40 protein-coding genes, 1 pseudogene and 1 riboswitch (2 of these 42 cut by a window edge) are annotated in these 57671 nt (G+C 72.5%); of the genes and pseudogenes, 27 read left to right on the plus strand and 14 right to left on the minus strand.

Going from position 1 to position 57671, the window contains the following annotated elements; translation table 11 throughout:
* Positions 1–546, plus strand: the 3' portion of a protein-coding gene (locus tag AC5WS8_RS16365; RefSeq protein WP_496104108.1) for a LysR family transcriptional regulator. It extends 354 nt beyond the left edge of the window; the window shows 546 of its 900 coding nt (coding positions 355–900); its start codon lies beyond the left edge, outside the window; it ends in the stop codon at positions 544–546.
* Between the two features lie 215 nt (positions 547–761).
* On the opposite strand, the gene AC5WS8_RS16370 is transcribed toward AC5WS8_RS16365, so the two are convergent.
* Positions 762–1100 carry a WhiB family transcriptional regulator gene (locus tag AC5WS8_RS16370; RefSeq protein ID WP_496104109.1) on the minus strand — a complete coding sequence of 113 codons (339 nt, stop codon included), beginning with the start codon at positions 1098–1100 and terminating at the stop codon, positions 762–764.
* A 380-nt stretch (positions 1101–1480) separates the two neighbouring features.
* Here AC5WS8_RS16370 and AC5WS8_RS16375 point away from each other — a divergent pair, with 380 nt between their 5' ends.
* The 4 genes from AC5WS8_RS16375 (at position 1481) to AC5WS8_RS16390 (ending at position 5986) form a co-directional block, all read left to right on the plus strand.
* Positions 1481–2092, plus strand: coding sequence for a response regulator transcription factor (locus tag AC5WS8_RS16375; protein WP_003948568.1), 612 nt, complete (start codon positions 1481–1483; stop codon positions 2090–2092).
* A gap of 293 nt (positions 2093–2385) precedes the next feature.
* Positions 2386–2961: a sigma-70 family RNA polymerase sigma factor gene (locus tag AC5WS8_RS16380; protein WP_030571403.1), complete on the plus strand. Its 576-nt coding sequence runs from the start codon at positions 2386–2388 to the stop codon at positions 2959–2961.
* 260 nt (positions 2962–3221) lie between these two features.
* Entirely contained in the window at positions 3222–4724 is a 1503-nt protein-coding gene (gene guaB, locus AC5WS8_RS16385) for an IMP dehydrogenase (RefSeq protein WP_496104110.1), read from the plus strand.
* A gap of 137 nt (positions 4725–4861) precedes the next feature.
* Positions 4862–5986 carry a GuaB3 family IMP dehydrogenase-related protein gene (locus AC5WS8_RS16390; protein WP_496104111.1) on the plus strand — a complete coding sequence of 375 codons (1125 nt, stop codon included), beginning with the start codon at positions 4862–4864 and terminating at the stop codon, positions 5984–5986.
* Positions 5987–6200: 214 nt separating this feature from the next.
* Here AC5WS8_RS16390 and AC5WS8_RS16395 read toward each other — a convergent pair whose 3' ends face one another.
* On the minus strand, positions 6201–7409 hold the full coding sequence (locus AC5WS8_RS16395) for a nucleotide sugar dehydrogenase (protein WP_496104112.1): 1209 nt from the start codon (positions 7407–7409) through the stop codon (positions 6201–6203).
* 264 nt (positions 7410–7673) lie between these two features.
* Here AC5WS8_RS16395 and AC5WS8_RS16400 point away from each other — a divergent pair, with 264 nt between their 5' ends.
* From AC5WS8_RS16400 to AC5WS8_RS16435, 8 genes are all read left to right on the plus strand, one after another.
* Entirely contained in the window at positions 7674–9380 is a 1707-nt protein-coding gene (locus AC5WS8_RS16400; RefSeq protein ID WP_496104113.1) for a glycerol-3-phosphate dehydrogenase/oxidase, read from the plus strand.
* A 231-nt stretch (positions 9381–9611) separates the two neighbouring features.
* On the plus strand, positions 9612–11702 hold the full coding sequence (locus tag AC5WS8_RS16405) for a serine/threonine-protein kinase (RefSeq protein ID WP_496104114.1): 2091 nt from the start codon (positions 9612–9614) through the stop codon (positions 11700–11702).
* Positions 11703–11877: 175 nt separating this feature from the next.
* Complete coding sequence (locus AC5WS8_RS16410; RefSeq protein WP_496104115.1) at positions 11878–14373, plus strand: serine/threonine kinase C-terminal domain-containing protein; 2496 nt, start codon at positions 11878–11880, stop codon at positions 14371–14373.
* A 180-nt stretch (positions 14374–14553) separates the two neighbouring features.
* On the plus strand, positions 14554–16182 hold the full coding sequence (locus tag AC5WS8_RS16415; RefSeq protein ID WP_496104231.1) for a serine/threonine-protein kinase: 1629 nt from the start codon (positions 14554–14556) through the stop codon (positions 16180–16182).
* Between the two features lie 160 nt (positions 16183–16342).
* Positions 16343–17959 carry a serine/threonine-protein kinase gene (locus tag AC5WS8_RS16420; protein ID WP_496104116.1) on the plus strand — a complete coding sequence of 539 codons (1617 nt, stop codon included), beginning with the start codon at positions 16343–16345 and terminating at the stop codon, positions 17957–17959.
* Between the two features lie 512 nt (positions 17960–18471).
* Positions 18472–19704: a serine/threonine-protein kinase gene (locus tag AC5WS8_RS16425; protein WP_496104117.1), complete on the plus strand. Its 1233-nt coding sequence runs from the start codon at positions 18472–18474 to the stop codon at positions 19702–19704.
* A 115-nt stretch (positions 19705–19819) separates the two neighbouring features.
* Positions 19820–21460 (plus strand): succinic semialdehyde dehydrogenase, encoded by a 1641-nt coding sequence (locus tag AC5WS8_RS16430; RefSeq protein ID WP_496104118.1) that lies wholly within the window; start codon positions 19820–19822, stop codon positions 21458–21460.
* A 90-nt stretch (positions 21461–21550) separates the two neighbouring features.
* The gene (locus AC5WS8_RS16435) at positions 21551–23356 is read left to right on the plus strand and encodes a GMC family oxidoreductase N-terminal domain-containing protein (RefSeq protein WP_496104119.1); all 1806 of its coding nucleotides are present in this window, start codon (positions 21551–21553) and stop codon (positions 23354–23356) included.
* A gap of 101 nt (positions 23357–23457) precedes the next feature.
* On the opposite strand, the gene AC5WS8_RS16440 is transcribed toward AC5WS8_RS16435, so the two are convergent.
* A complete protein-coding gene (locus AC5WS8_RS16440; RefSeq protein ID WP_496104120.1) occupies positions 23458–24450 on the minus strand; it encodes an LPXTG cell wall anchor domain-containing protein in 993 nt (330 codons plus the stop codon).
* A 186-nt stretch (positions 24451–24636) separates the two neighbouring features.
* Between AC5WS8_RS16440 and AC5WS8_RS16445 the strand changes: the two genes are divergently transcribed.
* A complete protein-coding gene (locus tag AC5WS8_RS16445; protein WP_496104121.1) occupies positions 24637–25767 on the plus strand; it encodes a hypothetical protein in 1131 nt (376 codons plus the stop codon).
* A 732-nt stretch (positions 25768–26499) separates the two neighbouring features.
* Here the strand turns inward: AC5WS8_RS16445 and AC5WS8_RS16450 are convergent.
* A complete protein-coding gene (locus tag AC5WS8_RS16450; RefSeq protein WP_496104122.1) occupies positions 26500–26865 on the minus strand; it encodes a chorismate mutase in 366 nt (121 codons plus the stop codon).
* A 344-nt stretch (positions 26866–27209) separates the two neighbouring features.
* On the opposite strand from AC5WS8_RS16450, the gene guaA reads away from it, so the two are divergent.
* On the plus strand, positions 27210–28790 hold the full coding sequence (guaA, locus tag AC5WS8_RS16455) for a glutamine-hydrolyzing GMP synthase (protein WP_496104123.1): 1581 nt from the start codon (positions 27210–27212) through the stop codon (positions 28788–28790).
* A gap of 9 nt (positions 28791–28799) precedes the next feature.
* Here guaA and AC5WS8_RS16460 read toward each other — a convergent pair whose 3' ends face one another.
* Positions 28800–29273 carry a pyridoxamine 5'-phosphate oxidase family protein gene (locus AC5WS8_RS16460; protein ID WP_496104232.1) on the minus strand — a complete coding sequence of 158 codons (474 nt, stop codon included), beginning with the start codon at positions 29271–29273 and terminating at the stop codon, positions 28800–28802.
* A gap of 297 nt (positions 29274–29570) precedes the next feature.
* Here AC5WS8_RS16460 and AC5WS8_RS16465 point away from each other — a divergent pair, with 297 nt between their 5' ends.
* Both AC5WS8_RS16465 and AC5WS8_RS16470 read left to right on the plus strand, forming a co-directional pair.
* Entirely contained in the window at positions 29571–30365 is a 795-nt protein-coding gene (locus AC5WS8_RS16465) for a class II aldolase/adducin family protein (protein WP_496104124.1), read from the plus strand.
* 274 nt (positions 30366–30639) lie between these two features.
* Positions 30640–31171, plus strand: a pseudogene (locus AC5WS8_RS16470) (DoxX family membrane protein).
* Here AC5WS8_RS16470 and AC5WS8_RS16475 read toward each other — a convergent pair.
* Complete coding sequence (locus AC5WS8_RS16475) at positions 31162–31425, minus strand: hypothetical protein (RefSeq protein ID WP_496104125.1); 264 nt, start codon at positions 31423–31425, stop codon at positions 31162–31164. The pseudogene AC5WS8_RS16470 and the gene AC5WS8_RS16475 overlap by 10 nt on opposite strands.
* The gene (locus AC5WS8_RS16480; RefSeq protein WP_496104126.1) at positions 31412–32977 is read right to left on the minus strand and encodes a PspC domain-containing protein; all 1566 of its coding nucleotides are present in this window, start codon (positions 32975–32977) and stop codon (positions 31412–31414) included. Before AC5WS8_RS16480 ends, AC5WS8_RS16475 begins: the two co-directional genes overlap by 14 nt.
* A 177-nt stretch (positions 32978–33154) precedes the next feature.
* Between AC5WS8_RS16480 and AC5WS8_RS16485 the strand changes: the two genes are divergently transcribed.
* Together AC5WS8_RS16485 and AC5WS8_RS16490 are read left to right on the plus strand one after the other, a co-directional pair.
* Positions 33155–34447 carry an ATP-binding protein gene (locus tag AC5WS8_RS16485; protein ID WP_496104127.1) on the plus strand — a complete coding sequence of 431 codons (1293 nt, stop codon included), beginning with the start codon at positions 33155–33157 and terminating at the stop codon, positions 34445–34447.
* Positions 34444–35151, plus strand: coding sequence for a LuxR C-terminal-related transcriptional regulator (locus AC5WS8_RS16490; RefSeq protein WP_496104128.1), 708 nt, complete (start codon positions 34444–34446; stop codon positions 35149–35151). The genes AC5WS8_RS16485 and AC5WS8_RS16490 overlap by 4 nt, the downstream gene beginning before the upstream one ends.
* A gap of 358 nt (positions 35152–35509) precedes the next feature.
* Here the strand turns inward: AC5WS8_RS16490 and AC5WS8_RS16495 are convergent, their stop codons facing one another.
* Complete coding sequence (locus tag AC5WS8_RS16495; protein ID WP_496104129.1) at positions 35510–36571, minus strand: C40 family peptidase; 1062 nt, start codon at positions 36569–36571, stop codon at positions 35510–35512.
* A gap of 492 nt (positions 36572–37063) precedes the next feature.
* On the opposite strand from AC5WS8_RS16495, the gene AC5WS8_RS16500 reads away from it, so the two are divergent.
* Entirely contained in the window at positions 37064–37417 is a 354-nt protein-coding gene (locus AC5WS8_RS16500; RefSeq protein ID WP_496104130.1) for a hypothetical protein, read from the plus strand.
* On the opposite strand, the gene AC5WS8_RS16505 is transcribed toward AC5WS8_RS16500, so the two are convergent.
* Both AC5WS8_RS16505 and AC5WS8_RS16510 read right to left on the minus strand, forming a co-directional pair.
* Positions 37395–38366: a tellurite resistance/C4-dicarboxylate transporter family protein gene (locus AC5WS8_RS16505; RefSeq protein ID WP_496104131.1), complete on the minus strand. Its 972-nt coding sequence runs from the start codon at positions 38364–38366 to the stop codon at positions 37395–37397. The genes AC5WS8_RS16500 and AC5WS8_RS16505 overlap by 23 nt on opposite strands.
* Positions 38367–38614: 248 nt before the next feature.
* Positions 38615–39766: a C40 family peptidase gene (locus AC5WS8_RS16510; RefSeq protein ID WP_496104132.1), complete on the minus strand. Its 1152-nt coding sequence runs from the start codon at positions 39764–39766 to the stop codon at positions 38615–38617.
* Between the two features lie 7 nt (positions 39767–39773).
* Positions 39774–39944: riboswitch (cyclic di-AMP (ydaO/yuaA leader) on the minus strand.
* 282 nt (positions 39945–40226) lie between these two features.
* On the opposite strand from AC5WS8_RS16510, the gene pcrA reads away from it, so the two are divergent.
* Positions 40227–42734, plus strand: a complete 2508-nt coding sequence (gene pcrA / locus AC5WS8_RS16515) for a DNA helicase PcrA (protein ID WP_496104133.1) — start codon at positions 40227–40229, stop codon at positions 42732–42734.
* Positions 42735–42793: 59 nt separating this feature from the next.
* Here the strand turns inward: pcrA and AC5WS8_RS16520 are convergent, their stop codons facing one another.
* Together AC5WS8_RS16520 and AC5WS8_RS16525 are read right to left on the minus strand one after the other, a co-directional pair.
* Entirely contained in the window at positions 42794–44281 is a 1488-nt protein-coding gene (locus AC5WS8_RS16520; RefSeq protein WP_496104134.1) for a M23 family metallopeptidase, read from the minus strand.
* Between the two features lie 218 nt (positions 44282–44499).
* Positions 44500–45357 carry a lipase family alpha/beta hydrolase gene (locus AC5WS8_RS16525; protein ID WP_496104135.1) on the minus strand — a complete coding sequence of 286 codons (858 nt, stop codon included), beginning with the start codon at positions 45355–45357 and terminating at the stop codon, positions 44500–44502.
* Positions 45358–46002: 645 nt separating this feature from the next.
* On the opposite strand from AC5WS8_RS16525, the gene icmB reads away from it, so the two are divergent.
* Complete coding sequence (gene icmB, locus AC5WS8_RS16530) at positions 46003–46419, plus strand: coenzyme B12-dependent isobutyryl CoA mutase small subunit (RefSeq protein ID WP_496104136.1); 417 nt, start codon at positions 46003–46005, stop codon at positions 46417–46419.
* A gap of 161 nt (positions 46420–46580) precedes the next feature.
* On the opposite strand, the gene AC5WS8_RS16535 is transcribed toward icmB, so the two are convergent.
* Positions 46581–48203 (minus strand): DUF5691 domain-containing protein, encoded by a 1623-nt coding sequence (locus tag AC5WS8_RS16535; protein WP_496104137.1) that lies wholly within the window; start codon positions 48201–48203, stop codon positions 46581–46583.
* A gap of 41 nt (positions 48204–48244) precedes the next feature.
* A complete protein-coding gene (locus AC5WS8_RS16540) occupies positions 48245–49597 on the minus strand; it encodes an SWIM zinc finger family protein (protein WP_496104138.1) in 1353 nt (450 codons plus the stop codon).
* Between the two features lie 134 nt (positions 49598–49731).
* Here AC5WS8_RS16540 and AC5WS8_RS16545 point away from each other — a divergent pair, with 134 nt between their 5' ends.
* From AC5WS8_RS16545 to sucD, 5 genes are all read left to right on the plus strand, one after another.
* The gene (locus AC5WS8_RS16545; protein ID WP_496104139.1) at positions 49732–50952 is read left to right on the plus strand and encodes an ATP-binding protein; all 1221 of its coding nucleotides are present in this window, start codon (positions 49732–49734) and stop codon (positions 50950–50952) included.
* Positions 50949–53294 (plus strand): DUF5682 family protein, encoded by a 2346-nt coding sequence (locus tag AC5WS8_RS16550; protein WP_496104140.1) that lies wholly within the window; start codon positions 50949–50951, stop codon positions 53292–53294. The genes AC5WS8_RS16545 and AC5WS8_RS16550 overlap by 4 nt, the downstream gene beginning before the upstream one ends.
* Positions 53291–54469, plus strand: coding sequence for a VWA domain-containing protein (locus AC5WS8_RS16555; RefSeq protein WP_496104141.1), 1179 nt, complete (start codon positions 53291–53293; stop codon positions 54467–54469). Before AC5WS8_RS16550 ends, AC5WS8_RS16555 begins: the two co-directional genes overlap by 4 nt.
* A gap of 1757 nt (positions 54470–56226) precedes the next feature.
* A complete protein-coding gene (gene sucC / locus AC5WS8_RS16560; RefSeq protein WP_496104142.1) occupies positions 56227–57408 on the plus strand; it encodes an ADP-forming succinate--CoA ligase subunit beta in 1182 nt (393 codons plus the stop codon).
* A 20-nt stretch (positions 57409–57428) separates the two neighbouring features.
* Positions 57429–57671: the beginning of a succinate--CoA ligase subunit alpha gene (gene sucD / locus AC5WS8_RS16565; RefSeq protein ID WP_496104143.1), read on the plus strand. It continues 642 nt past the right edge of the window; only the first 243 of its 885 coding nucleotides appear in the window; its start codon is at positions 57429–57431; its stop codon lies off the right edge, out of view.

Raw genomic sequence — 57671 nt, forward strand, 5'->3', positions numbered from 1 at the left:
CCGGGCACCCGCGTCTCCCTGGAGGAGGCCGAGCCGCCCCAGTCCGTGCAGAAGCTGCGTGCCGGTGACTGCGACATCGCGCTCGCCTTCCGCTACGAGGGCGCGGAGGCGGGCGTCGAGGAGTGGGACGACCTGGTCGTGCGCCACCTGCTCACCGACCGGCTCGTCGGGCTCGTGCCCGAGGGCCACCGGTTGGCGCGCGCCGAGTCGGTCGCCATCGGCGAACTGGCGGGGGAGCCGTGGATCGCGGGCTGTCCACGCTGCCGGGGGCAGCTCGTGCAGGTGTGCGAAAGTGCCGGCTTCACACCGCGCATCGACTTCGCGACGGACGACCATCCGGCGGTGGTGGGCCTGGTCGGTGCCGGCCTCGGAGTGGCCGTTCTGCCCCAGCTCGCGGTCGAGTCCGTACGTCCGCGCGGAGTGCGCCCGGTCGCGTTGGAACCGACGGTACGGCGGGAGATCGTCGCCCTCACGCTGCCGGACCTGGCCCAGGTGCCGGCGGTGGCGGCGACCCTGGGGGAACTGGCGCGGGCGGCCCTGCGCTAGCGAGGTACCCGAAGAGTGCGGTGATGGTTCGGCGCTCGTGCGCCCGGGGGCGGTGACAGCCCCGGCCATGTCCCCCCTGAACGGCCCGACCCCGTGACATCGCCCCCTCACGGGCGGAACATGCCCCCTGTGCCCCCTGAAACAGCCCCCTCGGGGCGGTGGAGCGCCCCCAAACCCGGGCACACACGCGTGCCCGTGACTGAAAAAACGTTCCTTCAGCTGTTCGAGGCCGCGTGGTCGTGGCTCCCACCGGTCGTCGAGGCCGGTACCAGCCGGTTCCGCGCCCGCCCCATGAGCTCTTCACGCTCGTCCTCGGTCAGCCCTCCCCACACCCCGTACGGCTCGCGCACGGCCAGGGCATGGGCTGCGCACTCGGCGCGGACGGGGCACCTCATGCAGACCTCTTTGGCCGAGTTCTCGCGAGCGCTCCGCGCCGCCCCGCGTTCGCCCTCGGGATGGAAGAAGAGCGAACTGTCGACCCCACGGCAGGCCGCATGGAGCTGCCAGTCCCACAGATCCGCGTTCGGACCGGGAAGGCGGGAGAAATCTGCCATTGCGTGTCCCCTTGTTGCCGTTCTGGGCGGATATGTGTTGTCAACCGTACATCGACGATCTTATGAGATGAAAATATGACTCATTGCGAATCTAGCCCCAGACACCAGCTAACGGGAAGAAAAGCGGCTAAATGGGGCATAGGTGGTGATGAAAGTGGGGGGTTACGCTGCGCGTGTCTGCACCGTGTCCGCGCCCTCACGTACAGTGCCGAAGATGGCTTGCTGCACCGTAACTCTTTCGAGTGACCATCGTTGAGAGTGCGGAGGCGGTTGAAACAACAAGCGCTCGGGCAGGCGTCCGAGGGCGTCGACCGCACAGGTGACGATTTCGTACCAGCCTGGAGGCTCAAGGTGACGCGCATCAGCTGCGGAGGGCGGTCATGACATCCGTCCTCGTCTGCGACGACTCCCCGCTTGCCCGAGAGGCGCTCCGCCGCGCGGTGGCGACCGTGCCCGGCGTCGAGCGCGTGACGACGGCGGCCAACGGCGAGGAAGTCCTCCGCCGCTGGGGGGCCGACCGCTCGGACCTGATTCTGATGGACGTACGCATGCCCGGACTGGGCGGCGTCGAGACCGTACGGCGGCTGCTGTCCGCCGACCCCGGTGCGCGCATCATCATGCTCACCGTCGCGGAGGACCTGGACGGGGTGGCGCTCGCGGTCGCCGCCGGCGCGCGCGGCTACCTCCACAAGGACGCCTCGCGTGCGGAGTTGCGAGCGACCGTCACACAGGCCCTCGCCGACCCGACCTGGCGGCTCGCGCCGAGGCGGCTGCGCTCGGCCGAGATGGGTGCCGCGCCCACGCTCACCGCACGCGAGATCCAGGTGCTGGAGGGCATGAGCCACGGCCGTTCCAACGCGGAGATCGGCCGGGAGCTGTTCCTCTCCGAGGACACCGTGAAGACCCACGCCCGGCGTCTGTTCAAGAAGCTCGGCGCGTCCGACCGCGCACACGCGGTGGCGCTCGGCTTCCGGTGGGGCCTGGTCCGCTAAGTGGATCACCGCGGGGGTGCGCAGATCCCCGCCTGCCGCAGGGCGGGCGGGGCACGGCGACCTCGGGGAAGCCCCTCCCTCGAGCCGCCTGGCGGAGAGGCCCGCCGGATGCCCGCTGCTCGTTTCGTCGCGGATGCCGCATCCTTGAGGGTGTGGAGTTCCTCGGGGACGAGTCGATCGAGCGGGAGGGGAGGGCGCAGGAGATGAGTTCCGGCGCACCTGCTCATAACGCTTCGGTGCACAACTACGGACGCGGTGCCACGGACCGTACGACGCCGAGGCACCATGGACCGATGCGCGACGACGAGACGACGGTGATCGGTGCGCTCGTCCATCGTGCCGTCGACGGCGACGAGCAGGCGACCCACGACCTGCTCGCCCGCGTCCACCCTCTGGCCCTGCGCTACTGCCGTACGCGACTGTCCCGGCTGCCCGGCGACGCCCGGCACTTCGTCGAGGACCTGGCCCAGGAGGTCTGCGTCGCGGTCCTCCTCGCCCTGCCGCGCTACAAGGACACCGGGCGCCCCTTCGAGGCGTTCGTCTTCGCCATCGCCGCACACAAGGTCGCGGACCTGCAGCGTGCGGCGATGCGTCATCCCGGGTCGACGGCGGTCCCTTCGGACGAGATGCCCGAACGCCCGGACGACTCCCTGGGCCCCGAGGAGCGCGCCCTGCTCAGCAGCGACGCCGAGTGGGCCAAGAAACTCCTCGCCAACCTCCCCGAGAACCAGCGTGAGCTGCTCCTGCTCCGCATCGCGGTGGGCTTGACGGCCGAGGAGACGGGTCAGATGTTGGGAATGTCACCGGGAGCGGTGAGGGTGGCGCAACACCGGGCGCTGAGCCGGTTGCGGGCACTGGCCGAGCAGTAGCGCGTTCCTTTCCGCCGCGACGGGCCGCGACGGCGACGGGCCGGCGCCGCCGGACCGTGCCCGGCCTGTGGGTACGCCGCCTGAGGGCCTTGTTCGCAGGTCGATGTACAGGCCGAATGAACAGGCCGTATGAACAGCTCGAACCCGATCTCCGTACGAACATACGAAGCCGGGGGCCACCCCGAACCGTGGAATGAGAGCCCCGTGCTTCCCGTTAGCATGGACATCCGCACCGTTCAAGGCCATTTGGGGAAGGTGTCATGACTGCCAACGTCGACGGAGTGCCCGAGAAATTCGCGACACTCGGGCTGACCTACGACGACGTGCTGCTGCTGCCGGGCGCATCCGAGGTGCTCCCCAACGCGGTCGACACCTCGTCCCGTATCTCCCGCAACGTCCGTGTCAACATCCCGCTGCTGTCGGCGGCGATGGACAAGGTGACCGAGTCCCGCATGGCCATCGCGATGGCCCGGCTCGGCGGCGTCGGCGTGCTGCACCGCAACCTCTCGATCGAGGACCAGGTCAACCAGGTGGACCTGGTCAAGCGGTCCGAGTCCGGCATGGTCACCGACCCCATCACGGTGCACCCGGAGGCCACGCTCGCCGAGGCCGACGCCCTGTGCGCGAAGTTCCGCATCAGCGGTGTCCCCGTCACCGACCCGGCCGGCAGACTGCTCGGCATCGTCACCAACCGTGACATGGCCTTCGAGACGGACCGCTCCCGTCAGGTGCGCGAGGTCATGACGCCGATGCCGCTGGTGACCGGCAAGGTCGGCATCTCCGGCGTCGACGCCATGGAACTGCTGCGCAAGCACAAGATCGAGAAGCTTCCGCTGGTCGACGACGCCGGTGTCCTCAAGGGCCTGATCACCGTCAAGGACTTCGTCAAGGCCGAGAAGTACCCCAACGCCGCGAAGGACGCCGAGGGCCGCCTGCTCGTCGGCGCCGCCGTGGGTGCCAGCCCGGAGGCCCTCGAGCGCGCCCAGGCGCTCGCCGAGGCCGGCGTGGACTTCCTGGTCGTCGACACCTCGCACGGCCACAACAGCAACGCCCTCAGCTGGATGGCCAAGATCAAGTCCAGTGTGTCCGTCGACGTGATCGGCGGCAACGTCGCCACCCGCGACGGCGCCCAGGCGCTGATCGACGCCGGTGTCGACGGCATCAAGGTGGGCGTGGGCCCCGGCTCGATCTGCACCACGCGTGTGGTCGCCGGCATCGGCGTCCCGCAGGTCACCGCCATCTACGAGGCCTCCCTCGCCGCCCGCCCGGCCGGCATCCCGCTGATCGGCGACGGCGGTCTGCAGTACTCCGGCGACATCGGCAAGGCGCTCGTCGCCGGCGCCGACACGGTGATGCTGGGCAGCCTCCTCGCGGGCTGCGAGGAGTCGCCCGGCGAGCTGCTCTTCATCAACGGCAAGCAGTTCAAGTCCTACCGCGGCATGGGCTCGCTCGGCGCCATGCAGTCCCGCGGCCAGGGCAGGTCGTACTCGAAGGACCGCTACTTCCAGGCGGACGTCGCCTCCGACGACAAGCTCGTGCCCGAGGGCGTCGAGGGCCAGGTGCCCTACCGCGGCCCGCTGGCCAACGTGCTGCACCAGCTCGTCGGCGGCCTGCGCCAGACCATGGGGTACGTGGGTGCCGCCACCATCGAGGAGATGGAGTCCAAGGGCCGATTCGTCCGTATCACCTCCGCGGGCCTCAAGGAGAGCCACCCGCACGACATCCAGATGACGGTCGAGGCGCCGAACTACAGCAACAAGTGACGCCCACGCGCGCGTGAAGGCCACACGGCGGTCCCGGAAGCATCCGGGGCCGCCGTTGTCGTCCCCGCGGAGGGCTTCTGCCGGGCCCGTCGGCGATACTGGAAGACGCTGCAACGCATAGGGAAAGGCCTAGAGACGTGACTGAGATCGAGATCGGGCGCGGCAAGCGCGGCCGCCGGGCGTACGCCTTCGACGACATCGCCGTCGTCCCCAGCCGCCGTACGCGGGACCCGAAGGAGGTCTCGATCGCCTGGCAGATCGACGCCTACCGCTTTGAGCTGCCGTTCCTGGCCGCCCCCATGGACTCCGTCGTCTCCCCGGCCACCGCGATCCGCATCGGCGAGCTCGGCGGCCTCGGTGTGCTGAACCTCGAGGGCCTGTGGACGCGGTACGAGGACCCGCAGCCGCTGCTCGACGAGATCGCCGAACTGCCGGCCGGGACCGCGACCCGGCGGCTGCAGGAGATCTACGCGGCGCCGATCAAGGAGGAGCTGATCGGCGCGCGCATCAAGGAGGTGCGCGACTCGGGCGTGGTCACCGCCGCCGCGCTCTCGCCGCAGCGCACGGCGCAGTTCTCCAAGGCGGTCGTCGACGCGGGTGTGGACATCTTCGTCATCCGCGGTACGACGGTGTCTGCGGAACACGTCTCCGGCTCGCACGAGCCGCTGAACCTGAAGCAGTTCATCTACGAGCTCGACGTCCCGGTGATCGTCGGCGGCTGTGCCACGTACACGGCGGCCCTGCACCTGATGCGCACCGGCGCGGCCGGCGTCCTGGTCGGCTTCGGCGGCGGCGCCGCACACACCACGCGCAACGTGCTCGGCATCCAGGTCCCCATGGCGACGGCGGTCGCGGACGTGGCGGCGGCCCGCCGCGACTACATGGACGAGTCCGGCGGCCGGTACGTGCACGTGATCGCGGACGGCGGCGTGGGCTGGTCCGGCGACCTGCCCAAGGCCATCGCCTGCGGCGCGGACGCGGTGATGATGGGTTCGCCGCTCGCCCGAGCGACGGACGCCCCGGGCAAGGGCCACCACTGGGGCATGGAGGCCGTCAACGAGGAGCTGCCGCGCGGGCAGAAGGTCGACCTCGGCACGGTCGGCACGATCGAGGAGGTCCTCACGGGCCCGTCGCACACGCCGGACGGCTCGATGAACTTCTTCGGGGCGCTGCGACGGGCGATGGCGACCACCGGGTACAGCGAGCTGAAGGAGTTCCAGCGGGTCGAGGTGACGGTGGCGGACTCGCAGCACCGGCGGTAGCCGTACGGCGTTCAAGGGCCCGGCGCACCCTTCGGGGCGGACCGGGCCCTTTCGTGTGCGCTTGGGCGTTTTCGCAGGTGGGGTGCGTGCGGTGGGGCGGAGCGCACGGTTGGCTTCGGGGCCGTTGCGCCAGGGGAGGGCGGTTCTGGGGCGGTGACGACACCCGAGGACCCCGCGCCACCAGCCAAGGAGACCCAAGCCCCCACGCGCGCCATCACAACCGATGCGCCACCCCCGTGGGCGTGGCCCCCCGTGTGTCCAGCAGCAGCTGAGCCTTCACCGACAGCCCCTGCAGGTCGTACGTCCGGTGCTGCTGCAGCAGCACGGTCAGATCCACCCCGGCCACCGCCTCGTAGAGCGAGTCCGCACGCGGGATCGGGCGGTCCAGGACGCTCCACGCGGGGACGTACGGGTCGTGGTAGCTGACGGACGCGCCCAGTTCCATCAGCCGCAGGGCGATCTCGTGCGCGGGGGAGCCCTGCAGGTCGGCCAGGTCCGGCTTGTACGTCACGCCGAGCAGCAGCACGCGGGCGCCGCGGGCCGACTTGCCGTGCTCGTTCAGGAGGGTGGCGGCGCGCTGGACGACATACTGGGGCATGCGGCCGTTGACCTGCTGGGCCAGTTCGACCATGCGGAGGCTGCGCCCGGTCAGGCCCGCCAGGTCCTGGGAGACGGCGTGGCCGCCCACGCCGGGGCCGGGGCGGAAGGCCTGGAAACCGAACGGCTTGGTCTCCGCGCAGCGGATGACGTCCCACAGGTCGACACCCAGGTCGTGGCAGAGCACCGCCATCTCGTTGACCAGGGCGATGTTGACCTGCCGGTAGTTCGTCTCCAGCACCTGCACGGTCTCCGCCTCGCGCGGTCCGCGCGCGCGTACCACCTTGTCGGTGAGGCGCCCGTAGAAGGTGGCGGCCGACTCGGTGCAGGCGGGGGTGAGACCGCCGATGACCTTGGGGGTGTTGGCGGAACCGTAGTCGCGGTTGCCCGGGTCGACGCGGCTCGGCGAGTAGGCGAGGTGGAAGTCGCGTCCGGCGCGCAGCCCGGAGGTCTTTTCGAGCAGTGGGCGCAGGAAGCCCTCCGTGGTGCCCGGCGGCACCGGGGACTCCAGGATCACGGTGGTGTGCGGGCGCAGCCGTGCGGCGAGCGTGCGGGCGGCCGTCTCCACCTGGGTGAGGTCGAGCCCGCCGTCGGCGCCTCGCGGGACGGGGGCGCAGATGACGGCGGTGCGGACGCGGCCGAGCTCGGCGGGGTTGGTGGCCGGCCGGAAGCCGCGCGCGAGCATGCGGCGCAGTTCGGCGGCGGTGAGGGAACCGGCCTCGGGTCCCGTCTGGTACCCGAGCGTCGGGATGCCGGCCGTGACGGCGGCCTGGGCCAGGGACAGGCCGAGATGACCGAGTCCGATGACGGCGAGATCTGCGGGCATGGCGTGAGCCGTCCTTCCCAATAGCCGAGGCGGGAGAGGTGCGCAACCGCTGTGGACAGAACGAGCGAGCGCAATGTCACACTAGGAGTAAATATGACCGATTTGCGGTATTGACTGATGGCGTTTCCGTGAGTGTTGTCCACAGGCCGCGGACGCGTGGTGGCCGAAGTGGGGCATCACGGTCAGACTTTGGGACATGGGGAACAGCGGCAGGGCTTTACCCGACTGACGGGTGTGGCCTGCGCGACGACGCGGGAGGCAGCGGTGAGGACAGCGGCACTGGGGCCGGCGCAGCGCGCCGAGTCACTGGCGGGAATGGCCGGGCGCGAGCTGGACGTGCTGGTCGTGGGCGCCGGTGTGGTCGGCGCGGGCGTGGCGCTGGACTCCGTCACCCGTGGTCTGTCCACCGGCCTGGTCGAGGCGCGTGACTGGGCGTCGGGCACCTCCAGCAGGTCCAGCAAGCTCATCCACGGCGGTCTGCGCTATCTCGAGATGCTGGACTTCGCCCTCGTGCGCGAGGCGCTGAAGGAGCGCGGGCTGCTGCTGGAGCGCCTGGCGCCCCATCTCGTGAAGCCCGTGCCGTTCCTGTACCCGCTCCGGCACAGGGGCTGGGAGCGGCTGTACGCGGGCTCGGGCGTCGTGCTCTACGACGCCATGTCGATGGCCCGCGGCCATGGCCGGGGTCTGCCGCTGCACCGGCACCTGAGCCGTCGTCACGCCCTGAGCGTCGCCCCCTGCTTGAAGAAGGACGCACTGGTCGGCGCATTGCAGTACTACGACGCACAGATGGACGACGCCCGTTTCACAGCGACGCTGGTGCGCACGGCCGCGTGGTACGGGGCGAAGGTCGCCAACCGCGCGCGGGTGACCGGGTTCCTGCGCGAGGGCGAACGGGTCGTCGGCGCCAGGGTGCAGGACGTGGAGGCGGGCGGGGAGTACGACGTCCGCGCCCAGCAGGTCGTCAACGCGACGGGAGTGTGGACCGACGACACCCAGGCGATGGTGGGCGAGCGTGGCCGCTTCCACGTGCGGGCGTCCAAAGGCATCCACCTGGTGGTGCCGAAGGACCGGGTGAACTCGTCGACGGGCCTGATCCTGCGCACCGAGAAGTCCGTCCTCTTCGTCATACCGTGGGGCCGGCACTGGATCATCGGGACGACCGACACCGACTGGAACCTCGACAAGGCGCACCCGGCGGCCTCCAGCGCGGACATCGACTACCTGCTGGAGCACGTGAACTCCGTGCTGGCGGTGCCGCTCACCCGGGACGACGTGGAGGGTGTGTACGCGGGCCTGCGGCCCCTGCTCGCCGGCGAGTCGGACGCGACCAGCAAGCTCTCCCGCGAGCACACCGTGGCGCACCCGGTGCCCGGCCTGGTGGTCGTGGCGGGCGGCAAGTACACGACGTACCGGGTGATGGCCGAGGACGCCGTCGACGAGGCGGTGCACGCCCTGGACCGGCGGGTCGCCGACTGCGTCACGGAGGACGTCCCGCTGCTGGGCGCCGAGGGCTACCGGGCGTTGTGGAACGCGCGGGCGCGCATCGCGGCGCGCACGGGACTGCACGTGGTCCGGGTGGAGCACCTGCTGAACCGCTACGGCTCGCTGGCGGAGGAAGTGCTCGACCTGATCGCCGACGACCCGTCACTGGGCGAACCGCTGCACGCGGCCGACGACTATCTGCGCGCCGAGGTCGTCTACGCCGCGTCACATGAGGGAGCGCGGCACCTGGACGACGTGCTGACCCGGCGGACCCGTATCTCGATCGAGACGTTCGACCGCGGCACGCGCAGCGCCCGGGAGGCGGCCGAGCTGATGGCACCGGTGCTCGGCTGGGACGGCGACCAGATCGGGCGCGAGGTGGAACACTACGAGAAGCGGGTCCAGGCGGAACGGGAGTCCCAGCGCCAGCCCGACGACCTGACGGCGGACGCGGCGAGACTGGGGGCGCCGGACATAGTGCCGTTGTAGGAGGGGCACGGGCAGGGACCTCTTCCCTGGGCTCCCGGTGCATCTGAGGCGGCATCAAGGTGCCGATCGGGCGCCCGGCGCACACCCGGGCCGCCTCGCCGCCCCCGCCCGCCGCCTTCACACGTGCTCCGACCGGGGGGAGCCGCCGAATCAGGGGCACCCTGGGCGTGGGACGGTCCGAGCGTGGGTGACAATGGAGGCTCTGTCAGGGCGGGTTGCATGAGGGGACGCATGTCGGAGGCGGAGCGGGCGGGGACAACCCGTCAGGACAAGAGCGAACGTCTCCTCGCCGGGCGGTACCGGCTGGGGGACGTACTCGGCCGCGGCGGCATGGGCACGGTGTGGCGGGCCGAGGACGAGACCCTGGGACGGACCGTCGCCGTCAAGGAGCTCCGGTTCCCGTCGAACATCGACGAGGACGAGAAGCGCCGGCTCATCACACGCACGCTGCGCGAGGCCAAGGCGATCGCCCGGATCCGCAACAACGGCGCGGTGACCGTCTTCGACGTGGTCCACGAGGACGACCGGCCCTGGATCGTGATGGAGCTGATCGAGGGAAAGTCGCTCGCCGAGGTCATCCGCGAGGACGGCCTGCTCGAGCCGAAGCACGCCGCCGAGGTCGGGCTCGCGGTCCTCGACGTCCTGCGCGCCGCGCACCGTGAGGGCATCCTGCACCGCGACGTGAAGCCGTCGAACGTGCTGATCTCCGAGGACGGCCGGGTCGTGCTCACCGACTTCGGCATCGCCCAGGTCGAGGGCGACCCGTCCATCACCTCCACCGGCATGCTCGTCGGCGCCCCCTCCTACATCTCGCCGGAGCGGGCCCGCGGGCACAAGCCCGGCCCGGCGGCGGACCTGTGGTCGCTCGGCGGACTGCTGTACGCGGCGGTCGAGGGCGTACCGCCGTACGACAAGGGCTCGGCCATCGCCACGCTGACCGCGGTGATGACCGAGCCGCTGGAGGAGCCCAAGAACGCCGGCCCGCTGAGGGACGTCATCTACGGGCTGCTCACCAAGGACCCGGGGCAGCGGCTCGACGACACGGGCGCGCGGGCGCTGCTCAACGAGGTCATCCGCGCGCCCGACCCGGGGGAGAAGGTACCGGCGGACGCGACACGGGTCGTGGCGTTGCCGCCGGTGCCCGAGGAGTCCAGGAAGCCCGAGGAGTCCAAGAAGCCCAAGGGGCTCAAGGGGAAGGGGACGTCGGGGTCCGGGGCCAAGCGGGCCGAGGAGGCCGCGGACCGGCTGCGCGGGGCCCTGCGGTCGGTGCGCAAGGCGGCGTCGTCGGGCGCGGCGACGGCCGGTGCCGCCGCGGCCCCGCGGACCGAGGGGGCCGATCCCGACGAGGCGGCCGAGGGCGCGGTGGCCGCACGGGCGGACGTTCCCGCGGCCGGGGCCTCGGGCGCCGTGCGGCCGGGGGCCGCCTCGGCGGGCGCACGGGAACACACGGCTGCCGTCACATCGAACTCCGGTGCGGCGAAGCCGAGTTCGGGCTGGCCCATCGTGCCGGACCCGGACCGGCCGCCGCGGCCGGCGACCCCGCCCCGGGCGCCTCTCACGGACGTGGTGCCGAAGCGGACGCTGGTGATCATCGCTGTCGTGGTGGTGCTCGCGGTGCTCGGAACCGTGCTCGCGCTCATCCCGTGGGGCGGGGACGACGGCTCGCAGACCCGCTCGAAGGGCGCCACCAAGGCCGCCGCGACCGCCGGGAGCGGCGGCAAGGGCAGTGGCGGCAAGGGCAGTGGCGGCAAGGGCAGTGGCGGCGGGACGCGCTCGGACAGCGGCAGCTCCGGCACGACCACGACGAACGGGTCGGACCGGCAGAACACGGCCGACAGCGAGCCCGCCGGGAGCGCCGGCGCGGGAGCCTCCGCAGCGGCGGGCGGCGCTGCCGTGGCGAAGACGTACAAGGGCGGTCAGGGGTACTCGATCGGTCTGCCGGCCGGCTGGAAGTACGCGTCGTCGGACGACGCGGGCGACCGTTTCACCGGTCCGAACGGGCAGAGGCTGCTGGTCGCCTGGACGTCCACGCCCAAGGGCGACCCGGTGGCGGACTGGAACAGCCAGGAGCGCTACATGGTGCGCCCCCAGTACCACCGGATCGGCATCGAGAAGGTGGACTACCGCGACTGGAACACCGCCGACTGGGAGTTCACCTATGTGGACTCCGGCACCACCTACCGGGTGACCGACCGCGGATTCGTCGTCAACTCGCACCAGGGATACGGGCTGATGTACACGGCGAAGGCGGACGACTGGGACGGGGACCTCCGCAAGAACACCTGGAAGACGCTGACCGAGACGTTCCAGCCGAAGTCATGACGTACCGAGCGTCCGGTCGGCGTTGCGCCGGCCGGTGTCCCGGGCAGATATGACATCCCCGGGTTGCGGGTTGCCTCCGGCACGTATCGTGAGGGACGGATCGCGAACCGTACGCATCCGGAACGGAACGCGAGGCGAACGGACTTGACCGACCGGGCGGCTGGGGGAGGCAATCGTGGACGACTATGCGGGACGGGTACTCGCCGACCGCTACCGCCTGCCGCTGCCGCCCGCCGACGAGTACGAGTCCGCGGAGACCCGGGCCTTCGACACCTACAGCGGGCAGGAGGTCCTGATACGGCAGGTGCCGTTGCCGGAGGTCGTCGAGGCGGAGGTGCTCGACGCCGACGGGCTGCCCGAGGGGTTCGTGGCGCGAGACGGCCGCCGCGGCGGTCCCGGCCGGACGACGGCCACACGACGGCCCACCGACCCGGCCGTGCGGCGCGCCGTCGAGGCCGCGCAGGCCGCCGCCCAGATACCCGACCACCCCCGGCTCGACCAGGTCTTCGACGTGTTCGCCGAGGGCGGCTCGCTGTGGATCGTGAGCGAACTCGTCGCCGCGTCAACGCTCGCCGCGCTGCTCGCGGAGCAGCCGCTGACGCCGTACCGCGCGGCCGAGGTCGCCTCCGACGTCCTCATGGCGTTGCGCGTCCTGCACGCCCACGGCTGGGTGCACCGCAACATCACCGCCCGCACGGTGCTCGTCTGCGACGACGGCCGCGTGATACTGACGGGCCTGGCGGCCGGGGCGGCCGAGGAGGCGCTGTGCGGGTACGACCCGGTGCCGGCACGGGAGCCCGACCCGGGGCCCGGTGCGACGGACGGCGACCCCTCGGCCCCCGTGCCCGCTCCCCGGCCCGGCGGCTCCGGCGGCGGCACCTTGCGATCCGGCGGCGGCTCATTCGGCTCCGGCGGTTCCTCCGGGCCCGGCGGGACGGTGCGCAGCATGGACGCCGAGGCCGCGCGGCGGGCCGCGATCGAGGCGCGGGCGACCGGCGCCGGTCCCGGCGTGGGCACCGCCGCTGCCGGTGTGCCCGCCGTGGCGCCGCGCACGCTGCAGTCCGCGGAGGACGTGCGGGCGGCACGGGCCGGAGCGATCGCGGCCTACCGCGCCGGGGCCCGGGCCGCGGCCCGGGTACAGGAGGAACAGCGCGGCAGCCACACGGCGTTGCCCGCACCCCGCCCGGCCGACCCCGGCCCCGACATGGCGCCGCAGCCACCGTCCGGGCAGGACGCCCGCCCCGTCACCCCACCCTCGGACCGGACCGTCGACCCGTACGGGACGGGCCGTCCGGCGCCCTGGCACGGCGCCGTCCCCCGTCCCACGGCCCTCGACGCCGCACCCGGGCCCCAGGGCAACGGCGGCGGCCCGAACGAAGGGGCCGCGCTGCCCCCTTCCGGGACTCCCTGGCCGCATCGCGGCCCCGCCACGCCGCTCGCGGCAGAGCGGGCGCGGCAGGCCCGGATGGCCGTGATCGGGCCGGTCACCGAGAGGTGGGCGCCCGAACAGGCCGGGCCCGTGCACGAGAACTGGCAGCTGGCACCGCCGATCGGGCCCGCGACCGACCTGTGGGCGTTGGGCGCGCTGCTGTTCCGGGCCGTCCAGGGGCACGCGCCGTACCCCGAGGAGAACACCGCCGAGCTGGTCCAGCTCGTCTGCTCCGAACCGCCCGCCTTCGCGGAGGAGTGCGGTCCGCTGCGCCCCGTCGTGGAGTCGCTGCTGCGCCCGGATCCGACCGAGCGGCCCGATGTCGAGGAGCTGAGCGGGTGGCTGCGCTCCCTGGTGCGGTCCGCGCCCGAACCGGAGGCGGGGGCACATGTCATCGCGGCGCCGCCCGTCGACCCCGCCCGGCTGCCGATCGTGCGGCGCCGGGGCGAGCTGGTCCGCAGGCGGCGCGCCGGACTGCCCGCCGCCACCCACGCCCGCCACAAACGCGCCAAGGACGGCCGTCGCCGGCCCCACCGCCTCGGCCGCACCCTTCTTCTGCTGATCCTGCTCGCGCTGGCCGCGGCGATCGCGTACGCGATGGCGTTCATGCCGAAGGCCGGGACCGGCGGCAGCGGCGCGACGGGGGAGCACACCGGCGCCGTCGGCGAGGCGAGCCCCGCCCCTCAGCAGTCCGACCCGGGCAGCGCGCAGCAGCCGCAGCAGGACGGCTCCACCAGCCCCTCCGCACCGGCCGATTCGCCCCGGACCCAGGCCACCGGCGACCAGGTCGGCCACGGGTTCACCCTGCGCAAGGACCCCGAGGGCTTCAGCGTCGCGGTGGCCGACGGCTGGGACCGGACTCCGAAGAACGCGCAGGGCCAGGTCGTCTACTCCCAGGGCGACTTCCAGCTGATCGTGGTGCCCGGACGCGACACCACCGGCAGGTACGGCAGTGACCCGCTGGCCTACCAGCGGGAGTCGGAGCCCGAACTCCAGCCGTTCCGCGACTCCACCTGGGCCACCTCCAGCGGGATGCGGCGCATCGACGTAGGCGGACGGACCATGGCCGAGGGGCAGTTCACCTGGACGAACGGCAACGGCCAGGAACTGTTCGTCCGCAACCTCGCCGTCCTCGTCGGCGGCCACTACCACGTGGTGCAGGTCCGCGGCCCCGACGCCGAACGCGACGAGGTCACCCGGCTGTTCGAACAGGCCGAGCAGACCTATCGGCTGACGCACTGACCGATCGATCACCCACAGTAGCCCAGCGGTCCCGTTGTGCCGAGTGTGGGGTGATTCCGCCCCTGCCGGGAAGGGAGAACCGTCACAGTGCGGTCTCCGTTACGGCCCCGCCGGTTCCCTGCACGGGGACCGCTCTTTAATGTGGCCTCGTCAAGAGCATTGCGGGGAAACGTGAATCAGATGCAGGGCCTGCTCCTCGCGGGCCGCTACCGGCTCGTCGACTCGATCGGCAGCGGCGGCATGGGCCGGGTGTGGCGCGCCCACGACGAGGTGCTGCACCGGGCGGTCGCCATCAAGGAACTGACGGCCGCACTGTACGTCACGGAAAGTGACCGAGCCGTGCTCCTCGCCCGTACCCACGCCGAGGCACGGGCCGCCGCGCGCATCAACCACTCGGCCGTCGTCACGGTGCACGACGTCCTGGAGCACGACAACCGGCCGTGGATCGTCATGGAGCTGGTCGAGGGCGGCTCGCTGGCCGACGCGGTCAAGGAACGCGGCCGGGTGGAGCCCGCCGAGGCCGCCCGGATCGGGCTGTGGGTGCTGCGCGCCCTGCGCGCCGCGCACTCCGCGGGTGTACTGCACCGCGACGTGAAGCCCGGCAACGTCCTGCTCGCCGCCGACGGCCGGGTCCTGCTCACCGACTTCGGGATCGCCCAGGTCGAGGGCGACACCACCATCACCCGCACCGGGGAGATCGTCGGGTCGGTCGACTACCTCGCGCCCGAGCGCGTCCGCGGCCACGACCCGGGCCCCGCCTCCGACCTGTGGGCGCTCGGCGCCACGCTGTACTCGGCGGTGGAGGGCAGGTCGCCGTTCCGGCGGACCTCGCCGCTGACCACCATGCAGGCCGTGGTCGACGAGGAGCCTGAGTCGCCGCGGTTCGCGGGCGCCCTGGAGCCGGTGATCTCGTGTCTGCTCCGCAAGGATCCGGCCGAGCGGCCCGACGCCTCCCGGCTGGAGCAGATGCTGGCCGAGGCGGCCGAGGGACGGCGGCCGAGGGCCGCCCAGGAGTACGTGGCGACACAGCACGTCGATCTGAGCGGCGTCGGGGACACGTCCGCGAACGTTCCGCGCCCCCGGCGGGCCCGCGAGGCGGAGACGGCCCGCGGGACCGTGCCCCAGCCCGCCATGCCGTCCGCACCCCGGCCCCGCAGGCGGCACCGCGCCCGTACGGCCGTGCTCGTGCTGGCGCTGGCCGCGGTGGTCGGCGCGGGGGGCGCGGTGGCGTGGCAGAAGTGGGGCGGGGGCGGCCGGACGGCCGGCGCGCCGGCTTCCTCGCCGTCCCCGGCGCCCAGTGCCCAGGGCACGCAGGGGGCCGACGCGAGGGGCGACCTCCCCGTCGGCTGGGTGCGCCGCGGCGACCCCTACGGCTTCAGCCTGGCCGTGCCCTCCAGGGCCTGGAAGCGGAAGCTGTTCGACGAGGCCACCCACCAGGTCGACTACACCCCCGACGGCGGGGAGCACTTCATCCGCATCGCCATCGACAGCTCACCCGACTTCGCGACCGCGCACGACCACCAGCTCGACCTTGAGCAGCAGCTCCACCGGCTGGTCGACTACCAGCGGGTGGTCCTGGAGTCGAACACCTACCGCGACCGCCCGGGCTCCCTGTGGGAGTACACCTGGACCGCGCTGGCGAAGGACTCGACGACCGCCCCCGGGCCGCGCCACGCCATCGAGGAGACGTACTTCTCCCGCGACGGCGTGGAGTACGCCATCTACATGTCCGGCCCGGAGGCGGACTGGACCACGACGCGGCAGCAGTTCCAGGCGGTGCTGAGGGGATGGCACCCGCCCACGGACTGACGGCCCCGGGCCGGGGCAGGCGTCGTACACCCCCAGGCAGGCCCTCGTAGGGCCGCGTAGGGCCCTCCTACGCCCTCCTGCGCCCCGGGCAGGTCGGTTGTCGGCCACCGTCGTGGCGTCGTCCCGGAGGGTGCTCATCCGGTGCGGCATGATGGGGCGCATGGGGACCGAGGGGGAGAACGGCCGTGTGATTGCGGGGCGTTACCGGCTTCAGGAACGGATCGGCCGCGGCGGCATGGGCGTCGTCTGGCGGGCGTCCGACGAGCTCCTCGGCCGGCAGGTGGCCGTCAAGGAGCTCGTCCTCGATCTCTCCCTGTCCGCGGAGGAGGCCCGGCTCCACCGTGAACGCACCCTGCGCGAGGCGCGCGCCGTCGCGCGGTTGCGGCATCCGCACATCATCGTCGTGCACGACGTGGTCGAACACGACGAACGCCCCTACCTCGTGATGGAGCTGATCGACGGCGGCTCGCTCGCCCAGCGCATCGCCACGCACGGCCCGGTCGACGCGCGGGAGGCCGCCCGCATCGGCATCGCCCTGCTGGGCGCGCTGCGCCGGGCGCACGACGCGGGTGTCCTGCACCGCGACCTGAAGCCCGCGAACGTCCTGATGGAGGCGGGCACCGGCCGCGTCGTCCTCACCGACTTCGGCATCGCCCAGGTCACGGGCGCCACCACGCTCACCGAGACCGGCGCCTTCGTCGGGTCTCCCGAGTACACCGCACCTGAACGGATGTCCGGCGAGCGCACCGGACCCGAGTCCGACCTGTGGTCCCTCGGCGCGCTGCTGTGCACCGCGCTGAGCGGCGAGTCGCCGTTCCGCCGGGACTCGTTGGGCGGCATCCTGCACGCGGTGGTCGCGGGCGAGATCCGGCCGCCCGAGCAGGCCGGGCCCATCCTGCCCGTCATCCGGGGACTGCTGGAACGCGATCCGGACCGGCGTCTGGACGCGGCGGAGGCGCAGCGGCTGCTGCGGGAGTTCCGGGAGACCGGGCGCACGCCGGGGACGCCGACTCCGTCCCCGCCGACGCAGCGGGACGTGCCCCGCAGCGCCCCGCCGCCCGCGCCGGAAGCGCCCGTTTCGCCGGCTCCCGGCAGGCAGTCCGTGCGGGGTGTGTTCGTAGCGGCCGCCCTGGTCGCTGCCATGGCGGGCGCGGGCGTCTCGGCGGCGGCGCTGCTGCTGCACGACGGTGGCGACGGCGGGCGGGCGCCGGGGAGCCCCGGTACGGCGCGCACGACGGTGAGCCCGGGGCCGGTGCTCCCGTCCACGGCCCGGCCCGCGCCCACGGTCACGGTGACCCGCCCACCCGCCACGGCGACGCCCGAGGTCACCCGCAGGGCACCCTCCGGGTACCGGCTGGCCCGGGACCCGGACGGCTTCTCGCTCGCCGTACCGGACGGGTTCACCCGCAGCCCGCAGGGCGAGCGGATCTTCTACCTGTCGCCGGGAGACACCTTCCGCCTCGGCATCAAGGTGGCGGACCCCGCGGCGGGCGGCCCCCTCGCGGTGATGCGGCGCTCGGACACGGACGGGCCGACCACCAACCCGGGCTACCACGACGGCCGGGTCACCGCGACCTCGCACCGCGGAAACCCGGCGGCGCTCTGGGAGTTCACCTGGAACGGCTACACCGCGGCCGAGGGCCCGAGGCACACCTACGACCTGTGCTGGGACGAGGGCGGCCGGATGTACGACGTATGGGTGTCGGCGCCGGTCGGGCAGGTCCGGGAGGCGAAGGAGTACTTCGACGTGGCGGTGGACACGTTCGCAGCGGGGTGACAGCCCATCAGCCCGGGCTGCCTCCGGCGGCACCGTCTTCACGGGCGGGATCCGCCACCAGGCGGTGAGGTGCCGGCGGTGACGGACGACGTCGTGGTGGATGCGGTAGGCGACGGCACGGTTCGCCGCGATGCGGTCGGCCCCCTGCTCGCCGCGGTGCCGGAAGCCGGCCCGGCAGGCGGGCGCGTACCGGCCGTGCGGCGGGTTCGCCGGGTGGGCCGGCGGCGCCGGAAGCCTGATGCTCACCTCACCGTCCGGACCGACACGGGACGTCTCGTTCGCGAACCGCTTCCCGGCCTCCTCGTCCGCCCGGAGGAAACCGGCGCCCGGTCTCCCGCCGGCGCCGCCACTCCCTCTCCGACGACCGGGCGGCCTCGGTGTCCCGTGCGCGGCACTCACCCATACACGCCGGAACGAGCCCATGCGCTGTCGAGCGGCAGCAGTTGCCACCCCCGTGCACGTGACCGGGACCCGCTTCGACAACTCGTGACCGCGCACGGTACTCATGGGACATGCGTACTGACGCGGGACGTCTGATCGACGGGCGCTACCGGCTGACCGAACGCCTCGGCTCCGGCGGCATGGGCACCGTATGGCGTGCCGTGGACGAGCTCATGGAGCGCGACGTCGCCGTCAAGGAGCCCCACCTGCCCGGCGATCCGGAGGACGAGGCACACCGCCGCGCCGCCCACCGGCTCTACCGCGAAGCACGCGCCGCGGCACGCGTCGACCATCCCGCGGCCGTGTCGGTCCACGACGTGACCGTGGAGGACGGAAGCCCCTGGATCGTCATGGAGTTGATCAGGGGCGAGTCGTTGGCGGACGCGCTGCGCCGCGGCCCGCTGCTGGCCGAGGAGGCGGCGCGCATCGGGCTCGCCGTCGTCGGCGCGCTGGACGCGGCGCACCGCGTCGGCATCGTGCACCGCGACGTCAAGCCTGCGAACGTCCTGCTCGGCCCGCAGGGCCGGGTCGTCCTCACCGACTTCGGCATCGCACACGTCCAGGGCGAGGAATCCCTCACCGTCACCGGGGAGTTCGTCGGCTCCCTGGAGTTCATCGCCCCGGAACGGATGTCCGGCCGGGGCGCCGGCCCCGCCTCCGACCTGTGGTCGCTGGGCGTGCTGCTGTACGCCGCCGTCGAAGGATCGGCCCCCTTCCGCCGTGGGACGGTGGAGTCCACGCTCGGCGTGCTCCTCGTCGGCGGCACCTGGCTCGGCACCTCCTGTTTCGGCAGCCCCGACAGCGAGCAGGTCACCGAACGCACCGCGACCCACAGCTCGGCCCCGGCCATCGCCGCCCCCGGCTCCTGGATCCCGCACCGCGAGGCGAAGCTCGACGCGATCGTCTCCGTACCGTCGGACATCGCCCGGAACACCGCCACCGACCGCACGGTGACCTACGGCGACGACACCGTCCGGCTCCGCCTGACCCGGGAGGCATCGGTCCCCACCCCCCTCAGGGCCTGGGCACGGCAGGCCACCGCATCCTGGCCCGGCGACGACCCCAGCACGCAGTACACCCCCACGGGCTTCCACGGCTACGACGCCATGCTCACCGACACCACGTACCAGGCCGGGGGACAGCGCCACCGGGTGATGCAGCTGCTGATCGTCACGGCCGCCCGCGAGTACTACCTGCTGCGCGTGGACATGCCGAAGGGCACCCCGGACGAGAAGCGCGGCACCTCTCTCTTCAAGGGCGCCCGGGACCGCCTGAAAGTGGGCAAGGACATGCTGGGGTCCTGACAACGCCCTGATCAGCGCGTTCTCTGCCAGCGGTCACTGGCGCGGTGTGGACAGCCGGTGAAAGCGCGTTACCGACGGGTACCCAAACGCTCCGCCCCGGCATACCCTGCGGCTCATGACGGACTCGCAGGCCCCGGAGAAGGCCACCGCACAGACCGGTACGGGCACGGCCGGCACCAACCCCCTCGCGCCCGCCCCCGTCGGCGCCCGCACCGCCGTCGAGGTGGTGACGCCGGAGCTGGTCGCCCGGCTCACCAAGGGCGTGGTCGGCTCGGGCCGTACCGCCAACCACACGCCGTTCACCGGCGAGAAGCTGGCCGACCTGCCCGAGTCCACCCCTGAGGACGTCGCCGTCGCCTTCGACCGGGCCCGCGTCGCCCAGACCGCCTGGGCACAGACCCCGGTGCGGCAGCGCGCCGCGGTGCTCCTCCGTTTCCACGATCTGGTGCTGGAGCGTCAGGGCGAGGTCCTCGACCTGATCCAGCTGGAGACCGGCAAGGCCCGGCTGCACGCCCACGAGGAGGTGCAGGCCGTCGCCGTCGCGGCCCGGCACTACGGCCGCAAGGCGCCCTCGTACCTGGGGCCGAAGCGGCACACCGGCGCCGTGCCCACACTGACCAAGGTCACCGAACTCCGCCACCCGCGCGGCGTGGTCGGCCAGATCGCCCCCTGGAACTACCCGCTGGAGCTGTCGGTCGGCGACGCGCTCCCCGCCTTCGCCGCGGGCAACGCCGTGGTGATGAAGCCGGACACGGAGACCTGCCTGACCGCGCTGTGGGCGCGCGACCTGCTGATCGAGGCCGGGCTGCCCGCCGGCGTCTTCCAGGTGGTCATCGGTGACGGCCCGGTCGTCGGCCCGGAGATCGTCAAGCACGCCGACTACGTCTCCTTCACCGGCTCCACCCGCACCGGACGCGAGGTCGCCCAGGGCGCCGCCGCACGTCTGGTCGGCGTCTCCCTGGAACTCGGCGGCAAGAACGCCATGCTGGTCCTTCGGGACGCCGACATCGAGAAGGCCGCCGCGGGCGCGGTGCGGGCCTGCTTCTCCTCCGCCGGGCAGCTGTGCATCTCCATCGAGCGGTTGTACGTCCACGAGTCGATCGCGGACGCCTTCCTGGAGCGGTTCGTCGCCCGCACCAAGGCCCTGAGGCTCGGCACGTCCCTCGCCTACGGCGCCGACATGGGATCGCTGGTCGGCGAACGGCAGCTCGAGACGGTGACCCGGCATGTCGAGGAGGCCGTGGCCAAGGGGGCGAAGGTGCTGGCCGGCGGGGTGGCCCGCCCGGACGTCGGCCCGTACTTCTACGAGCCGACCGTCCTCGACGGCGTCGAGGCACCGATGGCGGTGTGCGAGGAGGAGACCTTCGGCCCGGTCGTCTCGGTCTACCGCTTCGCGACCGAGGACGAGGTCGTCGAGCGCGCCAACGCCACGCCGTACGGCCTGAATGCGTCGGTCTGGACGAAGGACGGCCGGCGCGGGCGCGCGGTCGCGGCCCGGCTGCGCACGGGCACGGTCAACGTCAACGAGGGCTACGCGCCGGCATACGGCAGCGTCCAGTCCCCGATGGGCGGCATGAAGGACTCCGGCCTCGGCCGCCGCCACGGCTCGGAGGGCATCCTCAAGTACACGGAGGCCCAGACGGTCGCCCAGCAGCGGCTGCTGCCGATGGCTCCGTCGCTCGGGATGGACGACGAGAAGTACGCCGCGTTCATGAGCCGGAGCCTGAAGGTGATGAAGGCGTTGCACCTCCGCTAGCGCCTCGGCGCCGGTCGACACCGGCACCCGACAACACCCGCACCCGACAACACCCGTACCAACAACACCCGTTCTCGACGAGGAGAGCACGTGTCGCAGGAGAAGTCTGTCCAGGCCCGGGACGAGGACGGGTACGACTACGACGTCATCGTCGTGGGCTCGGGGTTCGGCGGATCCGTCTCCGCACTCCGCCTGACCGAGAAGGGCTACCGCGTCGGTGTCCTGGAGGCGGGTCGCCGCTTCACCCGCCAGACGCTGCCGAAGAACTCCTGGGACCTGAAGAACTACCTCTGGGCGCCGGCCCTGGGTATGTACGGCATCCAGCGCATCCACCTGCTGGGCAACGTCATGGTCCTCGCGGGCGCCGGCGTCGGCGGCGGCTCCCTCAACTACGCCAACACCCTCTACGTACCGCCGAAGCCCTTCTTCGACGACCCGCAGTGGCGGGACATCACCGACTGGCAGGAGGAGCTGAAGCCGTACTACGACCAGGCGCGGCGCATGCTCGGCGTACGGCTCAACCCGACCATGACCCCCTCCGACGTGCACCTCAAGGCGGCCGCCGAGCGGATGGGCGTAGGGGACACCTTCCACCTGGCACCGGTGGGCGTGTTCTTCGGCGACGGCGAGGACGCCGGAGGGACGGTGAGGGCCCGGCCCGGCGAGGAGGTCCCCGACCCGTACTTCGGCGGCGCCGGCCCGGCCCGCCGGGCGTGCACCGAGTGCGGCGAGTGCATGACGGGCTGTCGGCACGGCGCGAAGAACACCCTGAACGAGAACTACCTCCACCTCGCCGAGAAGGCGGGCGCGATCGTGCACCCCATGACGACGGCCGTGTCGGTCACGGACGACTCGCGGGGCGGGTACGCCGTGGCGACCCTGCCGACGGACGACAGGCGCAGGGGCAGGGGGCGGATCTTCACGGCGCGGCAGGTGGTGCTCGCGGCGGGCACCTACGGAACCCAGACCCTGTTGCACCGCATGAAGGCGAGCGGCCGGCTGCCGTACCTCTCCGACCGGCTGGGCGACCTGACCCGCACCAACTCCGAGGCGCTGGTGGGCGCGCAGACCGACGACCGGCGCTACCGCGCGGCGCACGGCGCGGCGAAGGTCGACTTCACGCGGGGCGTGGCGATCACGTCCTCGATCCACCCGGACGAGAACACGCACATCGAGCCCGTCCGCTACGGCAAGGGCTCCAACGCGATGGGCGGCCTGTCGATCCTCCAGGTCCCCTACGCCCAGGGCCGCTCCCGGGCCCTGGCCTGGCTCGTGAACGCGGCACGCCATCCCTGGCTGATGGCCCGCTCCCTGTCCAACCGGCGCTGGTCGGAGCGCACCATCATCGGCCTGGTGATGCAGTCGCTGGACAACTCCCTGACGACGTACCTGAAGCCGAAGGGCCTCGGCAAGGGCCTGCTGACGGCCCGGCAGGGCCACGGCAGCCCCAACCCGAAGCAGATCAGGGCGGCCTCCGAGGCGGCGTCCGTGCTCGCCGCCGAGATCAACGGATTCGCGGGCAGCAACGTCGGCGAACTGATGGGCACCCCGCTGACCGCCCACTTCCTCGGCGGCTGCCCCATCGGCGCCTCCCGTGAGACGGGCGTCATCGATCCGTACCACCGGCTCTACGGCCACCCCGGCATCTCGGTGGTCGACGGCGCGGCGGTGTCGGCGAACCTGGGTGTCAACCCCTCGCTGACCATCACCGCGCAGGCCGAGCGGGCGATGTCGTACTGGCCGAACAACGGCGAGACGGACCCGCGCCCGGCCCAGGGGACGCCGTACGAACGGCTCAAGCCGGTGGAACCGCGGCACCCGGCGGTGCCGGCGGAGGCGTTCGGGGCGTTGCGGCTGCCGTTCCTGGGGATGCCGGCGGTGCCCGAGAAGCAGTAGCGCGCAGGAGATGAAGAAGGACCTGGGCCCCCCTCCGAGCCCAGGTCCTTCTCCCTGCTTTCAGCTGCTTTCAGGACGCGGTCCGCCCGCACCCGCGACGGTTACGCGGAGGCGTGGCCCCCGGCCTTCCGGCGCCGCACCGCGAACATCACGCCGCCACCGGCGACGACGGCGACGCCACCGACGAGCGCGATGGTCGGGAGTGCCGAGGAGGAACCGGTGGAGGCGAGGGTGCCGGTCACCTCGTGGGTGTTGCTCTGGTTCGGCTTACTGGTGGGAACCGGAACCTTGCCGCCCTCCTGGGGCTTGGTGCCGTCCGTGTCCGAACCGGCCTTGACGATCTCGATGACGTACCCGGCCTGGCCGGCGCCGAGGCAGTTCTCCTGCTCGTCGAAGTACACGCCGCCACCGATGGTCAGACCGCTGCCGATCGGCGCGTTCGCCTTCACGTTCAGGCGGAGCTGGTAGTTCAGCGTCTGGCCGCCGGCGATGTCGTTGAGGTCGAGGAACCCGGCGGAGTAGCCGCCGTCCTCGATGTCCACCCAGCTGCCGTCGACCTTCGCCTGGAGCTGGACCTGGCTGGCCTTGAACGCGTTCTCGGCGTTCTCGTCGTTCGGTCCCACGCCCGCGTAGAAGATGACGTCCTTGACGGCGTCGCTCGTCGGGTTGCTGACCTTGAGCGTGAAGGGGTGCCAGCCGCTGCCGACCGCGATCTTGCCGGGCAGGCCGGTGATCGAAGCGTTCAGCTTCGACTTGTAGTGGGAGTCCTGCTCCGTGCAGTCACCGGCGGGCTCGGTGGGCTCGTCGCTCGGCTCGGAGCTCTGGCTCGGCGGCGTGGCCGGGGCGGACTGTGAGGCGGAGGAGGAGGCGGACGCCGACTCGCTCGCGGACGGGGACGCGGAAGTGCTGGAGGACGCCGACTGGCCCGCGGACGCGGACGTGGACGCGCTGGCGGACGACGTGTCGGACGGGGAACCGCTGACCGACGGGGACGACGTGTCGTCCGACGCGAACGCGGCCGGTGCCGACAGCAGTGCGAGCGGAGCTATGGCAGCCGTCGCGGCCGCAGCGGCCAGGGCACGGCGAAGCTTCATTGAAGACCTCGAGAAGTCAGGGGGAGGCCTCCGCGTGTGGGGCGCGGCGTGGCCCATGAATTCGACAGGTGTGACCAGTGGGGCTTGTGAACGGTTGCGCTCCGACTCATGGCAAACCTGTGTGTGCTGCGTCACATGTTGTCGCGCCTTGTGAACCGGCTGTCGCTGCCCGTAGAACTGACCCTCGTGTCTGATCAGCACCCCGAAGAGCCCCCACCGTCCCTCCCCGACGACGTCTGGGAACGGTTCGCCCGCGACAGCGAAGGGGACATCCGTGCCTCCGCGCCGAAAGAGCCGTCCGCGCGGGCCCGCATGGTGACCGCACGGCTGCGGGACCGGGAGGCGCGGGGTGTGCGCCCCGAGGGCTGGCGCGCCGCGCCGACGGCGCCGCGCCGCGCGGCGCGGCGCCGTCGCGGCATGTGGACGGCGTTGGGGCTGGTGCTCGCGGTCGTCGTCGCCGCCGTGGCGATGAAGCCCTCCCTGATACCCGGCGACCCGTTCGGCGCCCGCTCCGGGAGGGACGCGGACTCGGCTCCCGAACTGCCCGCCGAGACCGCGCCCCCCACCGCGCCACCGTCCGCCGCACCCTCGGACACCCCCACCCTGGAACGCCCCTTCGCCGGCTCCCCGGCCGAGCGCTGGGCCGACGGCGTGGCCGGCATCGTCCTGCCGAAGGCGGAGCCGACCGGCGTGTTCTCCCGGCAGCAGGTGGCCCGTGCCTTGCAGCAGAGCAGGGCACTGCTCGTCGACGCCAACCTCGACCCCGGCACGCTGCGCGGCGAGCGCCCCGCGGCAGCGCTCGCCCTGATCGACCCGCTTCAGCCGGACACGCTCGATCACCTCGAGGCGTCGCTGCGCGCGCCGGACGAGAAGCACGATCCGCTGGTGCTGTTCAGCCGCTTCAAGCCGGACGAGGCCCGGCTCGTCGGCGACGTGGTCAAGACCCGCGGTCGCATGAGCTTCGAGGAGGGCGACCACGGATCTCTCGTCGTGCACGCCGACTACACCTTCGTCTACCCGCTGGTGCGGCCGGAGACCGAGGAGGTGACCCGCACCATCGTGCGCCGCGTGCTCGACCTGGTACTGCCCAACCCCCGGCGCTACCGGGTGACCCCCGGCAAGCTGACCCTGCTCCGCTTCGACGAGGACGCCGGCAACTCGGCATGCCAGGTCTACGACGGCTTCCTGCACCCGCAGTTCGATTCGCAGCAGCCCACGGGCGCGCCGCCCACCGGCCCCACCAGCGACCCGTACGACCGCAGCAAGGATCTCCCCCGGGAACGCCCGAAGGACTGTGGGACGGTCTCCCGTACCTGAGCACGGCCCCCGCGCACCTGAGGCGCACTGCGGCGGGGTGGCGAAGGGCCCCGCGGCGGGGGGACCCCGGCTCGGCCTGGCCGAGGGCTCGGGGAATCCGCGGGGCCCTTCTCCGTCAGCACCGACGTCAGGGCAGCGCCGGTGCCCGGAAAGCGGCGCCGGGGGGTTGCGCCGCCTGCTGCGTGACCGCCGGTGGTGCGCTCCGGCGCGCGCGAGGAGCGCGCGTGGTGTCGACCATTGGCAGTCGGTAGGGGGAACGATGCTGTTGTCTGCAGGGACCGTGAGTCTGCGAGGTGAGTCCGCCAGGGACCGTGAGTCCGCCAGGGACCGTGAGTCCGCCAGGGACCGTGAGTCCGCCAGGGACCGTGTGGGTGCCGTCGGCTCTCTGTTCCTCGCATCGTGCTCGATGGGTCACGGCCTCCGCAACCGTTTCGACCACCTCTGGACAGATTCCGCCGGTCGGCTCCGGGCGTCCCCGGAGCCGACCGGTCACTGGGTGACCGGGCTGCTGTCCCCTGCCGTCCGGTCACATCCCTGGAGCGAGGTCCCACGACGCACAGAACGATCCGTACGTCTCACCGCTCCAGCGGAGCCACGCGTGGTTCTTTCGGGCCCGCCCCTGGCTGGCGCGGACACCGGGCACAACGAAGGCGCCGCGGGGCCGGTCACGTGCCGTACGGGTGAGAGGGGCCCGTACGCACGTCCACGGAACGGGGGTCCGGGCACCCGGTCTCAGATCCGGCCCCGGCACAGCTCGAGCAGGGTCATCGCGAGGGCGGTGCCGGGTTTGCCCAGCGCGTCCCGGTAGTGGCCGAGGACCTCCATCTCGCGGGAGAGGTTCACGCGTCGGCCGCCTGAGGCGATACGGGCCTCCTGGATGACGGCGGAGACGGCCATCCGTTCCTGGATGAGACCGATGATGCGGTCGTCGAGCGCGTCGATGCGTTCACGGGCGTCACTGATCAGGTTCGCGGCGTCGTCGGTCCGGGCGCCGGTCTTCTCGGTGGCGGCGGCGGCGGTGGCGGCGGTGGCGGCGGTGGCGGCGGTGGCGGCGGTGGCGGCGGTGGGGGCGTCGGTGTTGGCGGTGGCGGCGGTCATGCGGGGCTCCTCGTGACGGGTACGCGGTGCCCCGAATCGACAGGACCGGGAAACACCAGGCGCCCCGGACCTTGTCGGCCCGGGGCGCCTGGGAAGTCGCTTGTCAGTAGCTCAAGCAGCACGACCATGGCAGCCGGCGGGCCGGTCGCCATAGGTAAAGACGAAGATCGTCGCGTGGGTGAGCATGAGGCCAGTATGCCGTGGGGCGGGACGGTGTCCAAGGCGGCCCGCATGGTGAGACGGAGCTCCACGGGCGGCGGCTCGGCGGCGGCGGGACGGCACCCGCGGCCACCTCGGTAGAATCGGGTGGCACAAGGACCCGCCCAACCGCCGGAAGGCACCCCGTGTCATCAGCGACCCCCGCTGCCGCCGCCACCGACACCGTCCTGGTGGTCGACTTCGGCGCGCAGTACGCCCAGCTCATCGCCCGTCGCGTCCGCGAGGCCCGGGTCTACAGCGAGATCGTGCCGAGCACCATGCCGGTGGAGGAGATGCTCGCCAGGAACCCGGCGGCGATCATCCTCTCCGGCGGCCCCTCGTCGGTGTACGAGGAGGGCGCCCCCCGTCTGGACCGCCGGATCTTCGAGTCCGGTGTCCCCGTCTTCGGCATGTGCTACGGCTTCCAGCTGATGGCGCAGGTGCTCGGCGGCACCGTCGACAACACCGGAGCGCGCGAGTACGGCCGTACGGCCCTGGCCGTCTCCAAGCCGTCCTCCACCCTCTTCGAGGGCACCCCGGCCGAGCAGGCCGTGTGGATGTCCCACGGCGACGCCTGCTCCGCCGCCCCCGAGGGCTTCACCGTCACGGCCTCCACGGACGTCGTCCCGGTCGCCGCCTTCGAGAACGACGAGAAGAAGCTCTACGGCGTCCAGTACCACCCGGAGGTCATGCACTCCACGCACGGCCAGCAGGTGCTCGAGCACTTCCTCTACCGCGGTGCCGGCCTGAAGCCCACCTGGACCACCGGCAACGTGATCGAGGAGCAGGTCGAGGCGATCCGCGAGCTGGTCGGCGACAAGCGCGCGATCTGCGGCCTGTCCGGCGGTGTGGACTCCGCCGTCGCCGCGGCCCTCGTCCAGAAGGCCATCGGCTCCCAGCTGACCTGCGTGTACGTCGACCACGGCCTGATGCGCAAGGGTGAGACCGAGCAGGTCGAGAAGGACTTCGTCGCGGCCACCGGCGTCCAGCTGAAGGTCGTCGACGCGGAGGAGCGTTTCCTCACCGCGCTCAAGGGCGTCTCCGACCCCGAGGAGAAGCGGAAGATCATCGGCCGTGAGTTCATCCGGGTCTTCGAGCAGGCCCAGGCCGAGATCATCGCGGACGAGGGCGCCGCGGTCGAGTTCCTGGTGCAGGGCACCCTCTACCCCGACGTGGTCGAGTCCGGTGGCGGCACCGGCACCGCCAACATCAAGTCCCACCACAACGTCGGCGGCCTCCCCGAGGACCTCGAGTTCAAGCTGATCGAGCCGCTGCGCAAGCTGTTCAAGGACGAGGTCCGCATGGTCGGCCAGGAGCTCGGCCTGCCGGAGGAGATCGTCCAGCGCCAGCCGTTCCCGGGTCCCGGCCTCGGCATCCGTATCGTCGGCGAGGTCACCAAGGAGCGCCTGGACCTGCTGCGCGAGGCCGACGCCATCGCCCGCGAGGAGCTGACGGCGGCCGGTCTGGACCGTGAGATCTGGCAGTGCCCGGTGGTCCTGCTCGCGGACGTCCGCAGCGTCGGCGTCCAGGGTGACGGCCGCACCTACGGCCACCCGATCGTCCTGCGCCCCGTGTCGTCCGAGGACGCCATGACCGCCGACTGGTCCCGGCTGCCGTACGACGTCCTCGCGCGGATCTCGACCCGGATCACGAACGAGGTCCGCGACGTCAACCGCGTGGTCCTGGACGTCACCTCCAAGCCGCCGGGCACCATCGAGTGGGAGTGAGCCCGCAGGTCATGCCCGTCTGAGAGTGCGCACCGGCTCTCCGGGCCTCCAGACCTGGACGACCAGACACGTGTCGTCCTCGACGTAGGTCCGTACGACCTCCGTCAGCTCGGTGCGGAAGAGGTGGAACGGCTGCGGCGGTTCCACCTCTTTCCCGTACGCGCCCTTGGCCTGCGCGTCCTCGACCTCCACGGCCCGCCCGCTGATCCGCACATCGCCGCCGCCCATCCCGGTGCCCGGCCCCGGGTTCGCCTGGAGCGCGAACCGGGGGTCGCGGCGCAGGTCGAGTGCCTTGAGCGAGCCGGGCATCATGCCGAGCCACAGTTCGCCGTCCAAGAAGCGGGCCTCCAGGCCGGTGGTGCGGGGGGAGCCGTCCCGGCGCAGTGTCGCCAGGACGTGGTGGGTGAAGGATCGGAAGCGTTCCTCAGCGGTTTGGGCGAGGGCCGGTTCCGCCGCGGCGAAAGCCGCCCAGTTCGGTGACATGCTCGTTGCCATACGGCGAGTCTGACGCCGATTCCCGACATCCTCTGTCGGGTACCGCCTGTGCAGGCTGGGCGCAGGGGGCCACCGGCCGGGGCACGGTCCGTCCGGGGCCGGGTGTACGGCGCGTCCGGGGTCGGGTGTGCGGCGTCTTTGGGGCGGGGTGTGCGGCGCGTCCGGGACGGGTGCACGGCGCGTGCCCGGGCCGCCTGCGCCGCATCTTTACCAACCAGCACTGTCATCCTCGCCGGACCGGCGGTACCTTCCGGCCCGTTGACGAAGTCAAGTGCCGGAGGAACCATGCACGGCCCCACTCCGCCCCCGCCCCTGCCCACCGACCAGCTGCGGTTCGCGATGCCGCCGATGCACGAGTCGGTCGAGGACGAGCGCCGGCACCGCAAGGAACGGCTCGCGGGCGCCCTGCGGATCTTCGCTCGGCTCGGCTTCGAGGACGGGGTGTCCGGACACATCACCGCACGCGACCCCGAGTTCACGGACTGCTTCTGGGTCAACCCCTTCGGTATGCCGTTCCGGCACGTCACCGTGAGCGACCTGGTGCTCGCCAACCAGGACGGGCAGGTGATCGACGGCCGCTACCACGTGAACCAGGCCGCGTTCACCGTGCACGCCCAGGTCCACGCCGCCCGCCCCGATGTCGTCGCCGTCGCCCACTGCCACTCGGTGCACGGACGGGCCCTCGCCGCGCTCGGCGATCTGCTGGACCCCATCACCCAGGAGTCCTGCGCGTTCTACGAGGATCACGCCGTGTACGACGCCTACACCGGCGTCGCCGTGGACACCGAGGAGGGCCGCCGGATCGCGACCGCGCTCGGCAGCCGCAAGGCGCTCGTCCTGCGCAACCACGGACTGCTGACCGTCGGCGACTCGGTGGACGCGGCGGCCTGGTGGTTCCTGTCGATGGAACGCTCCTGCCAGGTGCAGCTGACCGCGAAGGCCGCGGGACGACCCGTCCTGATCGACCACCGTCAGGCGGTGGCGACCCGGGAACAGCTCGGCGGTGACCTGGTGGCCTGGATCAACTACCAGCCGCTGTGGCAGGACATCACCCGCAGCGAACCCGACCTGCTCGGCTGACCCGCCGGCGCCGCACGCGGACGGCGCCGCACGCGGACAGGCTCCGGTGGCTCGTCACCGCCGGGTGCGATGCCCCGTTCGGCTCAGCCGGGGCATCCCCCGGTCCGCCGCGCCGAGCCGGCGCGTCGCCTCCCGTTCGTCCGGAGTTGACGGCAACTCCTGGGCCAGGGAACGGCAAAGGTGTCCGCGCGCGGTTGAGCGGTTGCCCCCTTTCGTACGTATGGTCTGTTGAGGAGTAAGGGCTGGGTACGGCGGGGCGAGAGGCGGCGGCACGATGGTTCACGGCATTCGCACGGACTCCCACACCTCCTACGTCGACGAGGGCAGCACCTGGCGGGACACCGCCACCCGGTACGCCCTGCTTCCACTGCGTGTCTTCCTCGGCGTCACCTTCCTCTACGCCGGCCTGGACAAGCTCACCAACAGCGCCTTCATGCACGCCTCCGGCACCGGGTCCATCGGCGAGCTGATGCACTCCGTGCGCGGCACCTCGGCCATCCCGGCCCTGGTCGACCTGGCGCTGAAGAACCCCGTCGGCTTCGGCTACGCCGTGGCCTTCGGCGAACTCGCCGTCGGTGTCGGCACGCTCCTCGGGCTGCTGGGCCGCCTCGCCGCGCTGGGCGGCGCGCTGATCTCGCTGAGCCTGTGGCTGACCGTCAGCTGGGCCTCCACCCCCCTACTACTACGGCAACGACCTCGCCTACCTGATGGCCTGGATCCCGCTGGTCCTCGCCGGCACCCCGGTCCTGTCCCTCGACGCCGCCCTGCGCGCCCGACGACGGCAACGCACGGGCGGCTATCGCTGAGCCGGCGGCACCGCGTCCGCCCGCGCCCCCTCCGGTCCGGTCCGCCGGCCGGCGCGGGGCGCCCTGTGCCTGCGTACCGCGCGGGTGAGCAGGCCGGTCACGGCCGCGAGGCAGAGGCCGCCGATCACGATCGGGAAGATCGCGAACCAGGGCGTCTCCCATGCCCCCCTGGCATCACCCACGTAAGCGACGCCCGCACCGGCCAGGAAGATCCCGGCCACCAGCCGGCCCGGCTGGAACTCATGACGCAGCACGGTCCACCTCCACCTGGCCCACGCCGACCTTCAGGTCGAGGCGGAGCGTGGCCGCCTTCCTCGTCCCCGTCCCGGGGGTGAGCGTCACCTGACGGTGCTTGCCCGGTTCCACGTCCACGTCCTTCCGGGAGTCACCCGGCAACCGGATGTCGCCCACGCCCGTGTCGATGTTCAGCTTCACCGTCGCCTCCCGGGGGACCACGACCTTCAACCGGCCCACGCCCACCTCGGCCCGGGTCGTCACCGTCTCGTCGCCGACGAGCCCGAGACGGCTGAGATCCAGGGTGCCGACGCCGGTGCCCAGGTCGTACTTCTCCCGCACGGCGGACACCGAGGCCGGCGCCCAGGTCGTGTGTCTCCACTGGGTGCCGATGTCCTTCGGCAGGGCCGCCGAGGCGGCCAGCAGGGCCGCCGTGAGCACCGCGAGGAAGACCGAGCCCGCGCCCGTACGGCCCAGGGACGAGCTGACCGCGATGCCCACGCCGAACGCCACCAGCGCACAGGCCAGGCCCGTCTGCAGACTCGTGCCGAGTGCCCGGTCGTCCCAGGTCAGAAGAGTGCCGAGGCCACCCGCGAGCAGGGCGAGGAGAAACACCCAGCCGCCGATCCAGCGCGGCCCCCTCGGTCGGGCCCGCTGCTCGGTCCGTATGCGTTCCGCGTACGCGGAGCCCCGGGCGATGGCGACCGCCGCCGCGACGTCGCGGCCGGCGCTGTCGGTCGGGCCCCACAGGTAGCCCGTGCCGCCCACGTGGGTGCCGTCCTTGACGATGGGGTCCCGCCACCAGGAGGGATAGGAGGCGGGGACGGGCGGTGCCGTGGCCTCCGGCGGCGCGTCGGCCACCGCCTGTGCCGCGAGCGGGTCGGGGTCGGGAGCGCCGCGCTGCCGTGACCAGTACCCGGCGCCGGCGAGGAGCAGGGACAGGACGGCGGCGAAGGTCAGCACACTGCCGTTCCTGAGCATCGACAGGAAGATTCCGCAGCCCACCAGGGCGAAGAGCACCGCGGCCAGGGCCTGACCGTCGACACGACCCGTCAGCAGCTTGCGGATCTCGTTCTCCTCCTCGTCCTCGTAGGGCACGAGGAGCCAGACGAAGCCGTAGAAGATGAGGCCGAGGCCGCCGGCCGCCGAGAGCACCGCGAGCACGATCCGGAAGATCACCGGATCCATGTCGCACTGCCGGGCCAGGCCCGAACAGACGCCCGCCAGCATCTTGTGCCGCCGGTCGCGCCGGAACCCGCCGGGCTCCTCGGCCACCGCCGCGTCGCCGGGTGCGGGGGGTGCGGTTCCGCCGCGTCCGGACCCGTCCTGCCGGGCGTCGGCCTGCTCGCGCGCCGCCGCACCCGTGCGGGCGCCCGGCCCCGGGTGTCCGGTCCCGCCCTCACCCATGCCGGCGTCCTCGCCTCCGTTCTCGCGCACGGACGCATCCTGTCGCACACCCGCGCCCGCCTGGGCACGCGGCTCCTCGTCCGCAGCGGGCGCGGCTGGCCCGGACACGGGCAGGGCGTGCCGCGGGGCGGTGTCGTCCCCTGCCGCGTGCTGCTGATCCGTCATGTGTCCATGGTCGCCGCCGCAGGCGCCCTGCGGCAGTCGGGACGACCCTGGCCCAACCCTGAAATCTGCCCCGACCCCGCCGGGGGGAAGTGTTCGATCACCCGGATCCGAAGATCAGGGGCGTCTAAGGGAACGACCCTGATGCCCGGCCGGTCCGGCCGTGTGACCATCGTTGGCATGCCGGACGCCGCAACGCTGCCCCTCACCGATCCGCGGCCGCCGCGCAAGCTCTACCGCAGCAGCGACGGACGCTGGCTCGGGGGCGTGGCGCGGGGGCTGGCCGGGCATCTCGGGCTGCCCGTGATCTGGGTCCGCCTCGTCTTCGTCGGCCTGTTCCTGTCACACGGCTTCGGCGCGCTGCTGTACGCCGCGTTCTGGTTCTTCGTCCCGCTCGGCGTCGGCGGCGTCGACGGCCGGCGCTCCCCGTCCATGGTCGGCACCGGGACCTCGCCCCAGGGCCGCCGCAGACTGGTCGCCCGCAAGCCCGACCGGGGGCAGATCGTCGCCCTGCTCCTCATGGTCGTCGTCGCGCTGACGTTCGTGGGCAGCATGAAGCTCGACGGCGTCGCCAAGGTCTACCTCATACCGGCCGTTCTCGTCGCCGCGGGCGTCGCCCTGGTCTGGCGTCAGGCGGACAACGCGCGGCGGGCACGCTGGATGGAGGTCGGCAGCCGCCGCCGCACCCTCACCCTGCTGCGCGCGGCGGCCGGTGTGCTGCTGGTCACCGCCGGTGTCTCGGGCATGTTCGTGCTGCAGGGCTCCGCCGCCCACCTCGGCTCGGTCCTGCAGGCCGCGCTGGCCGTCCTCGTCGGCATCACGCTGCTCGCCGGACCGTATCTGGTGCGGATGACCCAGGACCTGTCCGAGGAGCGCCTGATGCGCATCCGCGCCCAGGAGCGTGCAGAGGTGGCGGCCCATGTCCACGACTCGGTGCTGCACACCCTGACCCTGATCCAGCGCAACGCGGAGAACGCGGGCGAGGTGCGCCGCCTCGCCCGCGCCCAGGAGCGCGACCTGCGCGCCTGGCTCTACAAACCGGAGGGCACCGGCAAGGACGAGGCAGAGGAGCCCGACACCCTCGCGGAGGCGGTCCGGCGCAACGCGGCGGAGGTGGAGGACAAGCACGGCGTCCCCATAGAGGTCGTCGTCGTCGGCGACTGCCCCCTCGACGAACGGATCGGCGCACAGCTGCAGGCCGCGCGCGAAGCGATGGTGAACGCCGCCAAGTACGGTGGCGAGGGCGGCGCCGTCCAGGTCTACGCCGAGGTCGAGGGCAAGACGGTCTTCGTGTCCGTCCGCGACCGCGGCCCCGGCTTCGACCTCGACGCGATACCCGCCGACCGCATGGGTGTCAGAGAATCGATCATCGGCCGAATGGAGCGAAACGGCGGCACGGCACGGCTGCGTGCGGTACCGGACGGCGGCACGGAGGTCGAGCTGGAGATGGAGAGGGCGGAGACGACGTCATGAGCGACGTGAACGGGGAGGCCGCGGTGTCCGGGGGGAACGCGGACCGGCGGGTGCGGGTGGTGCTCGTCGACGACCACCGTATGTTCCGCACGGGAGTGCAGGCCGAGATCGGGCAGACGGAGCTGACCGGTGTCGAGGTCGTCGGTGAGGCGGCCGACGTCGACCAGGCGGTCGCCGTCATCACCGCGACCCGCCCCGAGGTCGTGCTCCTCGACGTCCACCTGCCGGGTGGCGGCGGGGTGGAGGTGCTGCGCCGCTGTGCCCCGCTGGCGGCCGACCCCGAGCAGCCGGTGCGGTTCCTGGCGCTGTCCGTGTCGGACGCCGCCGAAGACGTGATTGGAGTGATCCGCGGTGGTGCCCGCGGTTATGTGACGAAGACGATCACCGGCTCCGACCTCGTCGACTCCATCTTCCGGGTCCAGGAGGGCGACGCCGTCTTCTCCCCCCGCCTGGCCGGATTCGTGCTGGATGCCTTCGCCTCGACCGACGCCCCGCCCGTCGACGAGGACCTGGACCGCCTCACCCAGCGCGAACGCGAGGTCCTGCGCCTGATCGCCCGCGGCTACGCGTACAAGGAGATCGCCAAGCAGCTGTTCATCTCGGTGAAGACGGTCGAGTCCCATGTCTCGGCGGTCCTGCGCAAGCTCCAGCTGTCGAACCGCCACGAACTGACCCGCTGGGCGACGGCACGCCGGCTGGTGTGACCGTCCGGGAGGCGTGCACTCGATCCGCTTCGACTGCCTGCCCGGCCACTACTGCGGCGCCGTCACCGCAGACGCCGGGACGCCGTGATCATCGCGATCCGGGAACGGCTGCCGCAGACGGTCGTGCACGGCGCCGTGACCGGACGGCCATCCGCGGATCACCTTCGAGGGGGCGCGTTTCGAGAACACCGCGCCGGCGGCAGCGGCGCTCGCCCGGGGTTGAAGACGCAACCGCTGTCGTGGCACCGCCGGAGCTCCGGCCCGCCGGGCCTGCTGCTCGGCCACGCGGCGACACCGGGAACCGTCGTCGGCGAAGGCGTTGCCCAGACCGGCCGTGCGCTGGACGAGGTGCGCCGGGTCACACGACCCGAGTAGCGCCCGCGAACGGCATCTCGTCGATCGGTGCCAGGCGGACCGGTGCCGACGGGTTCGGGGCATGGATCATCTGGCCGTGTCCGACATAGATCCCCACGTGGCTGACCCCGGAGTAGAAGAACACCAGGTCACCGGGGAGGAGTTCGGAGCGCGGGACGCGTCGGCCCGCGTCGATCTGGGAGTAGGTCGTCCGCGGCAGGGAGATGCCCGCCGAGCGGTACGCGGCCTGCACCAGGCCCGAGCAGTCGAACGCGTTCGGGCCGGTCGCGCCCCAGACGTACGGGCTGCCGAGCTTGCCGTAGGCGTACGCCACCGCTGCCGCAGCCCGGGCGTCCGGCGCCTGAGTGGTCGCGGCCGCCACCGCTCCCGGCAGATCGCGCCCTTCGGACCGCGACGCCCGCCCCGCGCCCCCGTCCCCCGCGACCTGTGCCCGCTGCCCCTGTGTGAGACGGGACAGCAACTGTCGTGCTTCGCCCAGCTTCTCGGTGATCGTCTGCCTCTGTCGCCGTAGCTCTGTCTGCCGGGACGTCAGTGAGGCCAGCTCGACGCGTGCCGCACCGCTCAGACGTTCGATCTCCCGCAGCTGGTCGCGCACCCGCGTCACGGCCCCGGCCTGACGGCTGTCCACCCGCTCGGCGAACGCGGCGTTGTCGAGGTACTGCCCGGGGTCCGAGGAGAGCAGCAGCCGCACCGCCGGGTCGAGGCCCCCGTCGCGGTACTGTGCCGCCGCCGCGGACCCCAGCGCCTCCCGCGCGGAGTTCAGCCGGTCCGTCCGGCGGGCCGCCTCGTCCCGCAGGGCGTTCAGCCGTTTCTGCGCCTCCTCCGCCTGCTCCTTGGCACCGTCGTACTTCTCGGTGGCGACCTCCGCCTCCTGGTACAGCCTGTCGACCTCGGCCTTGACCTGCGTCGGCGACAGGGGTGGTTCGGCATGTCCCGTGCCGTCGAAGCCGGTCGCGGTCGCCGCTCCCGCGAGGGCGATCGTGGCGGCGGTGCGGGCCGTGCCGCCGCCGAGCGAACGCTGTCTGGGCTTGCGGTGCGCTGCCACCTGGACGCCACGTCCTTTCGTACGACCGCCGGGGCCACGGACGGTGTCGCGCGTCCGGCGGCGGCCCGCACAGGGGGAACGCGCCGCCGCCGGACCTTCTCGGCGGTGGTGCCCGACGGCCGCCCCTGGCCCGGGCGGCGATGGGGAGCCGGGTACCTGGGGGAGGACGCTAAACCCGTTCACGATGCGCTGGGGGCCCGATGTACGGAAGTGGCACGACCGGACTGACGGTGACCGTATGTGACCGTGATCCCGGTGTCGGGTCGCCGTCTTCACGCTGTGCGATGACCGATGCGGCGGATCCGTCGCACTGGGCGGTTGCGGACTGCTATAGGGCGCATATATGCGGCGTGGCCGGAGTGCTGCAGGACGCACCACACGGAGGGCCGCAGGACGCCATGCAGCGGCCGGACCGGAGGGGTCGAGCGAGCGGCGTCACATCCGCCGGGGCGGTGTCAGCCGGCACAGGCGCGCTGATTAGGCTCCGGCCTCATGGACGTACTCATCCACCTCTTCGTCGGCCTGCACATCGTCGGCATCGCGGCGCTCCTCGGCGGCTTCCTCACCCAGATGAAGGCGATGGGCCAGGGGACGGCGCGCTTCGTGCCCGCGATGCTGCACGGTGCGCTGACCATGCTCGTCACGGGGGTGGTGCTGGTCGGCCTCAACCAGGCGGACCACCACTCGGTCGACACGATCAAGATCGGGACCAAGCTGGCCCTGCTGATCGTCATCCTCGGCCTGGTCTATGTGAAGCGGGACGAGGAGAGCGTCGAGAAGCCCCTCTTCGGCCTCGTCGGCGCCGCGACCCTGGCGAACATCTTCATCGCCGTGCTCTGGACCTGAGGCCGTCCACTGCGGAGGTGACGGCTCCGGCGAGAACCAGGAACCAGACGGCCACCGCGATCCACAGCAGTACCCGGCCGAGGCCGCGCAGCCACGGCACGCCCCGGGAGGAGGCGACGGACAGCGCCGCCAGCGCCGTCAGCCCCATCGAGAACGCGGTCGACCAGCGCCGGACGTCGTAGCGGAACCGGGGCCGCGGTACCTCGGCCCCCGCCAAGGCGGCGTAGCAGGCCAGAGTGAGGGCGAGGAGGGCGACGGTGACGCGGCGCAGGACGCCGCTGTCGTCGTTGTTCCAGAGGTAGAGCCCTTTGGCGGCGGTCATGAGCTGCGAACCGGCCACCGCCGAGACGGCGAGTGCTCCGACGGGGATCCACTGGTCGCCCGGCCCGGTCACCACCTGCCGGAAGTCGAAGCAGCCCAGTCCGATCAGGTAGAACACCAGCCCGAGCCAGAAGAACACCAGCGCCGCGTGGGCGAGCCACGCCACCCCCACGGCCGCCGCGACCACCGCCCCGAGCACCGCGATCCCCTGCGTCGCCACGCACCCGAGGAACACCGCCCCCGGCATCCGGCGCTCCCAGTTCGGCACGGTCGACGGAACCAGGCAGCCCCAGAGCACCGCGGCCAGTGCGAGCAGCGCCACGGCAGGCGGCTGCCCGTCCAGCGCGGACACTCCCGAGCCCAGCACGGTGGTCGCCGCCACCACGGTGAGCGCCGCCGCTGAACCGGTCCGGGTCCGCCACTGCTCCCGGTGCCACAGCAGTCGCAGGGCGATGTCGGCGGCGAGCCCCAACCAGGCGGTGCCCGCCAGAACCAGGGCGATGCGGGAGAGGACCTGGTGGCCGGTCAGGTGCAAGCCGACCGACAGGACGCCGGTCGCCATGACGGCGGCCCCGGTGGCGGGCGGACGCGGCGCCCACCAGGCGCGCAGCGCGGAGGTGCCTGACATGCGCCCGATGCTAGGGACGCGCACGCGGGTTGCGTACGGGGCGCGCGCGCCACCGCGGAAAACAACCCCACGCGCGCGTGCCGGACGGCGGGCGTCACCACGCGCGCACCGGCACAGGCGTCACCACGCGCGCGTACGGCAAAGACGTCACCGCGCGCCTGCCGGACGGGGCACGCGCGTGGCCGGGCGGGGTGAGCGCGCGTGGCCGTACAGGGTGAGCACGCGCGCGTGGCCGGACAGGCGCCGGGTCAGGCCGGTCGCACCACACTGTGGATGATCGACGCGCCCCCGTAGTAGATCGACTCCTCGCGGACGTACGCCCCCGGCTTCGGCGCATGGATCATCATGCCGTTGCCGATGTAGAGACCGACATGGCTGATGTCGTCGTAGAAGAAGATCAGGTCGCCGGGGCGCGCGTCCGCGAGTGAGACCGTCGTGCCCGCGTTCACCTGGTCATAGGTGGTGCGCGGCAGCGACACCCCGGCGGCCTTCCAGGCGGCCTGGGTCAGACCCGAGCAGTCGTACGAGCCGGGCCCGGTGGCACCCCACACGTACGGCTTGCCGATCTGCGCACGGGCGAACGCCAGCGCCTCGGCGGCCTGCGTCGCGTACGAGGAGTCCGTGGAGCCCGTGGAAGAGCCCGACGAGCCGGTCGTGGCGGTGGACGGCTGCTGCTGCGCCGCCTGCTGCTGCGCCGCCTGCTGCCGTGCCAGCTCCTCCGCCTGCCGCTGCGCCTCCTCCTGCTTCTTCTTCTCGAGCGCGGCGAGCCGTGCCTTCTCCTGCGCGGTCAGTTCGGACAGCAGGTCCCGCGCGGCGGCCAGCTTCTTCTGGACGTCCGTCTTGGCCGACCGGAGCCTCTGCTGCGACTCGGTGAGCGACCGCAGGCTCTCGGTGGCCTCCCGCCGCTTCTTCATCGTCGCGGCCTGCTCGGTGACGTACTCGTCGACCGCTTCCTTCTGACGGCCGGTGAGCCGGCTCATCAGCTGGGTCTGGTCGAAGTAGTCCTGCGGCGTGTCGGCGAGGAGGAAGGTGGCGGTGTCGGGGGCCACCTCACCCGTGCGGTACTGGGCCGCGGCGAAGGAACCCAGCCGGTCCCGCGCCTCGTTGAGCTTCCCGGTACGTCTTGCGACGTCGTCGAGGAGCGCGGTGACGCGCTCCCGCTGCCGGTCCGTTCTCTCCTTGGCCGCGTTGTACTGATCGGTGGCCGACTCGGCGCGGCGGTAGAGGTCGTCGACCTTCTTCTCGACCTCCTCGACGCTCGGCCTGCCGTCGGCGGAGGGTGCGGCGTTGGCGGTCTGCGAGAGCAGGGCCACGGAGGTGAGGGCAGCCGTCGCGAGTGCGGGGGTGCGTATGCCGGCCATGCGTGTGCCCGCGGGACGCGGCTTGCGGTGCGGCGCCATGAGAGGCGTCTCCTTCCGATGCACCGCCTACCGGGTTAGCTGTCGGGTTCGGGCGGGTTGTTCCGGAAGGTGTGCCCTACGGCCGTACCGCGCAGGGCGGTTGGCCGATTCACCCCAAGGTCGGGTGGGTCCCCGGCTCCGGCTGCCACGGGGGCACCGGACTCGGCGGAGGCCGCGCGGCCCGGCGACGTTCGCCGGTGGGGGTCGTACGGCCCGCCCGGCACGGTAGCCAACTGTTGGGGCTCCTGTGAAGGTTGATGCGTGATATGCCCGATACGTATTCGTGACCTTTTCCGGCGCCCCCGTTCTCGAGTACCGACCGTGAGTCGACGATTCTCCTCGGTGACGAGGCGTCCGGTGCTCGATTTCGGGCGTCGCCGGGGGCGGGATCCGGTTCCGGGCCGTGGAGTTTCCAGGGCGGCGACCGGCTGTCGGTGGGGCGGCCTAGACTCGGAGAGCGATGAGCAGCCTCTTTGACGACAGCTTCCTGGCGGACCTCAAGGCCACTCCGGCCCAGGAGGAGGAGCCCCCGCCGCCCGAGGACGATCACGCTCCGGAGCCGGTTCCGGACGATCTGTTCGGCGGGGAGTTCGACCTGCCCCCGGACAGGGACGCCTACTACCGCAACGGCGCGCACCGCCCTGCCGTCGACATGAGGGCCCTGCTGGAGGGGCTGAACGAGAACCAGCGCGCTGCCGTCGTGCACGCCGGCTCCCCGCTGCTCATCGTCGCCGGCGCCGGCTCCGGCAAGACCCGCGTGCTCACCCACCGCATCGCGTATCTGCTGGCCGAGCGGGGCGTCCATCCCGGGCAGATCCTCGCGATCACCTTCACCAACAAGGCCGCGGGCGAGATGAAGGAGCGGGTCGAGCAGCTCGTCGGCCCGCGCGCGAACGCGATGTGGGTGATGACCTTCCACAGCGCCTGTGTCCGCATCCTGCGCCGGGAGAGCAAGAAGCTCGGCTTCACCTCCTCCTTCTCCATCTACGACGCCGCCGACAGCAAGCGTCTGATGGCGCTCGTCTGCCGTGACCTGGACCTGGACCCGAAGCGCTTTCCGCCCAAGTCCTTCAGCGCCAAGATCTCCAACCTGAAGAACGAGCTGATCGACGAGGAGGACTTCGCCGCCCAGGCGTCCGACGGCTTCGAGAAGACCCTCGCCCAGGCGTACGCGCTCTACCAGTCCCGGCTGCGCGAGGCGAACGCGCTCGACTTCGACGACCTGATCATGACGACGGTCAACCTGCTGCGCGCCTTCCCGGATGTCGCCGAGCACTACCGCCGCCGCTTCCGCCATGTGCTCGTCGACGAGTACCAGGACACCAACCACGCCCAGTACGCCCTGGTGCGCGAACTCGTCGGCACCTTCGGGCACCCGGCGGACGTCCCGCCCGGCGAGCACGACGTCCCGCCCGCCGAACTGTGCGTCGTCGGTGATGCCGACCAGTCGATCTACGCCTTCCGCGGCGCGACCATCCGCAACATCCTCCAGTTCGAGGAGGACTACCCGGACGCCACGACGATCCTGCTGGAGCAGAACTACCGCTCCACCCAGACCATCCTGAGCGCCGCCAACGCGGTCATCGAGCGCAACGAGTCCCGCCGCCCCAAGAATCTGTGGACCAACGCCGGCGCCGGCGCCCGGATCACCGGCTATGTCGCCGACACCGAGCACGACGAGGCCCAGTTCGTCGCCGACGAGATAGACCGCCTCACGGACGCGGGCGAGGCGAAGGCGGGCGACGTCGCCGTCTTCTACCGCACCAACGCCCAGTCCCGAGTCTTCGAAGAGGTGTTCATCCGGGTCGGCCTGCCCTACAAGGTCGTCGGCGGCGTCCGCTTCTACGAGCGCAAGGAGGTCCGGGACGTCCTCGCCTACCTGCGGGTGCTGGCCAACCCGGAGGACTCCGTTCCGCTGCGGCGCATCCTGAACGTGCCCAAGCGGGGGATCGGTGAGCGTGCCGAGGCGATGATCGACGCCCTCGCCCAGCGCGAGAAGACCAGCTTCGCGCAGGCGCTGCGCCGCGTGGACGAGGCGTACGGCATGGCGGCCCGTTCCACCAACGCGGTCAAGCGGTTCAACGCGCTCATGGACGAGCTGCGCACGATCGTGGAGTCGGGTGCCGGACCGGCCACGGTTCTCGAGGCCGTCCTGGAACGCACCGGCTACCTCGCCGAGTTGCAGTCCTCGACCGACCCCCAGGACGAGACCCGGATCGAGAACCTGCAGGAACTCGCCGCTGTCGCCCTGGAGTTCGAGCAGGAGCGCGGTGAGGCCGGGGAGACCCCAGGTACCGCAGCTCCCGGCACCCTGGCCGACTTCCTGGAGCAGGTCGCACTCGTCGCCGACTCGGACCAGATCCCCGACGACGAAGAGGGGGACGGTGTCATCACGCTGATGACCCTGCACACCGCGAAGGGCCTGGAGTTCCCGGTGGTGTTCCTGACCGGCATGGAGGACGGCGTCTTCCCGCACATGCGCGCGCTCGGTCAGACGAAGGAACTGGAGGAGGAACGGCGCCTGGCCTACGTCGGGATCACCCGCGCGCGGGAGCGGCTGTACCTCACACGGTCGGCGCTGCGCAGCGCCTGGGGCCAGCCGTCGTACAACCCGCCCTCGCGGTTCCTGGAGGAGATCCCGGAGCAGCACGTGGAGTGGAAGCGGAAGGGTGGTGCCTCCGCCGCGCCGGCGACCGGACCGTTCTCGGGGGTGGCGGCCTCGCTGTCGTCCTCTCGTTCGCGCTCGTCGGCGGCGGGCGCGTCCGGGTTCGCCACGCGCCGGGGCGGTGCGACGGAGCGACCGGTGGTCGCGCTGGCGGTGGGCGACCGCGTCACCCATGACCAGTTCGGTCTGGGAACGGTCGTCGCCGTGAAGGGCACGGGGTCGAACGCCGAGGCGACGATCGACTTCGGGGACGAGAAGCCGAAGCGGCTGCTGCTGCGGTACGCGCCGGTGGAGAAGCTCTAGCCGCGCACCCGGGCCCCCACCGAACGGCGGGGGCCCGGATGCGGAGCCGCGTCGGTCGGTCAGGTCGGGTCGAGCCCGTGACTCCGCAGCCAGGGCAGCGGGTCTATCGCGGCGCCGCCGCTGGGCCGCACCTCGAAGTGGAGATGCGGTCCGGTGGAGTTGCCCGAGTTGCCGGAGTACGCGATCGGCTGACCGGCCTTCACGGTCGCGCCGGGGGGAACCCGGTAGCTGGAGAGGTGGCAGTACCAGGTCTGCGTACCGTCCTTGGCGGTCACGATCATCATGTTGCCGTACGCGCTGTTCCACTTGGTCTGCACGGTGCCGTCGGTCGCGGCCATCACCGTCGTCCCGTACGACACCGGAAAGTCGATACCGGTGTGCACGGACATCCAGTTGACGCCCGCCTGGCCGAAGTAGGCGCTGAGGCCCTTCTGCAGGACCGGTAGCGCGAACTTGGGACGCAGCCGTTCCTTGAGCGCGGCCTCGGCCGCCGCCTTCTTCTGCTCGGCGGCCCGCTGGGCCTTGAGGTCGATACGTTCCTGGGTGCGACTTGCCCGGTCCGCGAAGTCGTCGGCGCCCGCGGAGAGGTTCGCGAGCTGGGCGTCCAGCTTCTTGTTGGCGGCGGACGGTCGCACCGGGGTGTCGGCGGCGCTCGCAGTGGTGTCCTTGCCGCCGTCGCCGCCCACGCCGACGGTCGCCGCGGCGATCCCGGCGACGCCCATCACGCACACCGACGGCACCGCGACCGTGAGCAGCGCGGACCGCTTCGCGGGGGTACGACGCCGGGAACGGCTCGCGGTACGGGACGCGACACGTGGGGGCGGGAGGGGTGTGGGCTCTTCCTGGTCGTCGAGCAGCGGGAGGCCGTCGGCCGCTCCCGGCGGGACGGAGTCGTCGGTGGGATGCTCGGACGGGAGCTGGTCGAAGGCGGCCGTGGCCGCCTGGTGATCGAAGGGCCCGGCGTCGGCGAAGGACTCCGGGGCCACATGCTCGAAGCTGCCGGTGGCCGCGTGCTGCGTCTCGTGGTCCGGGACACCTGCGGAGTTCCACTGTGTGGCGTCGTACGCGCCCGTGCCGAAGGTCTGCGTGCCCCATTCCCACTGCTGGGTGAGGCCCGCCGAGTGTCCCGCCTCGTGCCAGGCCTGCGCGTCCCACTGGCCGGTGGCGTCGGGGGCCTGGGCCTGCGCGGGAATGGCGGCCAGCTGCTGGTAGCCGGCCGCCCACTCCGCCGTGTCATGGGCGCCGGTGTCGAACGCGGCGTGGTGCTGGGCGGCGTACGGGTCGTAGTACGGCGTCTGGTGCGTGCCGGTGCCGAACGTGTCGTGGCTGCCGGTGGACCACCGGCCCGTGTGGTACGAGCCCGTCCCGCCGTCGCCCGGCAGGTCGCCGAAGAGGGGATCGGTCGCGAAGGCCGCGGTCGCGTCGGCATAGGTCGTGAAGTCACCGTACCGGCCACCCTGGGGGCCGTACGACGCGTACTGCGCCGAGGCGGCATCGGGGGCCGGGGCCGGGGGTGTTGCGGTCCCCGACGGGTGACGGTCGTTCACCGACTTCTCTTTCGCCTCGACAACAGGGGCTGCCAGAGCAGTGCGGCGACTGTACCCGGCAGTATGCGAGCGCGACAATCTTTCGCAGGTTTCCGGGAAGCAGGAAACGGGCAATCGGCCGTGTTTCGGGGGGCACCGCACAAGGCCTTGGCGCTGTGTTCGATTAATGTTCGAGTGTGGGTGGCGGCCGGAAGCGCCGGCGTGGCGCGCGGCGCGGCTCAGGCCACTGTGAGGCCGCCGGTGTGGGCCGCGGCCGCCGCCGGCTCCTCGAGGTCCAGCGCCTGCCGTATTCCCGCCGCGACCGCGGGGTGCACCGGCAGGGCCAGGTGGCCGATACCGCTCACCCGGATGTTCTGTGCGGCCAGGTCCGGATGGTCGACGCACGCCGCCTCGAGTGGGTCCATCAGTGGGTCCAGATCGCTCCAGAAGCTCACGAAGTGCGTGCGGCAGCCGGGGGCCGGCTCACGCAGCTCCTCGATCAGCTCCGAGCCCGGACGCATCTGGCGGACGATGGGGTGCGCGTTCGCGAGCGGGGCGACGCGGGTGCCGGAGTGGGGTGTGCCGAGCGTGACCAGCCTGCGGACACGGAGATCGCCGCCGAGGCGCTGCACGTAGTACCGCGCGATCAGACCGCCGAGACTGTGCCCGACGACGTCCACCTGCAGCTGACCCGTGCGCTCGCAGATCTCCTCCACATGCCGGCCCAGCAGCTCGGCGGCGATGCGGATGTCACATGTCAACGGAGAGTAATTGAGTGACTCGATGTGCTGACGGCCGTGCTGCGCCAGGTTCCGGCGCAGCAGGACGAAGACCGAGCGGTTGTCGATGAAGCCGTGCAGCAGGATCACCGGGGGCTTGGCCCCGGTCGGCAGCGTGGCGGTGTCCGGAGGGGGCGGGAGCGGCGCACACCGGCGCTCCTGGATGATTCCCGACGGGTACAGAAGCAGGTGTCCGGCGAGAATCGCCAGCTCCAGGGCGGTCGCCTTCAGCAGCGCGACGGAGAGTCCGGCCAGTCTGCTGGGGAACAGGCGCTGGCACAGCGGAACCAGAGGCTCTACTACCCCGGTGACCTTCATTGGCCGACCTCCCGTCGGCACACGCGAGGACATCTCTGTGTCCCCCGTGTGCCCTCATGGAAAGCCGTGGCGGTGGCCTGCGGGGCAGGTGCCGCGGGTACGGCCGTGCCGCGTGTGCGGCGCGTGCGGCGCCGGTGACGACGGGCGCCTTTTCTCGTCGTGGTGACCTGAACCCGCCCGTCCTCGTGGCGCGGTGTCCGTCCTCCTCGTACGGGTGGTGCTCCCCGCTTTCGTGCCCTTGCATTCCTGTCGCCGAGCGGTACCCCACCACGGGCGCCCCACTGGCGGGGCGGTGATGCGGCCGCCTCGGTGCGGCTCTCCTTGCGCACGATCCCCTCGGACCACGGCGCTCGAGCCGCTGCTTGCGGCGCGTGTGCCGCGGGGAGGGGGGACCCTGCGCGGCGAACGTGTCCCATTGTGTGATTTCCCCCTCGGTCGCCACCGTGAAACTGCCGGTTGCGGGATGCTGGCGATAACGTTCGTTCACTTCCCGGGTCGGTAAGGCGCGGGACGCCGGTGCCGGCGGGCCCTGTCCCGCGGTGCGCGGCGTACCGACCGTGCGGTCCGTGTGTCCGCCGGTGCGGTGATGTGGCGGCAGGCGGTCCATCGGTTCAGGGTGTGTGTAGTCGCTTCATGGAGGCAGTGATGGGTGTGGCAGCCGGTCCGATCCGCGTGGTGGTGGCCAAGCCGGGGCTCGACGGCCACGATCGCGGGGCCAAGGTGATCGCGCGGGCGCTGCGCGATGCGGGAATGGAGGTCATCTACACCGGTCTCCACCAGACGCCCGAGCAGATCGTCGACACCGCGATCCAGGAGGACGCCGACGCGATCGGACTGTCGATCCTGTCCGGCGCGCACAACACGCTGTTCGCCGCGGTGATCGAACTGCTGAAGGAGCGCGACGCGGCGGACATCCTGGTCTTCGGCGGCGGCATCATCCCCGAGGCGGACATCCCGCTGCTGAAGGAGAAGGGCGTCGCGGAGATCTTCACCCCCGGGGCGACGACCGCGTCGATCGTGGACTGGGTGCGGGCGAACGTACGGCAGCCGGCCGGCGCGTGACACTCGTGGGCGGTGCCCTGCGCCTCCGCAGGACACCGCCTCCTCGGGCGTGGCCTGCGGAGAGCGGGTACGACCGGTCGCCCCCGGCCGACCGGTCCTGGTCCCGGGAGGGATCGGGGGCCGGGGTGGAGGGACCGGGGGGCCGGGGCCGGATCCCCGGCTCATGCACCCCGCAGTTCCTCGGCCATCGCCGCCCGTAGCCGCAGCGTCGTCGCCAGGCGCTGGAACGCCTCCGCCCAGTAGCCGCCGGCCCCCGGTGACGCATCCTCCGGCTCGTCCGGTACCGCCGTCAGCGTGTCGAGGCGGCTCGCCTCCGCCGGGTCCAGGCACCGCTCGGCCAGCCCCATCACCCCGCTGAAGCTCCACGGGTAACTTCCGGCGTCCCGGGCGATGTTGAGCGCGTCGACGACGGCCCGGCCCAGGGGAGCGGCCCAGGGCACCGCGCACACCCCGAGGAGCTCGAACGCCTCCGACAGCCCGTGTGTGGCGATGAATCCCGCTACCCAGTCGGCCCGTTCCCCGGGCGGCAGCGTCGACAGCAGCTTCGCCCGCTCGGCCAAGGACACCGCCCCCGGGCCCGCGGCCTCCGGCGCGTACGGCGAACCGAGCAGGGCCCGCGACCAGGCGGCGTCCCGCTGCCGTACCGCGGCCCGGCACCAGGCCGCGTGCAGTTCGCTCCGCCAGTCGTCGGCCACCGGCAGCGCGACGATCTCCTCCGGCGTACGCCCCCCGAACCGGGCCGGCCAGGTGCCGAGCGGCGCCGCCTCCACCAACTGGCCGAGCCACCATGACCGTTCGCCCCGCCCCGCCGGTGGTTTCGGCGCCACCCCGTCGCGCTCCATGCCCGGATCGCACTCGTGCGGTGCCTCGACCACGATCATCGGCTCCTCCTGTGTGGGGTCGACCGCCACGCAGGCCCCCGCCCGCGCCGCCATCCGCCCGGCCAGGGCCGAATCCGGCAGTGCGGACAGCAACTCGGCCGCCGTGGCCCGCACATTGCGGCTGCGGTCGGAGAGCGCCTGCTCCAGGAAGGGCTCGTCCGCGGGCTCCAGTCCCGTGCGCAGCGAGTCGAGGAACATCAGGCGGTCCTCGGCCCGCTCCGTCGTCCACGTGCCGGCCAGCAGCTCGCGGGCGACGGCTGGGTGCCGTGCGCGGAGCGCGGCGAGCAGGGCCACCCGCTCGGCGAACAGGCCCTCCTGCCACAGCTGCCGGACACGCTCCGGCTCCTGAGGCGGCGGCAGATCGGAACCGCCGCCGGGCACGGAGCGCAGCGCGAAGCGCCACTCCGGGTTCAGCCGGGCCAGCCAGAGGGCGAGGGGGCCGGCGAGGGCCAGCGCCGCCGGTCGCAGGTCCGTGCGGGCGCGGGCCGCGTCCAGCAGGGCCGGGAGCACCTGCGGGGGTGGCGCGTAACCGCGCTCGTTGGCCAGCGCCAGCCACTGCGGCAGCAGCTCCGTGAGGTCGGGGGCCGCCCCTCGGCGGCCACCGCCGCCGGTGCCGGGGCGGTCGGACAGCAGCAGGGCCAGTCTGCGGGCCGCCGCGGGCGGCAGTGGTGGGCGTGGGTCGGCCGCCGCGGGCTCCGGACGCGGTCCGGCCGGTGCGGGACGCAGCCCGGCCCGGCGGCGGACGGTCTCCACGGCGGCCAGGTCCAGCAGCGCGGTCGGGGCCTGCGGGCCGGCCGGCAGCCAGGGCGGGGTGCGCCGGTCGGTGCCCAGCAGGGCCACCGTGACGAGCTCCTCCCAGGGCGCGGTGGGGGACGGGCCCGCGGGAGCGGGAGTCGCATTCATGTCAGCCCCTTCCGGGTCGGTACCGCGTCGCTCGGGCGTCGTCAGCACAGCGGGACCGCCTCTCCGGCACCCTCCGGCCAGGCGGTGAGCGGAGTGAAGCCCCGGTGGCCGCACTCCCCGAAGACCGTGACCGGAGCGCCGCCCGACAGCGCGACCAGCCGCCACAGGCCCGGTCGGCTGCCCGCTGTCGGCGTCAGGGGCAGAGCCATGCCGCCGTCCGCGTCCGCGAGCTGCCAGGAGCCGTCGAGCGGGGTCGGTATGACCCGGCCCAGCGTCACGGGGTACGAGTCCAGCCACGGGTCGGCCCGGAGAGCTTCCCCGTAGCGCGCCGCCGCGTCCGACGCGGTCGTGCCCGGCGGTCTCGTCGCCGCCGGGGCCGGGGGCGCGAACTGCTCGCCCAGCGCCGCCCGTAGCCGGCCCGCGCCCGGGTAGGACGTCACGTCGGCGTCGAAGGACAGCCCCACCGGCAGGGTCAGCTCCGGCGCGCGCCCTGCCGCTCCGTAGGAGAGGAGGAGCACCGTGCGGCCGGACGTCTCCCCGTACAGCCAGATCCGGCGTGTCGTCAGCCGGCCGTCCGAGGTGTCGTACTGCGCCAGTACCAGCCAGCGGTCGCGGACGGGCGGGCCGTCGGGCGAACCAGCCAACCCGACGCGTGAACGGACCGTCGCCGCCAGCCCTTCCGGCAGCCGCTCACGCCTCAGCCAGCCCTGGTCGAGCAGGTGCAGCAGCGCGCACTCCTCCAGCAGCCGCACCGGCCAGCCCGGTCCCGACGCCGGGAGCGCCGCCAACTCCCGCACGCGCCCGGCGAGGCCGGGAGCCTGCGCGTCGACCATGCGGGCCGCCGTCTCCTCCCACAGCCCGTATCCCGCCTGCTCGGCCGCGGCCAGGCCGCCCCGCAGCAGGTCGGACAGGCGCTGCTCCAGCTCCGTCGCCCCCGCCGTGATCCGCTCGGCCCGCCGCTCCGCCCTGCGCCGGGCCGCCTCCGGATCGGCGGACGGGGCCGGCGGGGTGCCGCCGGCCACCCGCTTCTCCTGCGCACGCTGACGGCGCCCCTTGATCCACTGCTCCGCCCAGTCCGGCTCCTGCGCCCGCGGCACCGTGCCGTCCCCGCCCGCCCAGAGCAGCAGCAGCCCCAGCGCGTGCTTGCACGGGAACTTCCGGCTCGGACAACTGCACTTGTACGCAGGCCCGGCCGCGTCCGCCAGATCGACGACCGTCCGGTACGGCTTGCTGCCGCTGCCCTTGCACAGCCCCCATACCGTCCCCTCGTCGGAACTGCCCGCCTGGGACCACGGCCCGGCCGTGCCGAGTTTGCTTCCCGCTTTGCGTGATGCCGCGTCAGGCGCCAGTGCCAGCACCTGGTCCGCGGTCCAGCGCTCCCCCTGCCAAGTCATGTCGTCGACGGTAGGTCCCGGCACTGACAATCGGTCCTCGCGATGGCGTCTTCGCAGGTCATGACGCATTGTCAGTGGTGTGGTGCACGGTTGGTGGCAGATCCGAACCGGCCGAGCTGGAGGGGGATACGGCCATGAGCGCGTCCGTTGACCAGAAGTCCGTCGAAGCGAACCCGAGTCCGTCCGCGCCCGCGAACGGGAGCGGGGGCACGAGCCCAGGCGGACCGAGGTCCGCTCCCGGGCCCACACCGGCACAGGCGACGGGGACCGCACCCGCCCCGGCGCTGCGGCCGCACGCCGAGGACGCCTTCGCCCACGAACTCGCCGCGCTGGCCGCCCAGGACGACCGGCGGCGCCCGGCCCGCTGGAAGCTGTCGCCGTGGGCCGTCGCCACCTACCTGCTGGGGGGCGCCCTGCCGGACGGCACGGTGATCACGCCGAAGTACGTGGGTCCGCGCCGCATCGTGGAGGTCGCCGTCACCACGCTCGCCACCGACCGCGCCCTGCTCCTGCTCGGCGTGCCCGGCACGGCGAAGACCTGGGTGTCCGAGCACCTGGCGGCGGCCATCAGCGGCGACTCGACGCTGCTCGTCCAGGGCACCGCCGGGACCCCGGAGGAGGCGATCCGCTACGGGTGGAACTACGCGCGGCTGCTCGCGCACGGCCCCAGCCGCGACGCCCTGGTGCCGAGCCCCGTCATGCGGGCCATGGCCGAGGGAATGACCGCCCGCGTCGAGGAGCTGACCCGCATCCCGGCCGACGTCCAGGACACTCTGATCACGATCCTGTCGGAGAAGACGCTGCCGATACCGGAGCTGGGCGAAGAGGTGCAGGCCGTCCGCGGCTTCAACCTGATCGCCACGGCCAACGACCGCGACCGCGGGGTCAACGACCTGTCGAGCGCCCTGCGCCGCCGCTTCAACACGGTGGTGCTGCCGCTGCCGGACAGCGTGGACGCCGAGGTCGACATCGTCTCCCGCCGGGTCGACCAGATCGGCCGCTCGCTCGACCTGCCGGCCGTGCCCGAGGGCATCGACGAGATCCGCCGCGTGGTGACGGTCTTCCGCGAACTGCGGGGCGGTGTCACGGCCGACGGCCGGACCAGGCTGAAGTCGCCCAGCGGCACCCTGTCCACCGCGGAGGCGATCTCCGTCGTCACCAACGGACTCGCGTTGGCAGCCCACTTCGGCGACGGCCTGCTGCGCCCGAGCGACGTCGCCGCGGGCATCCTCGGCGCCGTCGTCCGCGACCCGGCGGCCGACCGGGTCGTCTGGCAGGAGTACCTGGAAGCGGTGGTCCGCGAGCGCGACGGCTGGAGCGACTTCTACCGCGCGTGCCGGGAGGTGACCGCGTGAGGAACTCCGGCCCCCCGCGGACGGAGCCGCTGCTGCTCGGGGTGCGGCACCACGGGCCCGGGTCCGCGCGGGCCGTGCGGGCCGCGTTGGAGGCCGCGCGACCCGGGATGGTGCTGATCGAGGGGCCGCCGGAGGCGGACGCCCTGGTACCGCTCGCGGGCCACCCGGACATGCGGCCGCCCGTCGCCCTGCTCGCCCACGCCGTGGACGAGCCCGGACGGTCGGCGTTCTGGCCACTGGCCGAGTTCTCCCCGGAGTGGGTGGCGATCCGCTGGGCCCTACGGCAAGGGGTACCGGCCCGGTTCATCGACCTGCCGGCGACGCACACGCTGGCATGGGGGAAGGACCAGCCCACGGGCACCGATGCCGAGGCGGCCGGCGGCTCCGACGACACCGTCCGCGTCGACCCCCTCGCCGTGCTGGCCGAGGCCGCCGGGTACGACGACCCGGAGCGCTGGTGGGAGGACGTCGTCGAGCATCGGGGCGTGGGGCCGGGAGACCCCCTCGCGCCGTTCGCCGTGCTCGGGGAGGCCATGGCCGCCCTGCGGGAGGAGTACGGCGCCGGCGGACACGGACGGGACCTCGTGCGGGAGGCGCACATGCGCCTCCAGGTGCGCACGGCACAACGGGAGTTCGGGGGCGACCTGGCGGTGGTGTGCGGGGCCTGGCATGTGCCGGCGCTGCGCGAGAGGACCTCCGTCACCGCCGACCGCGCGCTGCTGAAGGGCCTGCCCAAGGTGAAGACGGACATGACCTGGGTGCCCTGGACCCACCGGAGGCTCGCCCGGGCCAGTGGATACGGGGCGGGCATCGACTCGCCCGGCTGGTACGGGCATCTGTTCCGCGCTCCGGACCGGCCCGTCGAGCGGTGGCTGACCAAGGTCGCGGGGCTGCTCCGAGAGGAGGACCGGATCGTGTCGTCCGCGCATGTCATCGAGGCGGTGCGGCTGGCCGGGACGCTGGCCGTCCTGCGCGGGCGCCCGCTTCCGGGCCTGTCGGAGACGACCGAGGCGGTACGGGCGGTGATGTGCGAGGGCTCGGACGTCCCGCTGGCGCTGGTGCACGACCGGCTGGTGGTGGGCGACGACATGGGCGAGGTACCGGAGTCGGCCCCCGCCGTGCCGCTGCAGCGGGACATCGCCCGGCTGCAGAAGCGGCTCAGGCTCAGACCGGAGCCGCTGGAGCGGGAGGTGGAGCTGGACCTGCGCAAGGAGACCGACGCCGAGCGCAGCCGGCTGCTGCACCGGCTCCGGCTCCTCGGGATCGGCTGGGGGGAGCCCGCGACCTCGCGCGGCAGCACGGGGACGTTCCGGGAGACCTGGCGGCTGCGCTGGGAACCGGAGCTCGCGGTGCGGGTCGCCGAGGCCGGGGTCTGGGGGACGACCGTGCTCGCCGCCGCGACCGCCAGGGCCGAGGCGGACGCGACCGCCGCCCAGGCCCTCGCAGACGTCACCGCGCTCGCCGAGCGGTGCCTGCTGGCGGAACTGCCGGCGGCGCTGCCCGTGGTGATGCGGGTCCTCGCCGACCGCGCCGCCCTCGACGCCGACGTCGGCCACCTCGCCCAGGCCCTGCCCGCCCTGGTCCGCTCCCTGCGCTACGGGGATGTGCGCGGTACGGACACCCGGGCACTGGCGGAGGTCGCGGCGGGGCTCGCCGAGCGCGTCTTCGTCGGGCTGCCCCCGGCGTGCGCGGCGCTGGACGCCGAGGCGGCCGAGGACATGCGGCGCCATGTGGACGCCGTTCACGGGGCGGTGGGTCTGCTCGGGGACGGCGTCGCGGCGGAGCACGGCGAGATACGCGGGCGTTGGCGTGCCGTCCTGCGGGTGCTGGGCGCACGGGACGCCGTGCCCGGGGTGATCCGCGGGAGGGCCCTGCGGCTGCTCCTGGACGAGGGGGAGCTGACGCAGGACGAGGCCGCGCGGCTCATGGGGCTCGTACTGTCGCCGGGAGCGGCACCGGCGGACGCCGCCACCTGGATCGAGGGGTTCGTCGGGGGCGGCTCCGGCGGCGGGATGCTGCTCGTGCACGACGAGCGGCTGCTCGCCCTGGTGGACGCATGGCTCACCGGGGTGCCGGCGGAGGCGTTCACCGACGTACTGCCGCTGCTGCGGCGGACGTTCTCGGCGTACGAGTCCGGAGTGCGGCGCACCCTCGGCGAGTTGGTGCGACGTGGGCCGGGTGCACGCGGACACGCGGCGACCGGCGAAGCGGGCGTCCCCGGGTTCGGCACGGACCTCGACGCCGGGCGGGCGGACGCCGTGGTTCCGGTGCTGCGCCTGCTGCTCGGCCCGGACGAGCCCGACCGCATCGATGTCGACGACCTGGCAGGGGTGGCCGGATGAGCACAGGGACGAGTGACGGGACGAACACCACCGTTGCCGACGAGCGGCTGCGGCGCTGGCGGCTGGTGCTCGGCGGAGACGCGGCGGACGGCACCGGGTACGGGCTCACCGGGCAGGACGCGGCGATGGACGGGGCGCTGAGCGCGCTGTACGGGAAGGGGGACAGGCCGCAGCAGGGGCGGGACCGTTCGGCGGGGCTCGGGGCGTCCGCGCCGTCCGTGGCGCGCTGGCTCGGCGACATCCGCACCTACTTCCCCTCGTCCGTCGTCCAGGTCATGCAGCGAGACGCCGTCGACCGGCTCGGGCTGTCCACGCTTCTGCTCGAACCGGAGATGCTCGAGGCGGTCGAGGCCGACGTGCACCTGGTCGGCACGCTGCTCTCGCTGAACAAGGCGATGCCGGAGACCACCAAGGAGACGGCAAGGGCGGTGGTGCGCAAGGTCGTCGAGGACCTCGAGAAGCGGCTCGCCACCCGCACCAGGGCGACGCTCACCGGCGCCCTCGACCGCAGTGCCCGTGTCACCCGCCCCCGCCACCGGGACATCGACTGGAACCGCACGATCGCCGCCAACCTCAAGCACTATCTTCCCGAGTACCGCACGGTGGTGCCGGAGCGGCTGATCGGGTACGGGCGGGCGTCCCGGTCGGTGAAGAAGGAGGTCGTCCTCTGCATCGACCAGTCGGGGTCGATGGCGGCGTCGGTGGTGTACGCGTCCGTGTTCGGGGCGGTGCTGGCGTCGATGCGGTCCATCGCGACCCGGCTCGTCGTCTTCGACACGGCCGTCGTGGACCTCACCGACCAGCTCGACGACCCGGTCGACGTCCTCTTCGGCACCCAGCTCGGCGGTGGCACGGACATCAACAGGGCGCTGGCGTACTGCCAGGCGCAGATCACCCGGCCCTCGGAGACGGTCGTGGTCCTCGTCAGCGACCTGTACGAGGGAGGCATCCGCGACGAGATGCTCAAGCGGGTGGCGGCGATGAAGGCGTCGGGGGTGCAGTTCGTGGCACTGCTCGCGCTCTCCGACGAAGGAGCACCCGCCTACGACCGGGAGCACGCGGCGGCGCTCGCGGCGCTCGGAGCACCGGCGTTCGCGTGCACGCCCGACCTGTTCCCGGAGGTGATGGCGGCGGCGATCGAGAAGCGGCCCCTGCCGATACCGGAGACGGCGTGACGGCGTGCCGGTGGTGTTCACATGATGGCGTGACGAACGCCTTCCGACGACAGGTCCAAAAGGAGACACCGCACAACGCAAGGGGAATACGGAATATGAGTACCCATCGGTAACAGGGGGCTTGCGCAACCACAGGCGTTGCGTGCAAGGATCGACGGCACTTGGCTGTCCGCGGTGCGCGGTGTTCGCTCCGTACCGCCTCGTTCCGCCGCACGGAGGCTCTCCCCGTCTTGATCCTGCCGGCCGCACCGCCCTTCGCCGAGGCCGCACTGCGCGCGCTGCGTACGGCGGCCGGGCGGCGTGCGCTGCAGGTGGCGCCGGTGCTGGGCGGGGTGCTCGCGCTGGGACTCCTGTGCGAGCGGCAGGCGTACGCGGACGGAACACCGACGGCCTCAGCGGCTCCCGCCGCAGCCGGGCCCCGGATCGGCGCGGCGACGGCCGGCACTCCGCCGATCCGCACTCCGTCGGCCGGCACCCCGTCAACGGGGCATGCCCGAGCGGCCGTCGGTACCGGAGCGCGCCCGAACACGGACGAGGTGGTGCGGCCGGTCGCCGACGGTCCCCTGCGGCCGGTGAGCGGGACGGCCGGTCGGCGGGCTCGTGCACACGGTGGCCGAGGCGACGGCGGGCGCGCCCCCGCAGCGGCCGGCGCCACCGTCCCTTCCCGGTGTCCCCGGCCCGCCTGTTCTCCCCGGCCCGCCGGGCCTCCCCCCAGGGCCTCCCGGCGCTTCGGATGCCCCGGGTCTGCCGACACACCCGGGGCACACCCCGCCCGCGCCCTCCGCATCGCAGCTACCGAGGGGCGGCACGGCGACCCCGCGACTGGCGCAGCAGCGGGAGACCGGGGCGTACGGGCCCCGGGCGGCCGGGAGCCCCGGTCCGACGGCGGAGCGGTCCGCGTCTCGCGCGCCGCACACCGTACAGACCACGCACACGCATCCCCACCCGGTACCCGACGGGGACCCGAGCCGGGTGTTCGGCGACCAGCCCGCCGCCGACGCGGGTTCGCGGCGCCATGGTGACGGGCACGCCGTCGCGCCGGTCCACCGGGCGCCGGCCGGGCTCGTGCGCGGCGCCACCGGGATCGTCACCGCGGAGGGGCCCCGGGACGGGCACGGGGACGTTCCCGAGTTCCCCGGTTGGCGCAGCGCCCGTCCCCGCCCGGCATCGGCACCACGGTCCCGGGCGGCACGGGTCCCGGCACCGTGAACGGTGCCGTCGCCGACCCGCCCGGGAGGTCGTCCGACCCCTCGCGCCCGGCCCCCTGCAGGCACGGCCGGTGCCCCACGTACCTCCTCCGACCGCCGCCGTACGACGCGCCCCCCGGCCGGGCCCCGACGTACGGCGGCGACCGACTCCGCGGGCTCACGCAGGCGGACGACCGAAAGCCGTCGGTTCGTCCGCCCGGAACCCCGCGGAAAGGGACGGCTGGTCCCCATTGGGGTGGGGATCAGCCGCCCCGGGCCCCTTCGGGGGTTGTCCAAGGGGCCTCACCGGGTCGACCCCAGCCCGGAGAGGCCCTTCACCTCTGGCACGCAGTGCCGGAAAGCTCGGCATCATGTGACAGGTATCACCGCTCAGGTGTGACCCTCGATTTATGGAGGCCCGGCGAGCGGCGATAACCTGCGAGACGGACATGCCGCGCGCTCGGACACCGTGTGCGCCTCCCTTGTGACACAGAGCGGACGTCACGTTGCCCTTCGCGGCACGCCCACGCATCCAACGAACCGCGAGATCACTGATAGGGACGGAAGCGCGTGGACCTGTTCGAGTACCAGGCGAGGGACCTCTTCGCCAAGCACGGTGTACCGGTGCTGGCCGGTGAAGTCATCGACACGCCTGAGGCGGCGCGCGAGATCACCGAGCGGCTGGGCGGCAAGTCGGTCGTCAAGGCGCAGGTGAAGGTCGGTGGCCGCGGCAAGGCCGGCGGTGTCAAGCTGGCCGCCACCCCGGACGAGGCGGTCGCCCGCGCGACGGACATCCTCGGCATGGACATCAAGGGCCACACGGTCCACAAGGTGATGATCGCCGAGACCGCTCCGGAGATCCTCGAGGAGTACTACGTCTCCTTCCTCCTCGACCGCGCCAACCGCACCTTCCTCTCCATCGCGTCCGTCGAGGGCGGCGTGGAGATCGAGGAGGTCGCGGCCAGCCGCCCCGAGGCCGTCGCCAAGATCGCGATCGACGCCATCGACGGTGTGGACAAGGCCAAGGCCGAGGAGATCGTGGCCGCGGCCAAGTTCCCGGCCGAGGTCGCCGACAAGGTCGCCGATGTCCTGGTCAGCCTGTGGGAGGTCTTCGTCAAGGAGGACGCCCTGCTCGTCGAGGTGAACCCGCTGGCCAAGGTCGCCTCCGGTGACGTCATCGCCCTCGACGGCAAGGTGTCCCTGGACGACAACGCCGAGTTCCGCCACCCCGAGTTCGAGGAGCTCCACGACAAGGCGGCGGCCAACCCGCTCGAGGCCGCGGCCAAGGAGAAGAACCTCAACTACGTCAAGCTCGACGGCGAGGTCGGCATCATCGGCAACGGCGCGGGTCTGGTCATGTCCACCCTCGACGTCGTCGCCTACGCCGGTGAGAAGCACAAGGGTGTCAAGCCCGCCAACTTCCTCGACATCGGTGGCGGCGCCTCCGCCGAGGTCATGGCGAACGGCCTGGAGATCATCCTCGGCGACCCGGACGTCAAGTCCGTGTTCGTGAACGTCTTCGGTGGCATCACCGCCTGCGACGCGGTCGCCAACGGCATCGTGCAGGCCCTGGAGCTCCTGGAGTCCAAGGGCGAAGAGGTCACCAAGCCGCTGGTCGTGCGCCTCGACGGCAACAACGCCGAACTGGGTCGCCAGATCCTGGACGACCGCAACCACCCGCTGGTGCAGCGCGTGGACACCATGGACGGCGCGGCCGACAAGGCCGCCGAGCTGGCTGCTGCCGCGAAGTAAGGGACGAGGTCAACACAACCATGGCTATCTTCCTCACCAAGGAATCCAAGGTCATCGTCCAGGGCATGACCGGCTCGGAGGGTCAGAAGCACACCCGCCGCATGCTGGCGTCCGGCACGAACATCGTCGGCGGCGTGAACCCGCGCAAGGCGGGCCAGAGCGTCGACTTCGACGGCACCGAGGTACCGGTCTTCGGCTCCGTCAAGGAGGCCGTCGAGAAGACCGGGGCCGACGTCACGGTCATCTTCGTCCCGGAGAAGTTC

This window comes from Streptomyces sp. PTL18, from assembly GCF_059510295.1.

Coding starts and splice junctions, on each gene's coding strand:
- AC5WS8_RS16370 (WP_496104109.1), bottom strand. CDS start 1,100: ATGGCAGATTTCTCCCGCCTTCCCGGTCCGAACGCGGATCTGTGGGAC.
- AC5WS8_RS16375 (WP_003948568.1), top strand. CDS start 1,481: ATGACATCCGTCCTCGTCTGCGACGACTCCCCGCTTGCCCGAGAGGCG.
- AC5WS8_RS16380 (WP_030571403.1), top strand. CDS start 2,386: ATGCGCGACGACGAGACGACGGTGATCGGTGCGCTCGTCCATCGTGCC.
- guaB (WP_496104110.1), top strand. CDS start 3,222: ATGACTGCCAACGTCGACGGAGTGCCCGAGAAATTCGCGACACTCGGG.
- AC5WS8_RS16395 (WP_496104112.1), bottom strand. CDS start 7,409: ATGCCCGCAGATCTCGCCGTCATCGGACTCGGTCATCTCGGCCTGTCC.
- AC5WS8_RS16405 (WP_496104114.1), top strand. CDS start 9,612: ATGTCGGAGGCGGAGCGGGCGGGGACAACCCGTCAGGACAAGAGCGAA.
- AC5WS8_RS16415 (WP_496104231.1), top strand. CDS start 14,554: ATGCAGGGCCTGCTCCTCGCGGGCCGCTACCGGCTCGTCGACTCGATC.
- AC5WS8_RS16420 (WP_496104116.1), top strand. CDS start 16,343: ATGGGGACCGAGGGGGAGAACGGCCGTGTGATTGCGGGGCGTTACCGG.
- AC5WS8_RS16425 (WP_496104117.1), top strand. CDS start 18,472: ATGCGTACTGACGCGGGACGTCTGATCGACGGGCGCTACCGGCTGACC.
- AC5WS8_RS16430 (WP_496104118.1), top strand. CDS start 19,820: ATGACGGACTCGCAGGCCCCGGAGAAGGCCACCGCACAGACCGGTACG.
- AC5WS8_RS16440 (WP_496104120.1), bottom strand. CDS start 24,450: ATGAAGCTTCGCCGTGCCCTGGCCGCTGCGGCCGCGACGGCTGCCATA.
- AC5WS8_RS16450 (WP_496104122.1), bottom strand. CDS start 26,865: ATGACCGCCGCCACCGCCAACACCGACGCCCCCACCGCCGCCACCGCC.
- AC5WS8_RS16460 (WP_496104232.1), bottom strand. CDS start 29,273: ATGTCACCGAACTGGGCGGCTTTCGCCGCGGCGGAACCGGCCCTCGCC.
- AC5WS8_RS16465 (WP_496104124.1), top strand. CDS start 29,571: ATGCACGGCCCCACTCCGCCCCCGCCCCTGCCCACCGACCAGCTGCGG.
- AC5WS8_RS16480 (WP_496104126.1), bottom strand. CDS start 32,977: ATGACGGATCAGCAGCACGCGGCAGGGGACGACACCGCCCCGCGGCAC.
- AC5WS8_RS16485 (WP_496104127.1), top strand. CDS start 33,155: ATGCCGGACGCCGCAACGCTGCCCCTCACCGATCCGCGGCCGCCGCGC.
- AC5WS8_RS16490 (WP_496104128.1), top strand. CDS start 34,444: ATGAGCGACGTGAACGGGGAGGCCGCGGTGTCCGGGGGGAACGCGGAC.
- AC5WS8_RS16500 (WP_496104130.1), top strand. CDS start 37,064: ATGGACGTACTCATCCACCTCTTCGTCGGCCTGCACATCGTCGGCATC.
- AC5WS8_RS16505 (WP_496104131.1), bottom strand. CDS start 38,366: ATGTCAGGCACCTCCGCGCTGCGCGCCTGGTGGGCGCCGCGTCCGCCC.
- AC5WS8_RS16510 (WP_496104132.1), bottom strand. CDS start 39,766: ATGGCGCCGCACCGCAAGCCGCGTCCCGCGGGCACACGCATGGCCGGC.
- pcrA (WP_496104133.1), top strand. CDS start 40,227: ATGAGCAGCCTCTTTGACGACAGCTTCCTGGCGGACCTCAAGGCCACT.
- AC5WS8_RS16525 (WP_496104135.1), bottom strand. CDS start 45,357: ATGAAGGTCACCGGGGTAGTAGAGCCTCTGGTTCCGCTGTGCCAGCGC.
- icmB (WP_496104136.1), top strand. CDS start 46,003: ATGGGTGTGGCAGCCGGTCCGATCCGCGTGGTGGTGGCCAAGCCGGGG.
- AC5WS8_RS16535 (WP_496104137.1), bottom strand. CDS start 48,203: ATGAATGCGACTCCCGCTCCCGCGGGCCCGTCCCCCACCGCGCCCTGG.
- AC5WS8_RS16540 (WP_496104138.1), bottom strand. CDS start 49,597: ATGACTTGGCAGGGGGAGCGCTGGACCGCGGACCAGGTGCTGGCACTG.
- AC5WS8_RS16545 (WP_496104139.1), top strand. CDS start 49,732: ATGAGCGCGTCCGTTGACCAGAAGTCCGTCGAAGCGAACCCGAGTCCG.
- AC5WS8_RS16555 (WP_496104141.1), top strand. CDS start 53,291: ATGAGCACAGGGACGAGTGACGGGACGAACACCACCGTTGCCGACGAG.